Below are 57671 nucleotides of genomic sequence, written 5' to 3' on the forward strand. Positions count from 1 at the left end.
AATGCCCACGTGGCGGAATTGGTAGACGCGCATGGTTCAGGTCCATGTGCCTTCGGGTGTGGGGGTTCGAGTCCCTCCGTGGGCACCACTACCAGCAATGAGTAATTCATCGTTGTAGTCCGCTGTAGTCAGTAGTAAAGTAGCACCGTAGTCAGCAGCACAATGCCCACGTGGCGGAATTGGTAGACGCGCATGGTTCAGGTCCATGTGCCTTCGGGTGTGGGGGTTCGAGTCCCTCCGTGGGCACCACTACCAGCGACGAGTAATTCATCGTTGTAGTCCGCAGCAACAGTAGTACGCAGTAATAGTGGTACGCAGTAAATAAGCAAATAGCAGCATCAGTGCCCACGTGGCGGAATTGGTAGACGCGCATGGTTCAGGTCCATGTGCCTTTGGGTGTGGGGGTTCGAGTCCCTCCGTGGGCACCATTACCGAATTCGCAAAAAAGCCGCAAACTTTCACGAGTTTGCGGCTTTTTTCATTCCTGCTACCGATAGCGATGGCGCCGTAGCGCCATCCCTCCTCCGGCCTTACTTGGCCAATGCCGCCTTGACCGCTACGGCCAGGGTGCGCGTCGGACGGCCAATCAGCGCGCTCAGTTGCTTGCCATTGTCTTCCAGAGCGCCCTTGGCAGCGCCCGCGTCGGAGTCCGACAGCAGATCGGCAAAGCCTTCGGGCACGCCCACGCCGACCAGCGCCGCCTTGAAGTCCGCTTGCGGCAAATCTTTATACACGATGGCCTTGCCCGACTGGCGCGCCACTTCGGCCGCGTAGTCGCTCAAGGTGAAACCGCTGTCGCCGGCCAGTTCATACACGGCTTGCGGTGTGCCGGCCGTCAGCACGGCAGCAGCAGCGGCCGCATAATCGTCGCGCGCAGCAGACGAGAAACGCCCTTGCTGGGCCGCACCCAGCACTACGCCATGTTCCAGCACGGGCGCCAGGTGTTCCACATGGTTTTCCAGATACCAGCCATTACGCAAGATGCTCGATGGCAGACCCGAGGCGCGGATGGCCGCCTCCGTTGCGACGTGTTCGGCAGCCAGGCCCAGCGGCGTGGTGTCCGCACGCAGCAAGCTGGTGTAGGCCAGCAGGCTGACGCCGGCGCGCTTGGCCGCATCGATCACGTTCTGGTGCTGGGTGGCGCGCTGGCCGATTTCGCTCGAGGAAATCAAGAGGATTTTCGTCGCGCCCTGGAAGGCGGCGTCGAGGCTGGCGCCATCGTTGTAATCGGCCTGGCGCACTTGCACGCCCTGCTCTGCCAGATGAGCGGCCTTGGCCGGGTTGCGCACGGCAGCGATGATATTGCCTGCAGGTACGGTTTTCAACAGATTAGCAATGACGAGCTGGCCCAGATTGCCTGTGGCGCCGGTAATGACGATCATGATTTTTCCTTTGAAGGTGGGTGGTGTGGATCTATAATAAGGTCATTACTCTCTTATTGTAAGTACGTACCTTTTGGTAAGTGCTGAGATAAATACATGAAGACAGACGCCCCAAGGAACCCTATCATGGACATCGACATGCATATTGACACCCCGGGCGCCAGCCTGCGCGCCGCCCTGAGCCGCCAAACCCAGGGCGCACAGCTGATGGCGGCCGCCTGCCCTTCGCGCGCCGTACTCAGCCACCTGACCAGCCGCTGGGCAGTGCTGGTGCAAGTATTGCTGCTGAGCGGTACGCGCCGTTTCAGCGAATTGCGCCGTGAAGTGGGCGGCGTCAGTGAAAAAATGCTGGCGCAAACGCTGGACGCCCTGGTCAGCGACGGTTTCGTGTTGCGCCAGGCTTACCTGGTGATCCCGCCGAAAGTTGAATACAGCCTGACGCCGCTGGGGCGCGAGGCGGCCGAACGGCTGGCGGTGCTGGTCGACTGGATAGAGGATAATTACCCACGCATCGAACAGGCGCGCGACAACGTCAAGGCTGCCGGAGATTTGCCCAAGGTTGCCTGAACGCATTACTTGTAATCAATAATAGCCACACTCATCACTTACTTTTCCTTACCTTGCTGTAATATCAGCTTCACGGTGATACAGTTTTACCATCAGTAGCGGATCTGCAGACAGGCATAAGGGGTGCAATGCCATGAATCAGTTGATTTCCTCTCTCACTGACCGGGCCAAGGTATTACTGGTCAGCAAGGCGACGAATGATGTGCGCGAACTGCTGTACATGCTGGACCGGCACAACCTGGGCACGGGCGTGGCCGGCGATATTGATGAGGGCGTGCAACTGGCCGCCAGCGGCACCGACCTGATTTTGCTCGACACCGCCCTGGCCGGCACGAATATCAGCGCCAGCTGCATGCGCTTGCGCAATGCCGGCGGACGCCATGGCGTGCCCTTGCTGCTGATGTCGGCCACGCCCAGTGCCGAAGAGCAAGGCCGCAGCGTGGGCGCCGGCGCCAGCGACTACATCAAGATGCCCTTCGATGCGCGCGACGTGGCGGAAAAAATCCTCATGGAACTGGCGCTCCATAAAGCCGAGGCCGCAGATGCAAAGGCAGATGCGTCCTTCGCCGCCGATATCGAGCCACTGCGGCCCCTGCATCCGCAGACGCTGGAAGTCAATTACCACTCCATCCTGGCCGGCTCGCCCGACGCCGTGCTGCTGTTCGACATTGACAACAAGGTGCTGGTCGACGCCAACCATCTGGCGCAAGACCTGTTTGGCCTGCCGCAGGCGGCGCTGCTGCAAGGCGGCCTGGCGCCGCTGTTTCCCGGCAATCAGGCAGACGGGCAACCGTCGATGCAACTGCTGCAGCAAAAGATGGACGCCACCCTGCAAGGCAGGATCGCCGCCTTCCGCGCCACTTGCCGCCATCGCGACCATCATCCGATCGAATGCGAAATCCGTTTGATGCGCCTGGCCGTGCCGGGCCGCCAGCTGGTGCATGCGCGCGTAGCCGACTTGACCGAACGCAACCTGGCCGAAGCCTTGCGCGCAGGACAGAATACCCTGCTGGAAATGGTCGCCAAGGGGGCGCCGCTGATTCCCACCCTGGACCGCTTGCTGCTGCTGATCGAAGGCCAGTCGCGCGGCGTGTATTGCTCCATCATGCTGCTCGACGATGATGGGCGCCACATGCACAGCGCCTCCGGTCCCAGCTTGCCGCCCGACTACATGGCCCTGCTCGAAGGCGCAGAAATCGGCCCCGGCGTGGGCTCCTGCGGCACCGCCATGTTCTTGGGCGAAGCCGTCGTCGTCAGCGACATCATGCACGATCCGCTGTGGGCGCCCTACCGCGAACTGGCGGTGCAATTCGGCCTGCGCGCCTGCTGGTCGCGCCCCATCTTCAGCCAGGATGGCATCGTGCTGGGCTCGTTCGCCATGTATTACCGCGAAGTACGCAGCCCCAACGCGCAAGACCTGAGCCTGATCGACGCGGCCACCGACATGGCCGGCATCGCGATCAGCCGCATGCGCCATGAACGCGAACTGCAGCGCCACCGCACTCACCTGGAAGAGCTGGTGGCCGAACGCACGGCCGCCCTCACGCTGGCCAAGGAACAGTCTGAGCAAGCCAACCTCGAACTGGCGGCCGCACTGGAAAACCTGTCCATCACGCAAGCCGAACTGGTACGCCGCGACAAGCTGGCCGCCCTGGGCGCGCTGGTGGCCGGCATCGCGCATGAACTTAATACGCCGATCGGCAACAGCCTGGTGGTGGCCACCACCATGGCTGAAAACACGCGCACCATCCAGGCCGGCTTGCAGGATGGCTTGCGCAGATCGGAACTGGACACTTATCTGGCGCAGGCCGGCGAGGCGGACGCCATCATGCTGCGCAACCTGCAGCGGGCGGCCGACCTGGTATCGAGCTTCAAGCAGATCGCCGTGGACCGCACCCGCTCGCAGCGGCGCCATTTCCCGCTGCGCCGGTTCATTGCCGAACAGATCGTGCCCATGTCGGCGCAACTGAAAGAGGCCCGCGTGCGCCTGACGCAGGACGTGCCGGACGAACTGGCCATGGACAGTTATCCGGGCCCCTTGGGCCAGGTGCTGGCCAATCTGCTGGAAAACTGTTTGCGCCATGCTTTCGATGGCGGCCGCAATGGCGACAAAAATACCATCGCCATCGCTGCGCACGCCAGCGATGATGCACAGACGATCACCGTCTCAATTTCCGACAATGGCGCCGGCATCAGTGCCCACGACCTGCCGCATATCTACGACCCCTTCTTCACCACCAAACTCGGTTCCGGCAGCTCGGGCCTGGGCTTGCACGTGGCGCACAACATCGTCACGGGCGTGCTGGGCGGACATATCGACGCCACCAGCGCCAGTGATGGCGGCACCACCTTCACCTTGCAGCTGCCTGCCGTGGCGCCCCAGCCGGCCGACTCCTGAACGCTGCTGGCGCTACAATATGCGCAAGCATTCTTTGAGAGCTCAGCACATGATGAAATACTGTATCGCCTTCGCCCTGCTGGCCGCCAGCGCCTGCGCCCTGGCCGGACCGGCGCCCTGGTACAAATGGCGCAGCAAGGTCGACGGCACCCTGTCCTGCGCCCAGTCCACCCTGGGATTTGGCTGGGAACTCGCTTCCGGCCCCTACAAAGATAGCCGTTGCGAAAAACCGGCGCCTGTTAAATAATGGGGGCATAACAACACGGGGCAACCGGCTTGACCTTAAGCGCTGCAAGTTGACCATGAGCGGCGTCGAACAAGTATGAAAGATAACAAGTATCTATTCAAACCGAGGAGACCACATGTTTACCAATCCCGAACAATTCGCAACGGCCACCAAGGCCCTGTTTGAATTCCAGCTGATGACCTTCAACACCCTGACCAGCAAAGCCGTGCAAGGCGTGGAACAGGTACTGGCGCTGAACATGGCCACCGCCAAATCCGGCATCGAAGACAGCATCGCCGCCGGCAAGGAAATCAGCCAGGCCAAGGACCCGAAAGCGGCCGTGGCTGCGGCAGCTGCCCAGTTGCAACCGGGCGTGGCGGGCGCGAAAGCGTATAAGCAGCAACTCGACGACATCATCAAGGAAATCCATACGGAGTTCACCACGGCCGCCGAAGCCCATGTGGCTGAAGCGAAAAGCAATTTGAGCGCGCTGATTTATGACGTGACGAAAAACGTGCCGCCCGGCTCGGAAAACGCCGTCGCCATCGTCAAGGCCGCCATCGACAACGCCTTCCTTGGCTACGAGCAAGTGACCAAGGCCACCAAACAAGCCGTGAAGACCGTGGAAGAGCAGATCGCCAAGGCCTCGGCGCAGGTTGCGCAGGCGTCGGAAAAAGCGACCGCGCCTGAAAGCAAGCCGGCGCCGAAAGCAAAAGCGGCCAAGAAATAAAAACCATTCCCGGCACAGGGGCTGATCTTCGGGTCAGCTCCCGACCGGCACTATCTTGTACACGCAGCGCCTGCCGCCATCAAGCAGGTGCTCGCTGCGTTCCACCGTACAACCTTCCCCCAGCACCCGCTGAAAGATAGCCAGTTCCGAACGGCAAAAATTCTGGCAACTAGTTGCCGCCGCGCAGATCGGGCAATGGTTTTCCACCAGTAGCACGCTGCCATCGTCCTGCACTTCCGCATTGGCCATATAGCCTTCGCCGTCGCGCGCCACGGCCAGCGAATTCACCCGCTGCAGCAAGGTGCTGTCGCCATCGATCAGCTTGCGGTAAGCCGCTTCGCTACTTTGTTCCCGCGCAGCGATCAGCTTGTCCAGACCCGCCTCGCCAAACAGCGTTTTTACTTGCGCGATCAATTCCAGGGTCAGGTCGGCATGGCGGTCGGGAAAACGCGCATGGCCCGCTTCGCTCAGCTGCCAGCGCCGCGATGGACGGCCCACCTTGTCGGCCACGTCCTCGCAGACCAGCAAGCCCTTTTCCTGCGCCGCCTCGAGCTGGCGGCGCGCGCCCATCGAGGTGATGTCGAGCAGGGCCGCCAGTTGCTGCGCCGTTTGCGGACCGCGCATCTTCAGCAGGAACAGCGTTTGCTCAAAAGTGTTCATGCGGCTACCTCCGGCGCGACGACGTCACTGCTCGCCAGTTCGCGGCGCCAGGCGTTCAGGCGCCAGGCGGCCCACACGCCACAGCAGGCGCCGACGATCAGGATCAAGCGCGTATCGATCAAGGTCAGCACGGAGCCGCCCAGCGCCACGATGATGTTGGCGATGCAGAAAGTGGTCGCCAGCAAGCCCATCACGGCGCCCTGCCCGTGTGCGCTGAAGCGCTCGGCGCACCAGCCCTGTATCACCGTGTTATACAAGGCGTTCGGGATGCCGAACAGCACGATGGCGGCGATGCCCACCCAGATATTGCCCAGCGCCAAAGTGCCCACCGCCAAGGCCACGCCGCAGGCATACCAGCTGGCACGCAACAACGGCGCATGGCGGCTGGGGCCACCGGCCAGCAGCGAGGTGATGGTCATGGTGCCGCACAGACCCACATTCACCCAGGCAATCGCCTGCGCCTTGTAGCCGCCCATTTCAACCAGCCACAGCGGATAAAACTCGTAAAAGCTGGCCACGCCGCAGGTCAGCGCCAGCTGCACGATAAACAAGGTACGCAGTTCGGCATGGCGCAGCAAGTTGAGCGAATGGCGGTCGCGCGCCACCTGCCACCACGAGGTGGTCAGCAGCGATGGCGTTTCACGCGGCAAGGCGATGGCGACCAGCAGCGCCACCATCAGCAAGGCGATCGCGGCAATCCAGAATGGCACGGTGACGCCCCAGCCCAGGGTTGCACCGGCCAGGATAGGACCCACCAGCCAGCCCAGGTAAAACGCACCGTTCAGCCAGGACATGGCGCGCAAACGCAGGGGGCCTTGCAACTGATCGGCCAGCATGGCGCGGGCCACGGCACCGTTACCTTCAAGCAAACCGGTGATGAAGCGGGCCACGATAAACAGCGGATACGACTGGATCACCAGCGCCCAGGCCGTGATCGCGTGACCAAGCGCGGCGCCCACGGCCGTGCGCATCAGCAAGGGACGGCGGCCATAACGGTCAGACAAAGGCCCCAGCAAGGCCGAGCCAATCAGCAGGCCCAAGGGGTTGATGGTCAGCGCCAGGCCAAACAGCAGTTTGGACGGCAAACCCAGGAAATGATTGAAGCTATTTGCCGCTTCGGCCGCGAACAGCGGCGGCAGTATCGGGTAAGGCAGGGAGGCGCCTATGGTGGAAAGCAGCGCCAGCAAACAGGCAGCAGTGATCAGGATGATATTTTTCATGCAGCCTCGGTGGGTGTCTTGATTATATGTGTATGGAAAGAATATACGCGGGAGCATCATATAAGTAAACTAAAATGCTTATTTATTTGCGCGAGAAAATCAGAAAGATGAAATCGCTGGGCAAGCGGCGGCCTAAGGTTTAAACTGTATATAAACACAGTAAAATCTTCTTTATTTTAGAATTGCCCTATCGTCACCATGTTGAGAGTCCTGGAAAATCCCCTGTACTATCTGGACAATTTCCAGGGCGTGCTGAACTGGATCAGCGAGCGTTATGCCGATTTGCTGAGTCCTGAAGAAACACGCTTCGTCAAGCAGTTCACGCAATTGCCGCTAGCCTCGCGCGCCCTGTTCGTGCGCCTGGTGATGCGCAAAGGTTGCTTGTTCCGCGCGAGCAAGCTCAACTACGAGGAAATCGGCGATACCCGCGCCGCCGCCCTGCCCTTGCTGGAATTAAAATGGGTAGCGCTGGACCCTGCCATTTCGCTCGACGAGTTGTTCGAACTGCTGCTGAAACCCGAAATCAGCCAGGCATTCCAGCTCGTCACCCCCTTGAAAGCAGCGCGCAAGGCCGAGCAGCTGGAAGCATTGCGTGAAGAATATACGCAGGAGCAAGCCTTCTCGGCCTGGCATCCGGCCTCCGATGATGTGCTGTACCGGATTGACAACCAGGACCTGTGCGACCGGCTGCGATTGATTTACTTTGGCAACTATCACCAGGACTGGTCGGAATTCGTGCTGTCCGACCTGGGCGTGTACCAATACGAAAAAGTGGAATTTTCCAGCCAGTCGCGCGGTTTCGGCACGCGCCAGGATATCGAACACTATGAAGTGCTGCACCAGTGCCGCGAGCGCTTCAACGAGGGCGAAGCGCCTGCCGACGTGCTGCAGCAACTGGCGTCGCTGGCGGCACGCGATGCACACAATCCCTGGCTGGCCAGCCGGCGCGAAAAGCTGCAATTCCAGATCGGCCAGCACCTGGAAAAATGCCAGGACTGGCCGGCCGCCTACCACGCTTATGCCGCTTGCCGCTATCCCGGTGCGCGCGCCCGCGCCATCCGCGTGCTGGAAAAAGATGCACAGCCACAAGCGGCCTACGACAGGCTGATCATCGCGCTGCAAGCGCCGGAAAGCGAGGCAGAGCACCAGTTGCTACTGCGCATGGCGCCCCGCTTGCGGCGCACCCTGGGCCACCCGAAACAGCCAGCCGAACCAGTAACGCAAGCGGTGCGCATCGACCTGCTGCTGCCGCCGCCCCAGCAAGCCTGCTACGTAGAAGGGGTGGTGCAGCAGCACCTGACGCAAGACGATGCGCCCGTGTATTACGTGGAAAATACCCTGCTCAATTCGCTGTTTGGCCTGCTGTGCTGGCCAGCCATCTTCAAGGCCATTCCCGGCGCCTTCTTCCACCCGTTTCACCGTGGGCCGGCCGACTTGCATAGCGCCGACTTTTATCCGCGCCGCGCCAGCGATTTCCAGGCTTGCCTGGCGCAGCTCGACAGCGGCGCCTACCAGGCGGCGATACGCACCACCTACGCCAGCAAGGCCGGCATCGTCTCGCCTTTTGTCAGCTGGGAAGTGCTGGACGATGGCTTGCTCGAATTGGCGCTCAGCTGCATCCCCGCCCTGCATTTGAAAAAGACGTTTGAACGCCTCTTGCTCGACATCAAAAGCAACCGTAGCGGCTTGCCCGACCTCATACAATTCTGGCCGGCCGAGCGGCGCTACCGCATGATCGAAGTCAAGGGTCCGGGCGACCGCCTGCAAGACAACCAGCAGCGCTGGATCGCCTATTGCGCCCGGCACGCCATGCCGATCAGCGTGTGCTATCTGCAATGGCAGGATGCACAGCCATGACATATACCGTTGCTGTACGGGCCCTGTGCGAATTCACCGCCAAGGTCGGCGACCTGGACTTGCGCTTCACGCCCTCGCCCACGTCGCAGGAAGGCATTGCCGGCCACGCCACCGTCACAAGCCGGCGCGACGATGATTACCAGCGCGAAATCAGCCTGAGTGGCCACTTCGGCCCCCTGCATGTGCGCGGCCGCGCCGATGGCTATGATCCGGCCCGGCGCCAGCTGGAAGAAATCAAGACGTATCGGGGCGATCTGGACAAGATGCCGGCCAACCACAGGCAATTGCACTGGGCACAGGCGCGCATCTATGGCCATTTGCTATGCCAGCAATTGCAACTGCCCATGCTGCGCGTGGCGCTGGTGTATTTCGATATCGCCAGCCAGAAGGAAACCGTGATGCACGAAGAGTGCACGGCCGAGGCGCTGCGTATCTATTTCGAACAGCATTGCAGCCTGTTCCTGGAATGGGCCGAGCAGGAAATGGCGCACCGGCAAGCACGCGATGCAGAGTTGAAAGCAATGCGCTTTCCCCATGCCGATTTCCGCCCGGGCCAGCGCCAGCTGGCCGAAGCGATGTACAAGGCCAGCACCCGCTCCTGCTGCCTGCTGGCGCAAGCGCCGACCGGTATCGGCAAGTCGGTGGGTAGCCTGTTTCCCATGCTCAAGGCCACCGCAGCGCATGGCCTCGATAAAGTGTTTTTTTTGGCGGCCAAGGTGCCGGGACGGCAGATGGCACTCGACGCCTGCGCCATCGTGAAAAACAGTGCGCCGCTGCTGCCGCTGCGCGTGCTGGAATTAAGCGCCAAGGCCAGCGCCTGCGCGCATCCGGACAAAGCTTGCCACGGTGAATCATGTCCGCTGGCACGCGGCTTTTATGAGCGCTTGCCCTTGGCGCGGGCGGCGGCACTGGCCAGCGGCTTGATACTCGACAAGGAAGCCGTGCGCGCCATCGCCTTGCAGCTGGACGTGTGCCCGTATTACCTGGGCATGGAACTGGCGCGCTGGAGCGATGTCGTCATCGGCGACTACAACTATTATTTTGATCACAGCGCCATGCTGTACGGCATGACGGTCGCCAACGACTGGAAAGTCAATGTGCTGATCGATGAAGCGCACAATATGGTGGCGCGCACGCGCGGCATGTACACGGCCGAACTGGAGCAGGCCAATCTGAAAATGCTGCGCAAGATCGCCCCCGAAGCACTGAAAAAGCCGCTGGACCGGGTGGCGCGCCAGTGGACCGCGCTGCTCAAGGAACAGGATGGCGATTACCTGGTCCACCCTGCCCTGCCCGATAAATTCTTTGCAGCCCTGCAAAACGTGGCCACGGCTTTTGGCAACTACATGACCGAGCACGCAGCGGCGCTCGATGAAGACTTGCAGCGTTTTTATTTTGACGTGCTGCTGCTGAACCGGCTGGCAGAAAGCTTTGGCGACCATTCTTTGTTCGACGTCAGCAAGACGGCCAGCGGCTCCACCGTTTGCATCCGCAATATCGTGCCGGCGCCCTTCCTGAAATCGCGTTTCGAGGCGAGCCGCAGCACGGCCCTGTTTTCCGCCACCTTGAGCCCTTGGAATTACTACAGCGACACTTTGGGCATGCCGGAAAGCACGGCCTGGGTCGACGTGGAATCGCCATTCCAGGCCGAACAGCTGGCCGTGCGCGTGGCCGATACCATTTCCACGCGCTACCAGCACCGCCCCGCATCGCTGTTGCCCATCGCCGAGCTGATGGCGCGCCAGTATGCGGAAGCACCAGGCAATTACCTGGCGTTTTTCAGCAGCTTTGATTACATGGAAAAAACGGCCACTTTGTTCGCGCAGCATTTTCCTGATGTGCCGATCTGGCTGCAGCCACGCCGCATGGACGATGGCGCCCGTGCGCAGTTTCTGGGGCGTTTTGGCCTGGAAACGCGCGGCATCGGCTTTGCCGTGCTGGGCGGCGCCTTTGGCGAAGGCATCGATTTACCGGGCGCGCGCCTGATCGGCGCCTTTATCGCCACCCTGGGCTTACCGCAAATCAATCCTGTCAATGAACAGATACGCCAGCGCATGGGCGACATCTTTGGCGCCGGCTATGACTACACGTATTTATATCCGGGTATGCAAAAAGTGGTGCAGGCGGCCGGCCGCGTGATCCGCACGCAATCGGACAAGGGCGTGGTCTACCTGATCGACGACCGCTTTGCACGGCCGGAAATCCGCCAGCTGCTGCCCACCTGGTGGGATGTGCAACTGGCCGAACGGTAGTTGAGCCATCGATACGCGCGGGAGTTTATTTCTTGACAGCCGGCTTGTCCGCCGTGGCAGGTTTTTTCCTGGCTGGCGTACCCTCTGCCTCAATCTCTTGCGGGCGAAGAAAATTGCGCAGCTCGATGCGCGTGCCGTTTTGCGCCACCACCGACAACTCCAGGGTCATGCCCAGCGATTGCAAAAAGCGGCGCAAGGTCGAGACATAGGTATCGGAACGCTTTTCGAGTTGCGAAACCGCATGCTGTTGAATGCCGAGTTCCCTGGCCACTTCCGCCTGCGTCTTGCCCACGGCCTTGCGAAAATCCGTCAAGGAACTGGCGTGCGCTATCATCTCTGCCACTTTCTCCTGAGAAAGCGCTGCGATCTTTGCCTGCCGCTCGGCCGGCAAACCATGTATGACGTCCTCCAGCTTTCTGCCCATTTTCAACTCCTGTTTTTGTGTCTATTTCGCTACGGCGTTCAGCTTGTTCACATGCCTGTCATAACGTTCATTCGCCTTGGCCAGCAAATCCTTGTAGAACTTTTCCTCATTCACGCCCTGCTTGGCTGCCGCGACTAAAATGACCGCTTCACGCGTGGTATCGAAAGCAAAAGCGGCCCGCCATACTTCCGCACCGTGATTGGCCTTGAAACGCAGTTCTTTCATGTTCGGATGTTGGGCGTTTTTCAAGGTGCCCACCAAGGGACGCCCGGCAGCGGGACCCAGCTTCGAGAGCGCATCGGCGCTTGCCAGCAACTCATCCTGGACATCGGCTGAAAAAGCGTCGAACTCTGCATCGAAGTCATCGTGAAACGTGACCGGCCAACGCTTGGGCGCATCCACTTATCACCTCCGAGTGATATCATCTTAGGATGATTAAGCCGCCTTTGCAAGCGCAAGGTATGGAAAACGCTCAAGAAAGGGTCTGCGTTTTGTCTAGGCGAGCAGTAATTTGAGCTTTTGATAGCCGGCCTTGCTCACGGGAATCCTCGTCTCGTCGCGCAATATCGCCACATGGCTATCTTTGGTGAGCGCTACGATACGGCTGATGCCATCGATATTGAGCAGATAGGAACGGTGCACGCGCAGGAATTTCGCCGAGTCAAGCTGGCTTTCCAGTTCCGACAAACTCTGGCTTTTCAGGTAGGACTTGCCTTCCGAGCGAATGCTGACGTAATCGTCCTGCGCCTCGATGTAGTCTATCCTGGCACTGGCGATGACATGGACTTTCGCGCCATCGCGTATCAGCACGCGGTCCAGCGGCGCTTCACGTGCGACCGCCTGGCGTACCACCGCTTCCAAGGCAGCCACTGGCATGCGATAGGTGCGCGCATGGGCCAGCGCCTGTTCGAAACGCTGTTCGCTGTACGGTTTCAGCAGGTAGTCGAGCGCATGGCACTCGAACGCCTTCAGGGCATACTGGTCGTAGGCGGTCACAAAAATAAAACGCGTCTTCGCGCCCACCAGTTCAGCCACTTCAAAGCCGTCCAGACGCGGCATCTGTATGTCGAGAAACACCAGTTCCGGTTCCAGCTCCGTAATCGCCTTGACCGCCTCAAAACCGTTGGCGCATTCGGCCACGATCTCGATATCGTCATGACGGGCCAGGTATTCGCGCAACAGGCCACGCGCCAGCATTTCATCGTCGACGATAGCCACCCGCATCTTCGCTTGCATCGTGTCGCCCTCCTTTATTCTTCCGTGGGGCCGGTCTGCGCCGGCATCGATATCGTCACCACAAAGCAGCCATCCTGCCGCGTCCAGTGCACACTGGCTTCGTGGCCATAGGCGCTCGCCAGGCGCTGGCGCACATTCTCCAGGCCCAAACCATTACCGCGCGCCGATCCTTGCTCCGCATCGACCGGATTGCGCACTTCAATTTGCAGCAGGCTGCCGGCGCGCCGCGCCGTGATCGTGATCACACCACCCTCCGTCAAGCCGCAGATGCCGTGCTTGACGGCGTTTTCCACCAGCGGCTGTATCAGCATGGGCGGCAGCAAGCACGGCAGCGCTTGCGGGTCGATCTCTTCATTAACTTGCAGCCGCTCGCCAAAACGCACTTGCTCGATGGACAGGAAATGGCGTATCAGCACCAGTTCCTGTTCCAGCGCAATATGCTGGTGCGCTTCCATGCTCAGGCTCTGGCGAAAGAAGCTGGCCAGTGCCACCGTCATCGTGCGGGCGCCCGCCGCATCGATGGATGTCAGCGCGCTGATGGAATTGAGGCTGTTGAACAGGAAATGCGGATCGATCTGCGTGCGCAGCATGCGCAGCTGCGCTTCCTGCGCCATCAGCTGCGCTTCCAGCCCCCGCTGTTCGGCGCTCTTGGCGCGCAGGAATTCCTGCAGCAGATAATGCACGGCGGCAACCAGGCAATACAGTAGCGCACCAAGACCGAAAAACAGGGCCAGCAAGGATGGGCCGAGCGGCACGCCCAGCCAGGGAACATCGGGCAACAGGCTGAGGCTATTCACAAATTGCAGCAAGGTTGCCCACATCAGCCCCGCGAACAGGGCCGCCACACCGATCACGCCAGCGATGGCCAAGGGCCTGCCCTGTGCCAGCGGATAAGCACGGCACAGGTAGAACGCGGAAAATCCGCTGCCGACCGCATACACCAGCGTGGCCGGCACGACCAGCAGGACCGCATTGAGCCACGGCATTTCAGTTACCCTGGCCAGCACGATGGCCAGGCCCAGGCCCAGCGCGAGGCAGACCAGGAAAACCATCACGGCGCCGCGCCGTCTCGACAATGCGCCTGACACGCGGCGCCCTAGTTGCGTGCTTCCAGGCCGCCCATGATGGCATAACCCACCACGTACAGGCGTTTGTTCTGATACGCCGGGACGATGGTTTTTTCAGTAAAGCCACCGAGTATCGGCGTGCCCTGCAAGATCACGCTCCAGTCGGGCGGCACCTTGATCGTGACGCCGCCGCACATGGCAAATACATTCAACACGGCTTCGCCTTCGATCGAGGCCTGGCGCAAGTCAATTTCGCAGCCGCCCATGATGACGTTGATATCGCCGCCACGGAAGTTTTGCGAAGACACGCGCCGCACGAAGCCGCCCAGGATGGCGGTCACTTCGATGATGCTGTCTTCATCGGCTGCGCCTGTGCCTTCGTGGCTTGCCGGGGTCTTGTCCAGCGACACCGCGCCATTTCGCGGCTGCCCAAAAGGATCGCTCTGTGCCTTGTCAGCAGGATCGACCGTAAAGCGGCGCCGGCGCTGCCGCTGGCTGCCGCCAGGCAAGGATCTCGACACCACCGCCACGCCGACGCCGATAATCACCAGCGGCCACAGCATGTTCCAGTTCACATAAAAAAAGCCCATGGCTTTCAAGGTCCACATCACGCCCAGCAGCACCATCACGCCACCGACCACGTAGCCGGAGCGCGTGCGGCCCTGCGAAATTTTCAGCAAGCCAAAAATGATCAGGATGGTGGGCCAGAAACGGAAGGTATAGCGCACATTGATAAAACCCAGGTTATCGAGCAGGAATAGCAGCCCCAGCCCGATCACCAGCACGCCCAGCACGATTTGCGTAGCGGAATCCAGTGGCGGTTTATTTTTCATGTTCGGACTCCCGGTAAGCCATAAAGTGTTTGTTCAAGACCGGTTCCAGCACCAGCCCCACGCCCCAGGCGATCAGCAAGGCGGCCCAGCTGTTATAAAAAGACAAGCCCCATAATTCTTCATACGAGACATACCACCAGGCGGCGAAAAAGATCAGCCACAGGCCGCTCAATATCTGCCTGGCCGACACGGGCGCCAATAACTTGTTGAGGCCAAAGACCACCATGATGGCTGGCCAATAATGCCATAGCGAATAATAGTCACGCGCGGCAATCATGCCCAGCCGGTCCAGCAGGATGACGGCACCGACGACAATCAGCAGCAGCCCCCACAGCAGCTGGGTACGGCGGTAATGCGCTTGTTCAGGTTTCACGATAGCCCCTTTGTGCATCCATGGATCAGTTAATTGACTGAACGTAAAGATACGCGGATTTCACGCGGGGCGTAAGCGCTGTTCGGCGAATGACGGCCAGCAGGCGGTGAATGGCGGTGCTACGGTGAATGGCGATGAACCAAAAAAAAGGCCGGCATATGCCGGCCTGGAAGGGGTTAATACTGAAAAGTTTAACGCCGGAGAACTGGGAACACCGCATGGCTTTGCCTTATGCCATGCGGCAAAAAATCTGGTGCCGATCCTTGAGGCGACCGGCTGACCTGCTGGAAGATCGAACATGCCGCCAACTTCACGGCAGTGCGTCTCGACCACGCAGAAACATCATAGCGCCATTCTCAAAAAAACACCGTTCGCTAGCGCACATAAGAGACAAATTCATCGCCTCCCTTGCTCCGATAAAGTTTTTCTTTCAATGAATGACAGTTAATCTGCTTTGTGAGCAAGTGGAAATCGGAGAAAAATACAGCCATTGATGCAGCGAATTACGATCCGCTCATCGCTCCTTTCATCACTTATCAGGATAAATCATGCATACATTTTCTTCCAAGGTTGCCATCGTCACCGGTGGCGGTTCCGGTATCGGCAAAGAAGTCGCCAAACGCCTGGTGCAGGCAGGCGCCCAGGTCGTCATCGGCGGGCGCGACGACGCCAAGCTGCAGCGTGCGGCAGCAGAGATCGACCCGAGCGGCAACCAAGTGCGCTGCCACGCGGGCGACATCGCCCAGCCGGCCACGGCAGCAGCATTGGTGACACTGGCCACGCAAGCATTTGGCGGCGTCGACATCCTCGTCAACAACGCCGGCGTGTTCCGTCCCAAGGCTTTCCTCGAGGTTGACGAGGCCGAGTACGACTGGTTTCTCGACACCATCCTCAAGGGTAAGTTCTTCATGGCGCAAGCGGCCGCCAGGGCCATGCAGCAACGGGGCGGCGGCGCCATCGTGCAAACCGGCTCGCTGTGGGCCTTGCAAGCGATCGGTGCGACGCCGTCGGCCGCCTACTCGGCCGCCAATGCCGGCGTGCACGCCCTGACGCGCAACCTGGCCATCGAACTGGCAGGGTCGAACATCCGCATCAACACGGTCGCGCCTGGCGTAGTGGAAACGCCGGTCTACAACACCTTCATGAGCGATGAACAGGTGAAGGACACCTTGCCGTCGTTCAATGCCTTCCACCCGCTGGGACGCAATGGCCAGCCGGGCGATATTGCCGACGCCATCCTGTTCCTGGCTTCGCCGAACGCCTCGTGGATCACCGGCACCGTGCTGCCGGTGGACGGCGGCGTCATGGCCGGCCGCCAGGCTTGAATCACCCATTTCAAACTGACAGGAGTTTTATCATGATGCAAGACTGGCATACTTGCCGCGACAGCCTGCTGCAACGCGTGGACGATGTGGCCAAACTGAGGCCTGACGTCATAACGCTGAGCATGACGATTGCACTAGAGGGGCCGGAAACACCATGCTGATCAACGCAGACTACACGCGCCGCGCTACGGTCGTTCCCGGCCAGCATCGCTGGCTGGCCTCGCCGCAGGACGGGGTCGAGCGGCTGATGCTGGACCGCCTGGGCGGCGAACGGGCGCGCGCCACCAGCCTCGTGCGCTATGCGCCGGGCGCCCACTTTCCTGCACACCAGCATCCGGGCGGCGAGGAAATCCTGGTGCTCTCTGGTACTTTCTCAGCCGATGGCCAGCACTATCCGGCTGGCAGCTATCTGCGCAACCCACCGGGCTCGTCGCACCAGCCTTCAAGCCAGGATGGCGCCTTGCTGTTCGTCAAGCTATGGCAAATGACGGCCGATGAACAGGCTGCGCTGCGCATCGATACACGCGATCCGGCCCAATGGCAAGGCCACGGGGATAGCAATATGTGCCGCCTGTTCAGCAATACAAATGAACAGCTCAGCCTGCAACGCCTGGCGCCAGACACCGTGTTCTCCATCGATAACGCAGAACTGCTGGTGCTGGAAGGTGGCTTGCTGGAAGGTGCGCAACACTATCCGCGCCACAGCTGGCTGCGCCTGCCGCCCGGCGATACGGCTACCCTGCGTGCTGGCGCACACGGCGCCACCATCTATCTGAAAACCGGCCACCTGGCTTACCTGGCCAGCCTGGGGGCGCCATGCTGACCGCCCGCATCGTGATTATCGGCGGCGGCCTGGCCGGCTTGTATGCCGCGTATCTGCTGGAACAGCGCGGCATGACAGATTACGTGCTGCTGGAAGCGCGCAGCCACTTTGGTGGACGCATCGCTGCCACACCCGAAGGCCATGACCTGGGCGCCACCTGGTTCTGGCCTGAATTGCAGACACAATTGAGTGAGCTGATCGACGCATTGCAATTGCCGCGTTTTGAACAATACGCCAGCGGCGATATGGTCATTGAACGCTCGCGCCAGGCCACACCCGAACGCATGGCCAGCTATTTCTCTGCCCCGCCATCGATGCGCCTGGCCGGCGGCATGGGCGCGCTGACGGACGCACTGCAGGCGGCAATACCAGCAGAACGCACAATGACAGGCCAGCGCGTGCGCCGCCTGCAGCGCCTGTCTGGCCATATCCACGTTGAACTTGACGATGAACAAGGCAATCCCGTTGCGTACCAGGCTGAACATGTGCTGCTGGCCTTGCCGCCCCGCCTGGCCGCAGCCATCGCATACACGCCAGCGCTGCCCGCAACCCTGGCCGACACATGGTCCGGCACCCCAACCTGGATGGCGCCGCACGCCAAGTACGTGGCCATTTATAAGCACGCTTTCTGGCGCCGCCAAGGTTTATCCGGCCATGCCCGCAGCGCAGGCGGCCCGTTGGCTGAGATACACGACGCCAGCGCAGACGATGGTCCGCCTGCCCTGTTCGGCTTTCTCGGCGTGCCGGCCATCAAGCGCCAAGATGTCAGCGCAGAGGTGCTGCTGGCGCATTGCCGCGCGCAACTGGTCCGTTTGTTCGGGCCGCAAGCCGGCTCGCCCGTGGCCGAATACCTCAAGGACTGGGCCACGGACAGCTGCACGGCAACACCGGCTGACTTGCAAGGACAGGGAGAGCACCCGGACGCTCCCGCCGCCCAGGCTGGCGATGGCCGATGGCAAGGCCGCATCACGGGCATCGCCAGCGAATGGTCGCCCCATTTCCCCGGCTACCTCGCCGGCGCCATCGACGCGGCCCAGCGCGGCGTCGCAAGTTTATCGAAAACAATGGAGATAACGCCATGAATACGACCTACCGGGCCATGCAGATCCGCCAGCCGGGCATGGTGCTGACGATGGGTTCTTAGTGAGGCGGGTTCAGCATGTCTTTGCTGATCCATTCCAGCACCGATGGACCTGTTGGCTGCCAGCCCAGCAGCTTGCGCGAGCGTTCGCCACGCACGCGGCTGTTGGAACCGAGTCCATACGACGCCATTTCATAACCCCATTCGGCGATGGCTTCGGGTAATGGCCAGTCTTGCGCGGGGCCCAGGTCCAGCGCTTCGGCAATCGCCGCCGTCATGTCGCGGAAGGCTGCTTCGCCCGATTCGACGAAATAGAAAGTGCCGGCAGGCGACTTTTCCAGCGCCAGCAAATACAGGCTGACCACGTCGTCGATATGCACGTTGGACCAGATATTGCGGCCTGGTCCCACATGGCGCACGATGCCGCTCTTGCGCGCCTGCTTGAGCAGACGCGGCAATTGCACGCTGTCGCGCGGCAAAGCGCCATGGCCGTAGATCAAGGTATTGCACAGCACGCTGGCGCGCACGCCCTGGGCAGCGCTGGCCAGTATCAAATCATCGATGGCGACGCGGGCCGCCTTGTCGGCCGTCGGTGCGGGCAGCTTGTCTTCGTAATAAATCTGCTCCGTGCCTTCGCCGCCCGACGCGTCGCCCACGATGGACGAGCCGCTGGTGTGCAAATACACTTTGTTGCTGCCGGCCAGCGCTTCGAGAATGGCTTCGACGCCGCCACGGTGGTCGCTGCTGGCGGCATTGATGACGGCGTCGGCCGCGCGCGCCTGTTCGATGATCAGTTCGCGGTCATTCAAGGTGCCGACCACGCCCTGCACGCCGATCGTAGCCAGTTCGTCCACTTGCTCCGGTTTGCGCACCAGGCCCGTCACCTGATGGCCGGCACGCACCAGGCCCGCCGCGATGGAACTGCCGATAAAACCTGCCGCACCTGTCAAAAATACTTTCATGTCTGCTCCTCAGTTGGTCTAGCTAGATTGCAATCAATCTCACCAAGCCAGTATGCCGCGTTTTCGCTTTCGCAAAAAGCAGTCATGCAGCAAATGATTTATGACTTCGAAGCAACAGTTACCGCCTTGGCCTTGCGCTGCAAGGCGGCGATATAACGGCTTTGATGGGCCGGGTCTTGCGGCGTCAGCAAGCTCAAGCGGTCACGCGCGCGCGTGGCGGCCACATAAAAGCGGTTTTCTTCTTCCAGTGGATCGGTCTTGCTGCGCGGAAATTCATCGATGGCCAGGTAGGGCAGGATCACATGGCTGTATTCCAGGCCCTTGATCTGGTCGATGCAGGCAATCACGATTTTGGCCTTGCCGCTGGTCACAGCGACAGCCTCTTCCATTTCACCGAGCCAGGCGGCGAAGTCGCCCAGGGACGTCTCCGCTTCGGTGCAGACGGCAATAAAACCATGCAGCGAGCGCGCCACCACCCTCGCCTGCGCCGGGTCGACATAGATGCGGCGGGCCGTCTGTTCCAGCTGCATCAAGCCAAAAATATGCTGCAAGGCAGCGCCAGCCGGCGCCTCGGGCGGCAGCGCACGCAGATAGTCGACAGCAGCAAGGGTCAGGGCCGCCTTGTCCTGGTTGACGGACTTGGCCAGCTGATTGGTCAAAAAACCTTCCAGCAAGTCCGGGTAATTGGCCACATCGGCCTTGGCTTGCTGCAACTGGCTGCGCGTAAACGGGATTTCCGCAAACGCCACCAGCGCTTCGAGGATCTCGCCCCGGCGCGGGCCGCTCTTGATCGCATGCAAATCCTTGCGGGCGATGGCGACCATGCCGCGCAACATCAGCACTTCCTGGCTGAGCAGATAACTATGCATATCGAGCAGCTCATAAGCGATGCCGCTCTGGAACAAAGCCGTTTCCACGCGAATAGCCTGATCGCGGTCGCGCAGCAAAATGGCCGTGGTGCCCGCATGCACGTGTTCCAGCGCGGCGATCAGCTGGGCGCTGCACGCTTGCGGCTGGGTGTGTTCGTAATGCAGCACCTCGATCACGGTCGCCCGGTTCAAGGCAGACACGCTGGCCTTGTTTTTCAGCACGCCGACCGCCAAGGCCAGCTGCGTGCCATAGCGGTAGGACGCCGTCAGCGGCAAGCGCTGCAAGGTGGGGAATTCCTGCTCGAAACGCTGGCGCAGGAAACGGTGGTCGGCGCCCGACCAGGTATAGATGACCTGGTCCTTGTCGCCCGCGCCGCAGAAAAACGCGTTGCCACGGCGTATCAGCATGGTCAGCAAACGGAACGATGCTTCATTCAGATCGTGCAATTCATCGGCCACGATGATCTGGAAGGCTGGCAATTGCTGGCGCAGCGGTTCGTCGTCGGTCAGCAAGCGCACCAGATCATAGGTGGCGTCGAATGGGCCACGGAACTGGATATCGCCCGTATCGGCGCCGCGCAAGCCTTCGTATTCGCGGCTCCACAGATAATGCGTGCGCGACATGCCCAGCATTTCCAGGTTGTCTTCCATGGAATTGCTTTCAAAATCAGCGCCATGAAAGTCCAGGCGCGCCTTGCTGCGCAGCTGCAGCTTCAAAAATTCGGCGATAGCGGCGTTGGTGGTATTGATTTCCAGCGGATAGCGGCCGGCATATTTTTCCGCCACCACTTCCAACGCTTCCCAGGCCACGGGACGCAGCTCTTCATCCGTGCGCATGCTGGACACCTGCATGCCTTCCATTTGCAGCAGCACCTTGGCGGCGAAGGCATCGAAGGTGTCGACACTGAGGCGCTTGACCACGCCCAGCGGCACGCCCACTTCCAGCAGGCGCTGGCGCAAGGCCACGCGGGCAGCCTCGGTAAATACCAGCGCCAGCATGCGCTCGGGCGCGCGGCCCCGGTGCAGCGCTTCGGCCAGGCGCAGGGCCAGGGTGGTCGTCTTGGCGGCGCCGGCATTGGCGTCGATCAAGACAATTTTTTTCTGCGCCGTCTGGATGGCGAGCTGTTCCGGCGTCGGCGTGATGCGTTTGGGAATGAATTGCGGGGCGTTGTCTGTACTCAAAGCTGTACTCAAAAGAAATCCTGAAGTGGGTGCCCGGTCGCGTATTTACCAGGCGCAGGTGCGCAAGCCGGCAAACACCTCGCCGCGCTCGGGGCCATGAAAGACGCGCATGCGGGGCGATACCAAACGGGGCGGCGTGACAAACGAGGCGCCGCGCAAGACCTGGTATTGCATGAAATACGGCGCCGAATACTCGCGCCAGGGGCCGGCGGCAAAACCAGGATACGGTTCGAACGGCGTCGCCGTCCATTCCCACACCTGGCCCCACTGGAAGCGCGGATGGCCGGACAGCGCAGCATACTCCCATTCCGCCTCGGTCGCCAGGCGGCGACCGGCCCAGGCGCAATACGCTTGCGCTTCGTACAGATTGATATGGCGCACGGCTTCCTGCCGCGGCAGGGTGACGGGCTGGCCAAAGCGCACTGTGCGCCATTGCATACCGTCGCGCAACCAATACAAGGGCGAGGAGCGCTCCTGCTGCATCAGCCAGGCGCTGCCGGCAGCGCTCCAGAACTGGCGGTTCTGGTAACCGCCATCGAGCACGAATTCGGCGAACTGGGCATTCGACACGGGCACGGCGTCGATGGTAAATGGCGGCACATAACAGGCATACGGCGGAGATTCATTATCAAAGGCGAAACCGGCATCGTGCCTGGAACCCAGTTCGATGCTACCGCCAGGAAAGGCAATCTCGCCGGCCGCCAGCACCAGAGACGGACTGGCCGCCAAAGTGTGCGGCGCCGGTAGCTCCAATCGTTGCAAGCCGGCCAGCATGGCCTCGCCGCACAGGTCTTCATGCGCCAGCGCCAGCCGGTAAGGATACAGGGCGCTGTCGACATTGGCCTCGCGCGAGAGCTTGTCGAGCACCCGGTCCAGCACTTCATGGCAATAGGTTTTGACGGCGCCCGGGCTGGGCAAGTCCAGGTTCCAGCGCGCGCGGTGCGCCACGAGATTGGCGTCGAACAAGTCGTCGCCACGCGTCAGCAGGGAGTTGTAGAGGGCGTCGGCCGGATGGCTCGATGGCGCTTCGCGCAAGATGAACCATTCGGCAAACCAGGCGATATGGCCTAGCTGCCACAGCGGCGGATTCAGATGCGGCAATTGCGGCACGCGGCTGGCCAGCTCATAGCCGGCCGCCGCGTAGCAATCGAACAGCGCCATGGTTTTCTGGCGCGCCGCCAGCAGCGATTGCGCCAGTTGCTGCGCGCCCGCCTGGCGGAAATTGGTATTGATCAAAGTCATGTTGGGATTGTAACGCCGATTGCCTCAATCATCACATCCCGGCGGGCCAACTTATTTCACCAGCAATTCACCATGATGCACAGGCGAAATCACCGACTTCGGCATGCTGACGATAAAGCTGCTGCCCTTGTCGGCCACGGACTGTATCGCCAGGGTGCCGCCATGGCGCAGCAGCACGTGCTTGACGATGGCCAGGCCCAGGCCCGTGCCTTGCGTTTCGCGCGAACGGCTCTTGTCGACCCGGTAGAAGCGCTCGGTCAAACGTGAAATATGCTCAGGGCTGATGCCGATCCCCGTATCCTGGGCAATGAATTGCGGGCCAGCCGGGCCATCTTGCCAGCGCAGGGTGATGCTGCCACCGGCCGGCGTGTAGCGCACGGCATTCGAGGCCAGGTTGCCGAACGCGCTGTAGAGCTCGTCGTAACTGCCCAGCACGTCGGGGCCTTTGCATTCCATGCTGATCTGGTGCTTGCCTGCCGACAAGGCCTTGGCGTCGCGCAAGACTTGCGCCATCAGCTTGCGCACATCGACCGGCTCGGGGCGCAGCGGATAATCGACCGACTCCAGTCGCGATAAAGTCAGCATGTCTTCGATCAGATGCTGCATGCGGTGGCCCTGCTCCGTCATCAGCTTGATATGGGCGGCCCGCGTGGCGGCGTCCAGGTCCAGCTCGGTGGAAGCGATTTCCAGGAAACCCACGATCACCGTCAGCGGCGTGCGCAATTCATGCGAGGCGTTGGCAATGAAGTCGCGGCGCATCATTTCGATGCGTTCCGTTTCCGTCACGTCATGCGTAACCAGGATCTGGCGACGGTTTTCAAACGGAATGATTTGCACGATCAGCTTGCGGTTGCGGAAGGTGATCGTCAGCGGCTGATCGTAGCGGCCCAGGATGATGTAGTCCATGAACTCGGGGCTGCGGATCAGATTGGTCACGCGCATGCCCTTGTCGCGCTCATGCGTGAGGCCCAGATGCTTTTCAGCGGCCGGGTTGCACCATTCGAGGAACAGCACGTCATCCATGATGACTACGCCGTCCGGCAACAGATGCATGGCCTGGCGGAAACGCGCCAGCCATTCGGTCAGCTCGGCCTGGTTTTTTTCATCGTCGCGGCGCATGCGGTACAGGCGCGCAAAAATGCTGGTCCAGGCGCCCCAGCCATCGGGCAGCTTGGCGCTGTGCGGGTTTTCCAGCCAGTTACTCAGCTGAAACAGGTACGACAACTGCACGAACACCATCATGGCCATCAGCACGAAGGCGATGCCCAGCGCATAGGTGGCGCCAAACAGATACCACACCACGGCCACGCCCAGCAAGGACAAGACCATGCGCAAGGCGGCCGGCACCCAGAACAGCAATTTCGGATTCATAAGAAACAGGCTTTATTTTTCAGACAACATGTAGCCAACGCTGCGCACCGTCTTGATCAGGCTTTCCGCCTCCTTCAAGGCTTTGCGCAAACGCAATACGTGGACATCGACCGTGCGTTCCTCGATCACCACATGGTCGCCCCACACCTTGTCGAGCAGCTGGCTGCGCGAAAACACGCGCTCGGGATGGGCCAGCAAGAATTTCAACAGTTTATACTCGGCATGACCAATATCGATTTTCTGTTCATCCATCGTCACCGTGCAACTGACCGGGTCCAGGGCCACATTGCCGGCACGCATGGGCGCCTGCGCGTGTTCCGGACTCTTGCGGCGCAACAAAGCCTTGGCGCGGGCCAGCAGTTCGCGCGGCGAGAATGGCTTGGTGACGTAATCGTCCGCCCCGCTGTTCAGGCCGGCAAGCTTGTCTTCTTCCATGCTCTTGGCGGTGAGCATGATGACCGGAATGGCTGCAAAGTTGCGGTCGGCGCGGATACGCGACAGCAAACGCAAGCCCGTCTGATCCGGCAACATCCAGTCCAGCAAGATCAGATGCGGCGTGCGATGCTGGATGAAATCCCAGGCGTCGGCAACGTTTTGTACAGAACAGCAATTCCAGCCAGATTCGCGCAATGAATAGGTCACCAGTTCAACGATGGCCGGTTCATCTTCAACGATCAATACCGTGGTTTTATCAGATGCCATAAAGCTTACTCAGGGAGCTCCTCGGAAACATCAGGACTCACCACCTTGGTATGGCGGATATCCTTGCCCTCGACCACGTAAATCACGTATTCGGCGATATTTTTCGCATGGTCGCCGATGCGTTCGATGGCCTTGGCCACCCACAAGGTGTCGAGCGCGGCCGAAATCGTGCGCGGGTCTTCCATCATGAAGGTGATCAGGTTGCGCATGATGGTCTTGAATTCATGGTCGATCACGGCGTCTTGCGCGATCAATTGCAGCGCTTGCTTACCATCGTTGCGCGCGAAGCAATCGAGTGCGTCGTGCAGCATGTCGCTGGCCGTGTTGGCGATGCCGCGCACCATTTCGTAATGGTTCACTACGGCGTTGCCGCGCTTGTGCAGATTCTTCGCCACGCGGGCGATCTTGGTGGCTTCGTCGCCCACGCGCTCGAGGTCGGTAATCACCTTGATGGTCGCCATGATGGTGCGCAAATCGTTGGCGGCCGGCTGGCGGCGCACGATCAAGTGGCTGCAAGCGTCGTCGAGCGACACTTCGAGCTGGTTGACGACGTCGTCTTCGCGCATCACGCGGTCGGCGCGCTCGGAATTGCCGATGCGAAAACACGTCATCGCATCGAGGAACTGGGTTTCAACGATGCCGCCCATGAGCAGGACCTTCGAGCGGATCGCTTCGAGTTCGTTGTCGTATTGCTTGGATGAATGCTCGCCTATCATGCTGTCTCTCCGTATTTCAGTTGTCTGGTGGTGCTGCGGGGGCGGATCAGCCGAAGCGGCCGGTAATGTAATCCTGGGTTTCCTTGCGGGCCGGATTCATGAAAATCTGGTCCGTTTCGCCGAATTCCACCAGCTCGCCCAAATACATGTACGCCGTGTAGTCCGAGCAGCGGGCTGCCTGCTGCATATTGTGCGTCACGATGGCGATCGTGTAATCCTGTTTCAGTTCGCTGATCAGCTCTTCCACTTTCGAGGTCGAGATCGGGTCCAGCGCCGAGGTCGGCTCATCCAGCAGCAGCACGTCCGGTTTCACGGCCACGCCGCGCGCGATGCACAGACGCTGTTGCTGGCCGCCCGACAGCGACAGGCCGCTCTTGTTCAGCTTATCCTTGACTTCGCCCCACAGCGCCGCCTTTTTCAAGGCCCATTCCACGCGCTCGTCCATCTCGCCTTTGGACAGGTCTTCATACAGGCGCACGCCGAAAGCGATGTTGTCGTAGACCGACATCGGGAACGGGGTCGGCTTCTGGAACACCATGCCGACCTTGGCGCGCAGCATGTTGACGTCCTGGTCGGCGTCGAGCACATTGCGGCCGCGATACATGATCGAGCCTTCCGCGCGCTGGCCTGGGTACAGGTCATACATGCGGTTCAGGGTGCGCAGCAGGGTTGATTTACCGCAACCGGACGGGCCGATAAAGGCCGTGACTTTTTTCTCGTGGATGTCGAGGTTGACGTTATGCAAGCTCTGGGTCTTGCCATAAAAAAAGTTCAGGCCCGAGATCTCGATGGTTTTTTTCTTTGGCGCCAGGTCTTGGGCTGGATTCATTTGCGTATTCATGTGGGTTCGCTTCGCTCGATATCTGTTTAATTAGGGACTTTTTGGCTGAACATGGTACGCGACAGGATGTTCAGGGCCAGCACGCTGAAGGTGATCAGCAAAGCGCCACCCCAGGCCAGCGAACGCCAGTTGTCGTACGGGCTCAGCGCGAACGAGGAGATTACGGACGGCAAGTTGGCCAGCGGTGCGTTCATGTTAAAGCTTTGGAACTGGTTATTCAACGCGGTGAACAGCAGCGGCGCTGTTTCGCCGGCGATACGGGCCAGGGCCAGCAGCACGCCCGTGATCACGCCGGCCTTGACGGCGCGCAAGCGCACCAGGGTGGCGACCTTCCAGCGCGGTGCGCCGAGGGCAAAAGCAGCTTCCAGCAGGCTGTTCGGCACCAGGCGCAGCATATTGTCCGTGGTGCGCACCACCACCGGCACGGCGATCAGCGACAGGGCGATCGAGCCGGCATAACCGGAGAAATGTTTAACCTGGGCTACATACAGCGCGTAGACAAACAGGCCAATCACGATCGATGGCGCCGACAGCATGATGTCGGTGACGAAGCGCGTCACTTGCGCCAGCTTGTTTTCTTCGCCGTATTCGGCCAGGTAGACGCCGGCCAGCACGCCGATCGGGGTGCTGACCAAGGTCGCCAGGCCCACCATCATGGCGCTGCCGACAATCGCATTGATCAGACCGCCACCGTCGCTGCCTGGGGCAGGCGTGGTTTGCGTGAACATGTCGACGGAAACAGCGCCGAAGCCCTTGACAATCAGGGTGAACAAAATCCAGGCCAGCACGGCCAGGCCCAGGGTCATGGCGGCCACCGACAGGGCGATGCCGATGCGGTGCATCAGCAAACGCTTGCGGTAGACAGGATTCATGGCCGGCTTGGCCGGTGCATTCATGGCGAGTGCTTGGCTCATTTCGTGCCTTCCTTGCGAGACATGCCAGCCAGCATCAGCTTGGCGGCGGATAAAACGATGAGGGTGATGACAAACAGGATCAGCGCCAGCGAGAACAGCGACGACACATGCAGCGCCGATTGCGCCTCGCCAAATTCATTGGCCAGCAGCGAGGTGATGCTGTTGCCGGGTGCGAACAGCGACCACGACAGCTTGTTGGTGTTGCCGATCACGAAGGTCACGGCCATGGTTTCACCCAGCGCGCGGCCCAGGCCCAGCATGACGCCGCCGACCACGCCGGTCTTGGTGTAAGGCAAGACGATCTTGCGCACCACTTCCCAGCGCGTGCAACCCAGGCCGTAAGCGGATTCTTTCAGCACGGCAGGGACGATTTCAAACACGTCGCGCATCACCGAAGCGATGAAAGGGATGATCATGATGGCCAGCACCAGGCCAGCCGTCAGGATGCCAATGCCCATCATGGGGCCGCTGAACAGCTGGCCGATGATGGGCAGCTTGCCCAGGGTAGCTTTCAGCACGGGCTGGACGTAATCGGCAAACAGGGGCGCAAACACGAACAGGCCCCAGATGCCGTAGATGATGCTGGGCACGCCGGCCAGCAGCTCGACAGCCGTGCCCAGCGGGCGACGCAGCCAGGCTGGGCAGATCTCGGTCAGGAACAGGGCGATGCCGAAGCTGACCGGGAAGGCGATCAGCAGGGCGATCACGGAGGTGATCAGGGTGCCGACGATGGGGATCAGCGCACCGAACTGGTCATTGACGGGGTCCCACTCGGCCGAAAAGATAAACCCCAGGCCAAAGGTCTTGAAGGCCGGCACCGATTCCATGATCAGCGAAATGATGATGCCCACCAGCACCAGCAGCACCGACAAGGCGAACAGCATCGTCACCTTGTGGAACAGGAAATCCTGGATACGCTGCTTGCGCATGGTGGAAAGCATTTGCGCGTGACTGATGGAGTCGGTCATATTGCCGCCTGGCATGGGGATCGTGGAGGAAGTGGATTGTGCGCTCATATTCTGCCATGTGTGGTGATACTGTTTTACTACTTATTTTTACTACTTATTTTTACTGCTTATTTTTACTGCGCTGCGCTTGTTCGTTTAGCCGGGAGCGCCTGCAAGCTCTTGCGGGCGGTCCTGGCTAACTCCCTGCCCTGCCGCCTGCTGGCGACAAGGCAAGGATAATGACGTCAATACTCAGACTATCGGATTAATAAACTGCCTTGCCCGATGCGTCTTTGAGGTTGGCTTTCCACGACTCCTGCACCAGTTTTACGACCGATGCTGGCAGTGGAACGTAGTCCAGGTCGGCAGCAGCGGCGCCACCGTTTTTGAAGGCCCAGTCGAAGAACTTCAGGACTTCCTTGCCTTTGGCTGCGTCAGCTTGTGCTTTGTGCATCAGGATGAACGATGCACCGGTGATAGGCCAGCTGCCTTTGCCAGCCTGGTCGGTCAGCACCACGCCGAAACCTGGCGTTTTGCTCCATTCAGCGCTGGCAGCAGCGGCTTTGAAAGCGTCGTCGCTAGGCTGCAGGAAGGTGCCTTCCTTGTTTTGCAGCTGGGTGTGGGTCATCTTGTTTTTCTTGGCGTAAGCCCACTCAACATAACCGATCGAACCCTTGATGCGCTGTACGTTGGCAGCAACACCTTCGTTACCTTTGCCGCCCACGCCAACTGCCCATTTCACAGCCGTGCCAGCGCCGATTTTCGATTTGAATTCAGCGTCGGTTTTCGACAGGAAGTCGGTGAACAGGAAGGACGTGCCCGAACCGTCAGCGCGGTGCACCACGGTGATGTCTGCGTCTGGCAGCTTGACGCCGGCGTTCAGAGCAACGATTTCAGGTGCATTCCACTTGGTGATCTTGCCCAGGTAGATGTCGCCAACGACTTTACCGGTCATTTTCAGTTGACCAGGAGCCACGCCGTCCAGGTTGACGATGGTGACCACGCCGCCCATGATGGCTGGGAACTGGGTCAGGCCGTCAGCTTCGAGTTCTTCTGCTTTCAAAGGCATGTCCGACGCGCCGAAGTCAACGGTCTTGGCCTTGATTTGCTTGATACCAGCGCCGGAACCGACGGATTGGTAGTTCAGGCCGTTGCCGGTGGCGGCTTTGTAGGATTCAGCCCATTTGGCGTAGATTGGGTACGGGAAGGTTGCACCAGCACCTGTCATATCTGCCGCCATGACGGAAGCGGAAGAAAATGCCATCGCTGCCGAAGCACCCACGACGATAAATTTGAACATTTGCTTCATTTGCATATCAAGTCCTCAGGGTTGTTAGGGCGGAAAGCCCCGGTTGAATGCTGCGCAGTCTAGCAAGCGAATATGACAGCTTTATGACATGGCTGAAATTTCTTGAAATATTTGCCTACGCCCCGGAAACAGGCCTTTTTGAGGGCTATCATGACAAGCATACTCACCAATTATTACAAGCAATGTCATGCTGGCGTCACATTACATCATTACACTTATTGCGCGTCACACATGTGGAAATATCGCTAGAATTAACTATCTGCAAAGACAAAAGAATATGAAACCTGACCTGCACACGGAAGTGACCAAATCGGGCATCCTGCTGGACCGCGAGCTGTCGCAATTGACTTTTAATAAACGCGTGATGGCGCAGGCGGAAGATCCCGGCATTCCCCTGCTCGAACGCCTGCGTTATCTGTGCATCGTCAGCAGCAATATGGATGAGTTCTTTGAAGTGCGCGTGGCCAGCCTGCTGGCGGCCGGCAGCATCGGCGGTTCGCTGGCCGGCCACCCTGCCCTGATCGCCAACCTGGAACGCATCGGCAAGGAATGCCACGCGCTGGTCGAACGCCAATACGAGATATTAAATAGCGACGTCTTGCCGGCGCTGCGCGAAGCGGGTGTGCACTTGCTGCGCGATAATGACCGCAACGATGCGCAGCGCGCCTGGGTCAAGGAATATTTCGACCGTGAAGTACGCCCCCTGCTGACGCCGATCGGCCTCGATCCGGCCCACCCATTTCCGCAAGTGGTCAACAAGAGTCTCAATTTCATCGTTTCCCTGAGCGGCAAGGATGCGTTTGGCCGTGGCACGGCAATTGCCATCGTCAAGGCGCCACGCGTGCTGCCAAGGGTCATCAAGCTGCCGGACGAGATTTCCGGCGACGGTGTCTCGTTCTGCCTGTTGTCCTCCATCATCCACGCGCATATTTCGGATTTGTTCGCCGGGCGCGAAGTGATTGCCTATTCGCAGTTCCGCGTCACGCGCGACAGCGACCTGTGGGTCGATGAAGATGAAGTCAAGAACCTGCGCCAGGCCTTGAAAGGCGAGCTGGTCGGCCGCCAGTTCGGCACTTCGGTGCGCCTGGAAGTGGCGCGCAACTGCCCGCCAGAACTGTCGCAATTCCTGCTCGACCAGTTCAGCCTGGATCAAAGCCGGCTGTACCGCGTGAACGGCCCCGTCAACCTGGTGCGCCTGACGGAAATGATCGACCACGTAAAACAGCCCTCCTTGCGCTTCCCACCGTTTTTCCCGGGGTTTGCGCACAAGCCCATCGGCAACGACATCTTTGCCGCACTGCACAAGCACGACATCCTGCTGCACCATCCCTACCAGTCGTTCCAGACGGTGATCGATTTTGTCCGCAGCGCCGCCTATGACCCTGCCGTGGTGGCCATCAAGCAAACCATCTACCGCACCGGCATGAACTCGGACTTGATGGAGTCCTTGATCACGGCCGCCAAGCTGGGCAAGGAAGTGACCGTCATCGTGGAATTGATGGCGCGCTTCGACGAAGAAGCCAATATCAACTGGGCCGACAAGCTGGAACAGGCTGGCGCGCAAGTGGTGTATGGCGTGGTCGGCCTGAAAACCCACGCCAAGGTCGCGCTCGTCATCCGCCGCGAAGAAGGCGCGCTGCGCTTTTATGCCCATCTGGGCACCGGCAACTACCACCCGACCACGACCAAGCTGTACACCGACTTCGGCCTGCTGACGGCCAAGCAGGACCTGGCGGTGGAAGTCAATGAAGTCTTCATCCACCTGACCAGCCTGACCAAGCCGCATAATCTGAACCATCTGTGGCTGGCGCCGTTCGGGCTGCAAAGCGAGATCATCAAGGCCATCCGCAACGAAGCCAAGATCGCCCGCTCGGGCCGGCGCGGCCGCATCATCGTCAAGATCAATGCCCTGGTCGACGAGTCGGTGATCCGCGCCCTGTATGCGGCCTCGACCGATGGCGTAAAGATCGACCTGATCGTGCGCGGCGCCTGCACCCTGAAGCCAGGCGTGCCGGGCTTATCGGAAAACATCAAGGTGCGCTCCGTGATCGGCCGTTTCCTGGAACACAGCCGCATCTATTACTTCCGCAACGACCTGGCGCACGATGTCTACCTGGCCAGCGCCGACTGGATGAGCCGCAACCTGTTCCGCCGGGTGGAAGTCGCCTTCCCCGTACTGGACCGGGCCTTGAAACGGCGCGTGATTGCCGAAGGCCTGAACCCGTATTTGAAGGATAATACGAATGCGTGGGAACTTGAACCGAGCGGCCAGTATGTGCGCCGCAAGCCACGCGCCAAGCAAACCCTGTTCAGCGCCCAGCAATACCTGATGCAGACACTGGGAACGCCGGGCGCGGAGGTAGGAGAATAGAAAGCGACTTTTAACGCAGAGGAGTACAGCATGGATCTGATCTTGTGGCGACATGCAGAAGCCGAGCCGGGCGTGCCCGACCTGGAACGTGCCTTGACGGCCAAGGGGCAAAAGCAGGCGCGCCGCATGGCCGACTGGCTCAGCTCGCAACTGCCCGACAATTGCCGCATCCTCGTCAGCCCGGCCCTGCGCACCTTGCAGACGGTCGAGCCGCTGGGACGCAAGTTCAAGCTGATACCCGAACTTGCGCCCGGCGCCGAGGCGGAAGATATCCTCAAGGCCGCCAACTGGCCAGGCAACAAGGAAACCGTGCTCATCGTCGGCCACCAGCCCACCCTGGGCCAGGCCGCCGCCTTGCTATTGACCGGCGAAGTGCAGGACTGGGAAATGCGCAAGGCAAGTGCATGGTGGTTCTCGCAGCGCGAGCCTGGGGACGCGCTCAGTGTTTACCTGAAGGCGGTGATGGCGCATGATCTGGTCGTCAAGTAAGGAAAGTGCAAGCAGGGAAATGCGCAAGGCCAGCGCGGGCATGGACAGGCTCTCGCAGCGCGAGCCTGGGGACGCGCTCAGTGTTTACCTGAAGGCGGTGATGGCGCATGATCTGGTCGTCAAGTAAGGAAAGTGCAAGCAGGGAAATGCGCAAGGCCAGCGCGGGCATGGACAGGCTCTCGCAGCGCGAACCTGAGGACGCGCTCAGTGTTTACCTGAAGGCGGTGATGGCGCATGATCTGGTCGTCAAGTGAGGAAATGCGCTGGGACAAATACTGGCGGGATTTGCAACAAGCTGGGCTTGTAAAGTACTAACGATCTGCTAGAGTTTAATTGCGTCAACTACGTGTTGGAGCGCTGCTCTGGCACCTTGAGCAACCCAGCGGGCGGCCGCCCAACAGCGGCTGAAACATCATGTCCATGTCCATCTTGCTAGTTTTTCTGTTTATCGCCATCTTCGCGGCCATCATCGGCTTCATCGCCTTTGAACTGATCGAGGAAATGCGCGGCAGTCATCACAAACTGGTCGACCGCTATCACGAGTAGCGCACACATCAGCAATATCGAATGGCGCCAGCGACGGCATCACCGTCCCTCGCGCCATCCTTGTTTTTACACCCCGGTTTTAAACTTCGTATAGATCCGCGTCATCAGGCGGCGGATATCGGCCGTGGTCGCTTCCGGCGCGGCCATGCGCTGCTTGTCGGCGTCCGGCAGGAAGATGGCCTTGTTCTCGCCGATATCCTTGCGCACATATTTAATGCTGGATGGATTCGGATTGGCGTAGAACACCTTGTTGCTCAGGCTGGCATGCACTTGCGGACGCAGGATGTAGTTGATGAACAGATGCGCATTGTTCGGGTGCGGCGCATCGACGGGAATCGCCATGGTGTCGAACATCAGCGCGGCCGTCTTCGGCACCAGCACCTGGATCACATTGCCATTCTTTGCATCGATGGCGCGCTGGCGGGCAATATTGATGTCGCCGGACCAGCCCAGCGCCACGCACACGGCGCCGTTGGCCATGTCATTGATGTAGCCTGACGAGCTGAACAGGGTCACGTAGGGACGGATAGCCTGCAGCACCTTGCCCGCTTCCTGGTAGTCGGCAGCCGACTTCGAATAGGCGGGCTTGTTCAGATACTGCAGCGCGGCCGGCAAGACTTCGGACGGCGAATCGAGGAAGGACACGCCGCACGATTTCAGCTTCGAGGCATATTTCGGGTCAAAAACCAGGTCCCAGGCGTTGTCAGGCATGGGCAAATTGCCCAGCGCCGCCTTGACCTTGTTGACGTTGATGCCCACCGTCGTATAACCCCACAGCCAGTCGACCAGGTAGTCATTGTTCGGATCGATCTTCGACAATTTGGCTTGCAGCGAAGGATCGAGGTTGCCCAGATTTGTCAGCTTGCTCTTGTCGAGCTTGCGCAACAGGCCGGCATCGATCTGCAGCCGCGCCCACTGGGCCGTCGGTACGACGATGTCATAACCGGACTTGCCCGCCACCAGTTTCGCATTGAGGATTTCATTGTTATCGAAAACATCATAACGTACCTTGATGCCGGTTTCCTTCTCAAAATTCTTGATCGTATCGTCGCCGATATAGTCCGACCAGTTATAGATGTTCAGGACTTTCTCTTCCTGGGCGTGGGCAGGCAAGGCCAGCACGGCCGCCAAGGCCAATCCCAGTCCTGCGCGCCGTCCAACTTGCCATGTGCTTGCCATATCCCACCCTCCAGGTAAATTCAGAAAATACTGCGCATGATAGCAACAAGGGCGCGATCAGGTCTAGCCTGATCGCGCCCTGTTTAGTATTCCCCCCAGAGCAAATACCGGGGTCGGACCCTCAGGGTCCGACCCCAGCCTTTCGCCGCTGGGGTAAGAATTACACCTTGTCCAACCCCACCTGCCCGCTCGTAAATACCAGGTTGCCATGCTGCGCATCGATATGGATCTCGTCTTTCGGACCGAACTTGCCTTCCAGTATCAGCCTCGACAGCGGATTTTCGATTTGCTGCTGGATCGCCCGTTTCAATGGCCTTGCGCCATACACGGGGTCGTAGCCGGCTTCGGCGATCTTTTGCAGGGCGGCGTCCGTGATGCTCAGCTGCATGTCCATCTTCGCCAGGCGCTGTTCGAGGATTTTCAGCTGGATCTTGGCGATCGCGCCGATATTTTTCTCGTCCAGGCCATGGAACACCACGATTTCATCGATACGGTTGACGAACTCGGGACGGAAGTGCGAGCGCACCTCGGCCATCACGGCCAGCTTGACGACACCGGGATCATCGCTTTCCATCGCCTGGATTTTATGCGAACCCAGGTTCGAGGTCATGATGATGACGGTATTTTTAAAGTCGACCGTGCGGCCCTGCCCGTCCGTCATGCGGCCATCGTCGAGCACTTGCAGCAGCACATTGAAGACGTCCGCATGGGCTTTTTCCACTTCATCGAGCAAAATCACGCTGTACGGCTTGCGGCGCACGGCTTCCGTCAGATAACCACCCTCGTCGTAGCCCACGTAGCCGGGCGGCGCGCCGATCAGGCGGGCCACGGAATGCTTCTCCATGAACTCGCTCATGTCGATGCGTATCATCGATTCTTCCGTGTCGAACAGGAAAGTCGCCAGTGCCTTGCTCAGCTCGGTCTTACCCACGCCCGTCGGTCCCAGGAACATGAAGGAACCATACGGACGGTTCGGATCGGACAGGCCCGCGCGCGAACGGCGGATGGCGTCGGCCACCGCATTGATCGCCTCGTCCTGGCCCACCACGCGCTCGTGCAGCTTTTCTTCGATATGCAGCAGCTTGTCGCGCTCGCCCTGCATCATGCGCGACACGGGGATGCCCGTTGCACGCGACACCACTTCGGCGATTTCCTCGGCGCCCACTTGCGTGCGCAGCAGCTTCGGATGGCCGGTATCGACCTTGGGCAGGCCGCTGTCAGCCTGCTTGAGTTGCGCTTCCAGCTGCGGCAGCTTGCCGTACTGCAGCTCGGACACCCTTTGCCAGTTGCTTTCACGCGTGGCTTGTTCCATCTGCAGCTTGATTTGCTCGATCTCTTCCTTGATATGCGTGCTGCCCTGCACCACGGCTTTTTCCGCCTTGAGGATTTCCTCGAAGTCGTTGTACTCGCGCTGCAGCTTGACGATTTCTTCATCGATCAGGCCCAGGCGGCGCAGGGACGCCTCGTCTTTCTCTTTCTTGACGGCCTCTTTTTCGATCTTCAGCTGTATCAGGCGGCGTTCCAGCTTGTCCATCACTTCCGGCTTGGAATCGATCTCGATCTTGATCTTGGCCGCCGCTTCATCGATCAGGTCGATTGCCTTGTCGGGCAGGAAGCGGTCGGTAATGTAGCGGTGCGACAATTCGGCCGCCGCAATAATGGCCGCGTCCGTGATTTCTACCTTGTGGTGCAGCGCATACTTGTCTTGCAAGCCGCGCAGGATGGCGATCGTCGCCTCGACGGTCGGCTCATCGACCAGCACTTTCTGGAAACGCCGCTCCAGCGCCGGATCTTTTTCGATGTACTTGCGGTATTCGTCGAGCGTGGTGGCGCCCACGCAATGAAGCTCGCCACGCGCCAGCGCCGGTTTCAACATATTGCCGGCGTCCATCGCGCCTTCGGACTTGCCCGCGCCCACCATGGTGTGCATCTCATCGATGAAGACGATGGTCTGGCCTTCATCCATGGCCAATTCTTTCAGCACGGATTTCAGGCGTTCCTCGAATTCGCCACGGTATTTGGCGCCGGCCAGCAAGGCCGCCATGTCCAGCGACAGTACGCGCTTGCCTTTCAGGGATTCCGGCACTTCGCCATTGACGATGCGCTGCGCCAGGCCTTCGACGATGGCTGTCTTGCCGACGCCAGGCTCACCGATCAGCACGGGATTGTTCTTGGTGCGGCGCTGCAAGATCTGGATGGTGCGGCGGATTTCATCATCGCGGCCGATCACCGGGTCGAGCTTACCCTTGCGCGCACGTTCCGTCAGGTCCAAGGTGTATTTTTTCAGCGATTCGCGCTGGCCTTCGGCCTCTTGCGAGTCAACCTTGTTGCCGCCGCGCACAGCCTCGATGGCCGAAGCCAGCGCCTTGCGCGTCAAGCCGTTTTCACGCGCCAGCTTGCCGCCGTCGGATTTATCATCCGTCATGGCCAGCAAGACCATTTCGCTGGAAACGAACTGGTCGCCCGCTTTTTGCGCTTCCTTGTCGGCCAGGTTCAGCAGGGCCACGAATTCGCGGCTGACCTGCACATCGCCGCCCGTGCCCGACACCTTGGGCAAGCGTTCCAGCGATGCCGTCAGGGCTTTCGACAGGCCGCCCACGTTGACGCCGGCGCGCTGCAGCAGCGAGCGGGCGCCGCCGTCGTCCTGGTTCAACAGGGCCGTCAGCAAATGCACAGGTTCGATATAGGGATTGTCATTACCCACGGCCAAGCTTTGCGCGTCGGCCAGGGCTTCTTGCAGTTTGGTGGTCAGTTTGTCTTGTCGCATGTAAAGTGCTCCCGAATTAATTAGTTATGTAACAAATTGGGGTAAGGCGGCACTTTTCAAGCATACACAAACAAACTCATTACTGCGCTGTCACAACTTTCAGTTGTGCGGCAGTGATTTGATACGATTCAATTTGCCTTTTTCGACCATTTGGACAAGGCAGCCTCGTCGCTCACACGGGCATCGACCCAGCGCGCGCCCGCTGGCGTGTCTTCCTTCTTCCAGAACGGCGCTTCCGTCTTCAGGTAATCGATGATGAATTCGCAGGCGGCAAACGCCTCGCCCCGATGCGCGGCCGAGACCGCCACCAGCACGATCTGCTCCTGCGGCTTGAGCGGGCCGACGCGGTGGATCACCAGCGCGCCAGCCACCGGCCAGCGGGCGCCGGCCTGGGCCAGGATGGCCTCGATGGCTTTTTCGGTCATGCCCGGATAATGCTCGAGCTCCATGGTCGCCACGTCCAGGCCATCGTTCATGTCGCGCACGGTGCCGACAAAACTGACTACCGCACCCACCTTCGGGTTGCCCGCACGCAACGTTGCGATTTCTTGACTCAAGTCAAAATCGGCTTGCTGTATGCGGACACTGAAGGTGGAGCGGGACGTCATTTTGCGCCGCCACCTATGCGGCGCAGCAAGGCTTCGATGCGGCTGGCCGTGCGCACATCGCTCAGTGCAGGAATCGCGCACAGCTGCATCAGTTGCGACACTTGCGTGAGCGGCTTCTGGCCCGATTTCAGCGACGATTGCAACACTTCCACCTGCATTTTCAGGCGGTCGCGTGCATATTCGGCGCCACTGTCGACCCCGGCAACAATTTCCAGGCGCAAGACTTCTTCCTGCAAACGGGGCAGATTGGCTTGCAATTGCTGGGCGTAGGCAAGGCGGCCATCGCCACCCAAGGCCGCTTGCGCAGCGGCAAAGCGCTGGTGCAGGCTGCGTTCATAGTGGGCGTCCAGCGGCGGCAAGGCGCTCCAGCGCTCGCTCCAGGCTTGCGCTTGAACTTGCTCGCCACCATCATTGAGCGCCGTTTCCAGCGCCTGGCACAGACGCAGCTTGTCGCGCAGGGCATTCGCTTGTGCGGCGCCGGCGCGCTCGGCGATGGCGTCCGCCTGGGCTTGTACGGATGCGACAGCTGCCTGGTAGCGCTGCTCGATCTTGCCTTCGCTGGCGCGCGGCACGGGGCCGGTAGCATTCCAGGCGGCACGCGTTTCGCGCAGCAACTGATGGATGGCCGCCGTGCGGGCCTTGTCATCGCCATCAGGGATGATGGCCGTTTCCAGGCTGGCGCACAGCGCTTCACGCGCATGCAGGTGTTCGCGGCGTTCGTGGTCGGCGGCATGGGCGGTTTCCTTGCGCTTGGCAAAGATATCATCGCAAGCGGCGCGGAAACGCTGCCACAGCGCCTGCTCGGCGCGGCGCTCCAGCGGCAGCGCCTTGGCCAGTTCCTGCCATTTATCCTGCAGCGCGCGCAGCATGTCGACCGTATTGCGTTCGGACGGTTTCAGCAAGCCCACTTCCACGATCAATTGTTCGCGGCGCGCCGTTTCGATCTGGCGCTGGGTTTCCAGCGGTTTCGACAAGGCGTCCAGCGCGGCGCCAAATTCCGCATCCAGGCGTTTCTTTTCCTTGCGGTCGATGGTGCCCAAACGGGTCCACGCCTGGCGCACGCGCTGCGTGGCGGCCGCGACCTGTTTCCAGTCCGTGCTGTCCTGGGCGGCCAGTGCCGCCGTTTCATTGATCAATTCCTGGGCCTTGGCGGCATTGCCCTGGCGCTCTTCAGCCAGTTGCTTGAAATGCTGGGCGGCGGGCGCGTAGGCCACGCTGCAGGCGGCGTCAAAACGTTCCCACAGGGATTTCGGCGCCGGGCCGGACAAAGTGTCGAGCGACTTCCAGCGTTCACGCAAGCTGCCTACTTTCTTGGCCAGCTCGCTCATCGGCAAAGCCAGCGCAGGCAATTCCTCGCCCGCCTTGACCAGCTCTTCACGCGAGACGTTGCCGCCCCAGCGCGCCCAGTCGGCCAGGCGCTTGAACTCGGCGCGCACATGGGCCAGGCGGTCGGACTGGGCCGGCGTCAAACGGCCGTGTTTGCTGTCGCGCAAAGTCTTGTCATGCTCGGACGCCACATGCAGCAAGCCATCCTGCAAGGCCGCTTCCATGCCGTCGAGCGCCTTGAAGAATTGCTCGCCAGCTTCTTTCGGCGGCAAGGCACGTTCTTCCTTGACCTTGCGCGGCGCAGCCTCTGCTGCGGGAGCCGGGGCGGCAGTGGGCGCCGGCGCGCTGGCCAGCACGGCCGCAAATTGCTGCTGCAAGCTGTCCGACAAGGGCGATTCAGGCAAGTGCGGCAAGGCTGACCATGCACGGCGCAAGGTCTCGGCGTCCAGGGTGGCGCTGTCTTGCGCCTGCCATTGCTGCAGCGCAGCCTGGCGCGCATCGAACGCGGCCTGGTGTTGCTGCAAGCCTTGCAGAGCCGACTGTGCCTGGTTACGGGCTTCGGTGAAATCGCTCAACAGATGTTTCGGCAAGGAAGCGCGCTCGGGCGACTGAGCGTGCTGTGCGTGCTCAAGATCAAGGCGTTCCAGCGCCTGCGCCAGTTCGGCAGCGGTGCCGCCGGCCGCAGCCAGACTGCGTGCAGCGGCTACGGCGTCGATCACGGCGCGCTGCAAAACCACTTGCGCTTCCAGGCGGGCAGCCAGCGCGGCGCGTGCCGTATCGAAGGCAGCCGCCAGTTCCGGCGTGGATTTGATGACTTGCCAAAGGCGGTCGAGTTCGCCCACCTGGTTGGGACTGAGTTTTTCATCGTGCAGCAAGCGCTGCGCCGTGTCGATGCTGGCCTGGGCGCGCTGGGTTTCTGCGGCCAGATGGCGTATCAGGTCGATGCGGCCCTGCATCAGCTTGGCAACGCGGCGGTCCGTATTGCGCATGGCGGCGTGGACTTTTTCCAGCAAGGGCAGCGTGTGGATATGTTCGGCCGCGATCAAACGGGCATCGGCAAATTCGCTGGAAATGATGAACTCGGCGGCGGCGGCTTCATCGCCAGCCACGGCCTGGGCGCGCGCTACCTGTTCGGCGCGGCGCGATGCGCTCTGCGCCGTGGCGGCGACTTGCTCTGCCACTACTGGATCCGGTTCGGAAGACTTGCTGGCAGTGCGCTTGAAAAGGAATTCGAACATGACGGGTTTCGCGTGGATCAAAACCAACATCATAACAAAGCCGGGGCCATTGCATCGGACAGCACCACAGTCGTTATCAAACAGGCATGATCAGTATTTTCCCTATGATAGATTGCACGATGGACAGCCCTCGCCTGGGGCTCAGGCCCGCGCCCTGCATGCCGAGCCAGTGCCCACTTCCGGCAGAACTGGCTTGGGTGCGACAAAGGGCAAGACTTGCGCCTTGCTGCGGCGGTCTTCCTCGGCCCGCGCATCGTGCGCCAGGAACTGGTAAGCGATGGAAAACCAGGCTTCGCCGACTATCACCTTGCGCGCCAGGGCGAACAATTCGCGTTCTTCTTTTTCCAGCCGCGCCAGCAGCGTCAGGCAAAACGCATCGATGCTGGCGCACAGGGTGTCGATCTGCGCTTCAATCTGCTGCTGCGACGTATCAACGGCGAGACCCGCGCTTTGCTGCACGAGATTGACGCTTTCCAGCGCTGCATGCTGCAAGTGGTTGAGCTCGGCGATCAGGCCATCGGCATGGGGCGTCGCCTGGCGAATCGCGGGGATCAGGTACAACTCGACCTTGCGCCAGTAGCCGCTCTGGTAGAGCCGGTTCAGCCAGTCGGCCGCATATTGCCACTGCGCCAGGGTCACCTGATTTTGATGCTGCATTTGCTGACCAAGCTGCGCATGCATGTATTTTTGAAACGCCAGCAGGCTCACGCGGATGCTCGCCTGTTCAACCGATAGGGAAACCAAGGTATATGTTGCCGTTAGCATGCACTCACTCCCGAAATACGCCCAGGAACACGTCTGATGACGCATTCTAAAAGTGAAAGTGTAAAGACTAGCGACAGGGCTGGATTTGATCCTGCACAAACCCGCGGCACGCTTTAGCGATGGCGCAAGCCGATATGCAGATTGACCACGCCGGGCTCTTCCGACGGACTGACCTCGCCGCCAAAACTTTTTACCAGCCGCTGCATGCCCTTGTTGCGCGCCATCGCCTCGCCCACCAACGCCTCCGTGCCGCGGCTAAGGAAATAATCGACCAGCTTTTCAAACAGGATATGGCCCAGGCCCTTGCCCTTGAGCGCCGAGCGCACGGCGATGGCGAAGTCGGCCGTAATATTGTCGGGATCGGCCACCGCGCGCACCACGCCCAGGGTTTCGGGCTGGCCGTCCGGCCCCGTGTGCGTGGCGATGAAGGCCATGGCGCGGTCGTAATCGATCTGCGTCAAGCGCGCCAGCTGCGATAGCGGCAGCTCGCGCATGGATGTAAAAAAGCGCAGGCGCACATCGTCCGGGTCCAGCGCGTGGAACATGTCCAGGTGCTGCGGCGCGTCTTCCGGGCGGATCGGGCGCAGCAAAATGGGCTGGTCCATCCACGTCACCCACTCTTCGAGTTCCTGCGGATACGGGCGTATCGCCAGGCGGTCGTTTTTCTGCCCTGGCTGCAGCCGGATGCGCGCGTCGAGCGCGATCACGCCATCGGCATCGGCCACCAGCGGATTGATGTCCAGTTCGGCCAGCTCGCCGATGTCGGCCACCAGCTCGGCCACCTGTATCAGCGCATGGCAGATGGCGTCCACATTGGCGGCCGGCTGGCTGCGGTAGCCGGCCAGCAGTTTCGACACGCGCGTGCGCGCCAGCATGTCGCGCGCCAGGGCCATGTTCAGCGGCGGCAAGCCAATCGCGTGGTCGGCCGTCACTTCCACCGACAGGCCGCCCTGCCCCACCAGGATCACAGGACCGAAGGCGGCATCGGTGGTCACGCCGATAATCAATTCATGCGACTGTGGCCGGCGCGCCATCTGCTGCACCGTAAAGCCATCGATCTGCGCATCGGGACGCATGCGGCGCACGCGCTTTTCCATGGCGGCGGCGGCCGTGCGCAAAATGTCGGGCGTATCGAGGTCCAGCGCCACGCCGCCCACGTCCGATTTATGCGCGATATCGGGCGAATGGATCTTCAGCGCCACCGGGTAGCCTATGTCGGCCGCCACCGCCAGCGCCTCTTCCACGTCGGCCGCCATGCGCGTGCGCGCCACGGGTATGCCGTAGGCGGCCAAAATCTCTTTCGAGCGGCATTCACCAAGCACCATCTGGCCGGCTGCCAGCGCCTGAGAGACGATTTCTCGCACGCGCGCGCGGCGCGGCGTGGCCGACATGGGCAGTTGCGCAGGCACCTGCATCAGCATTTCCTGGTTGCGCCGGTACTGCACGATCTGCATGAAGCCATGCACGGCTTTTTCCGGCGTATCGTAGGTCGGGATGCCAGCCCGGTTGAACACCTGCCGCGCGGGCGACACCACACTGCCGCCCAGCAGGCAGGTGAGCACCGTGCGCGAGGTGGCCTTGATCAGCGGCGTGACCGCCTCGGCGATATCCACCGACGACACCATGGCCGTGGGCGCATGCAAGAACAACAAGGCATCTGCCTGCGGTTCATCGAGCAGCGGCTTGATCGCACCCACATAGCGCTGCACGGGCGCGTCGCCGGCCAGGCCCACCGGGTTATCGTGCGACCAGCCACGCGGCAGCGCCTTTTCCAGCGCGATCACGGTATCGGGCGACAGTTCGGCCAGGGTCCCGCCGCTGCCCACCAAGGCATCGGTGGCCATCACGCCCAGGCCGCCGCCATTGCACAAGATCGCCAGGCGTTCGCCGCGCTGGGAGCGAATGTGTGTCAGCGTTTCGACCGCATCGAACAATTCCTCGGCCGAATACACGCGCAGCATGCCGGCGCGGCGGATCGCGGCATCGTAGACGGCGTCCGAACCGGCCAGGGCGCCCGTATGCCAGGCCGCCATCGCCGCACCGGCCGCCTCGCGCCCCGCTTTCAAGACGATCACAGGCTTGCTGCGCGACGCCGCCCGCGCCGCCGACATGAATTTGCGCGCCGCCTGGATGTCTTCCATGTACAGTAAAATCGCAGCCGTATCGACGTCGCCCGCCAGGTAGTCGAGCAAGTCGCCAAAATCGACATCAAAGCTGCCGCCCAGCGAAATGAACTTGGAAAAACCCACGCCATGCGCATGGGCCCAATCGAGCACGCCCGAGACCAGCGCGCCCGATTGCGAGATAAAGGCGATCTTGCCTGGCGTCGCAGGCACGTGGGCGAAACTGGCGTTCAAGCCCAGCTTGGGCACCAGTAAACCCATGCTGCCAGGGCCCAGGATGCGCAGCAGATGGGGCTTGGCCGCCTTCAGCATGGCCAGACCCAGCTTTCCATGCTCCGCGCCGCCATCAAGGCCGGCCGTCATGACGATGGCCGCACGCGTGCCCAGCGCGCCCAGCTCGCGTATCAAGCCAGGGATGGTCGCAGGCGGCGTGCAGATGATGGCCAGGTCGGGCGCCCTGGGTAACTGCGCCAGCTTGCGATAGCAGCGCTGGCCCTGCAGTGCATCGTACTTCGGGTTGACGGGCCAGACCTCGCCTTGAAAACCGCCGCCCAGCAGATTGGCCAGGGCGATGGCGCCCAGGCTATGTTCACGCGCAGAGGCGCCGATCAGGGCCACCGAAGCCGGCTTGAACAGCTGGTCGAGATTACGGATACTCATAGTGGCCTCATGGGCGAATGGCGCGGGGAATAATGTCAGGGGCCAGTGTATAGGATGCACCGTCAAAAAAACTTGACCTTGGGGCGGCTTTCGCAAAAAACAGTGTGCGCATCAATGACTACCAGCGCGCGCGGTGGTTTTCCGTCACGCCGGCCAGTTGCGCCACGATGCGCTTGGGCGCGCCGGCGCTGCTGCGCACCCAGCCGCTGAAAGTGCCGATCGGCTGGATATAGCGGCTGGCGGCGAGCCACAGCTTCTTGTCTTCACGACGCGCCCCTTCGGCCCTGAAATGCAGGTCTAATAAATCGTCGTCCGTCCACACATGCCAGGGCGCCAGCGGATTATCGGGATTGAAGTCGAAGTGGGCGCGGCCCAGCGCATACAGCTGGCCGTCCAGCCACAGCGCATTTTCCTGCGCGCCGAAGTAACCCGCCTGCAAATTGAAACCCAGGTCCAGGCTGTGCGCCGAAGCCCAGCGCCATGCCGTCTCGCGCGCCAGCAAGCCATTCGAATAATCGAAGCTGGCCACGCCGTCATCAAGGCTGTAGCCCTTGGCGCCGCAGCGCACGGTGCCCCACAGCGGCAGGCCGCCCGACTTTTGCGTCGCATGCACCACGCCGCCCTCGCCCACCGGACCAAAGGCCAGCAGAACGGGGGACACGGGCGGACCGCATTCGGCGTCGATGGCAAAGTGGCCGCAGTCGAGCAGCAAGCGGTGGCGCTGCTGGCTGGCTGCCTCGATGACGATCCTGTTGGACAGGAAGCGGAAACGGCTGCTGCCAGCCGCGTGCTGCGCGACCCTTCCGCCCATGCCAGGCAGGCCATTTTGCGAAAACGCGGCCACGATCTTGCCTTTGTGGCGGTCGAAAGCATAGGCGAAGGCGGTAGTGGTCCAGCCCAGGTCGACGATGGCCACGCCGCAAAACAAGGCCGGCGTGGACAGCGCCACATAATGCCAGCGCTTGTGGTGCAACAGCCGCCAGATTGCGCCGCGCGCATGGGGCGCGGCCAGCGCGGACCAGTCGAATTGCTCTACCAGCCCCGCATAGCGGCCAAAACGGGGCTTTCCATCTGCGTCCAGCAAGGTCGACGGAGATGGCGGCAGCATCATGGGGCGAGCGCAGCGGCCAGTAGCGGACCGAATGCGGCCGGCAGGGTTTGCGTCATAGTGACCTGCGGACAGCCATGCCAGTTGGCCAGGCGCTGTACGGCGCCGGCCACATCCTGCACAAAACGCGTACTGAGACGTACACCGTCTTCCAGCGCCAGCGACTTGATTTCAAAGCGTCCTTGCGCACGATGGGCTTTGGCGTCGATGCGCCCCACCAGCGCGCCACGGCGCAGAATCGGCAGCGTAAAGTAGCCGTACTGGCGCTTTTCGGCCGGCGTATAGCATTCGAGGCGGTAATCAAAACCGAACAGTTCCAGCGCGCGCCTGCGGTCCCAGACCACCGGGTCAAACGGTGACAGGATGGTCGTCAGGGTCGGCGTCAAGCCACCTGCCGCCGCCGTGCGCGCCAGCGCCGCATGGTCTGCATGCACATACACGACATCATCCCAGCCGGCTACCTGGCAACACAGCAAGGCGCCCTCATCGACCAGCGCCTGCAGGTCCTGCAGCAGGCTGGCCCGTGGCTGTCTGGTGCGGAAGTAATCGCTGATCCAGCTGGCCCGCGCCAGGCCCAGCGCCTTCACGCTGGCCAGCAGCAGGCTGCGCCGCACCTGCTGCTCCGATGGCAGCTGCGCATCATCCCAGTCGGGCAAAACGCGTTCGGCCAGGTCGTAATGGCGTTGAAAGTTATGCCGCCTGGCGATCATCAGCACGCCCGAGGTAAACAACACTTCCAGCGAGCGCTTTTCAGGCTTCCAGCTCCACCAACCGCCGGCCTTGCCATCGGTGCGCTCAAAGTCCGCCGAGCGCGCGGCGCCGTTGATGCGGATATGTTCAAGCACGGCGGCCACGGCGGGACCCTGTTCGTCCATCCATTTGACCGAGTATTTCCAGCCCATCGCCGCCGGATCGAGCATGCGCGGCCGGTACAAGCGATAGTCTTCGATGGGCACGAAACACGCTTCGTGGGCCCAGTATTCAAACAGCGCGCCCTCGGCCAGCAACTGCTCGAGCCAGGCTTGCGGATAATCGCCGAGCCGGCTCCACAACACCAGATACGGGCTGCGCGCCACCACGTGGATGGTATCGATCTGCAGCACGCCCATCTGCCGGATGGCTGCCAATATGTCGGCCTTGACGGCCTTCTTGCGGCGCGATTGCAGCAAACCCTGGGCCGCCAGGTGCAAGGCGCGGGCGCCAGCCAGGGTGAACTTCAGCGGCTCCAGAGGGCACGTGGGCAAGATGGCGGTTGTTTCGTCATGCAGATTCTTCATGCCATAAAGATACCGCATCCGCAGCCGAGCCGGCGCTTTTTTTAGGCAAGCCCGGCTATAGCCACCCTGTCGATTCAGTCTTTCTTCTTGATCAGTCCCGCCAGCGCCGCAAACGGATTATGCGTGGCGGGCGCCACTTCGGCCGACAGCAGGCCGGCGCCGCGGTCCGCTTCCAGGTAGCGCGAGTGCTCATTGTCGTGGCAATACAGGCACAGCAGTTCCCAGTTGCTGCCATCGGGCGGGTTGTTGTCGTGATTATGGTCGCGGTGATGCACAGTCAGTTGCTGCACATTGGCATGCGTGAATTCACGCGTGCAGCGGCCGCAGACCCAGGGGTACATCTTCAGCGAACGCTCGCGGTAGCCGTTCTCGCGCTGGTCGGCGGCGCGGCGCGCTTCGGCGACGATCTTGTCCAGTCTGGCTGCGTCGGGTTTTTTGCTCTGCATGACAACTTTCGATATGGGAGGAAGAAACCCTCATTTTAATGACGATGGGGCTGTCGCTGTACTATTTTTGCCACGCCGCCTGCCTCTGATAGACCCGAATATGGGGCCAGAGGGCTTTTTTTACGTACGCAGCGCCATCCATGTTTGATTTAACGCAAAATAAAGTCAATAACAGGGACCAATCCCGCACAAGCGATTCCAGGCTGCAGGCTCTATAATCCGCGCCACGCCGCCCCTTTCAATGACTCTTGAAGCGCACGTGATATCGACCACGAGACCCCTGCAACGTTTTGCCCACCGCCTGTATCGCCTCAGTCTGCCCCTGTTCGCGCTGATTTTACTGATCGTGATCTGGAGCGCCGTCATCTATCAGGTGGCCCAGGAACGCAGCAGCGCCGTCAAGGACGCCGTGGCCAGCAGCCAGTCATTGGCGCGCACTCTGGCCGACCATACCGGCTACATCCTGCGCCAGGCCGACCACGCCACGCAGCTGTTCAAGCTTAAATATGAAGAATCGGGCGCTACCCTGCGCCTGAACGAATTCACGCGCCGTCTGGGCCTGCTCGACAGCGTGCTGCCATCGAAGCTGGAACTGCCGATCGCCCTGGTCGATGCATCGGGCCACGTGATCGACAGCGTGCACGCCTATATGCCCGAGCACCTGGGCGAACACGCGTTCTTCAAGGCGCTGGCGGCCAACCCGGCCGATACGGCCCTGGTCGATACGCCCAGGCTCGATGCGGCGACCGGCAAATGGACGATACGCCTGGCGCGCCGCCTGAACGATGGACAAGGCCGTTTTGCCGGCGCCATCATCATGCTGGTCGACCCCACGTATTTCGTCGACGATTACGACCGCCTCGATCTCGACGAACATGGCGCCCTGATGCTGGTGGCGCGCGACAATGGCCTGACCGTGGGCCGCGTGGGCGAGCAGATGCTGGTCAGCGACCGCATCGATTTCCGCATGCCCGGACCACCCACGTATGCGCCCGACGAATTGCTGATCACCCCCGCCATCGACAAGACGCAGCGCATCTACAGCTACCGCGAATTGCCGCGCTACCCGCTGCTGGCCGTGGTGGGCGTCAGCCGCGAGGCCGCCCTCAGCCATTTTGAACATCGCCGGCGCGTGTATTTCGGCATCCTGATCGCCGCCAGCCTGCTGATTGCTGCTTTTACCTTCCTGCTGAACCGGCAGAGCGAACGCCTGAGGCGCAGCATCCGCCAGGCGAAAGAAGCACAAGCGCTTTTGCGGGCGGCGCATCAGGGCAGCCTCGATGCGGTGCTGCTGCTGAAAGCCTGGCGGCCGGCGCCCGGCAAGCCGGTGGAAGACTTCATCTTTGCCGATGTCAATGAACGCGCCGCCGAGATGCTGGGCCTGCCGCGCTCGGAACTGCTGGGGCAGCGCGCGCTGCGCCTGTCGCCGCTGCTGCGCGGCGAGCGCTTTTTCCGGCGCTTCGTGCTGGTGATGGAAACGGGCCAGCCGCTGGAAGATGAATTCGAACTGCAGCAGCCATCGGGCGGCACGCTCTGGCTGCGCCACCAGATCGTGCCGATCAGCGATGGCGTGGCCGTCACCTCGCGCGATATCAGCGAGCGCAAACACGACGAACTGGAAGTGCAAGGCAAGCGCAGCTTCCTGCAATCGCTGATCGAGCACTTGCCGGTGCTGGTCTACGTGAAAAGCGCCCGGCCCGAAAATTTCGGCCAGATGGTGGTGTGGAACAAGGCCGCCGAACACGTCACCGGCTACCTGGCCGACGACGTGATCGGCAAGACCGACAGCGCCGCCTTCCCGCCCGATTTCGGTTTGCATGACGGGCAGGACGACCTCACCCTCCTGGCCGAACGCCGCGTCATCGACCATCCGGAAAAACCGCTGCGCCTGGCCGACGGCAGCCTGCGCCATCTGCACGTGGTGTCCGTGCCCGTGTTTGACGAGCGCCAGCAAACCGAATACATACTGTGCATCGCCGAAGATATCTCGCAGCGCCGCCAGCAGGAACTGGAACTGCGCCAGAACCAGGCCGAACTGGCCGCCGTCACCGATGCTTCGCCTTTGGGCCTGGTGCGCCTGGACCGCCAGCGCCGCTGTACCTATGTCAACCGCACCTTCGAGGCCATCACCGGCCTGCCGCGCGCCGCCGCCCTGGGCGCCGGCTGGACCAGCGCCCTGCACCCTGACGATTATCCGCAGATGCACGTGGCGCTGGAGCGGCTGCGCCACGACCACGCGCCGTTCCAGTCCACCCTGCGCTGCCTGCACCGCGACGGCAAGCTGGTGTGGGTCTCCGTGAAGATCGCCCCCATCCTCATCGATGGCCAGATCGAAGGCTATGTGGGCAGCCTGGACGACATCACCACCCTGCGCGAATCGGAAGTGGCGCTGCTGGAAAGCGAATCGCGCCTGCGCACCATCGCCGACACCCTGCCCGCCATGATCGCCTACGTCGACGCCGACCAGATCTTCCGCTTCCTGAACATCGCCTATGAACGCGAATTCGACCTGGTCGGCATGCAGGTGCTGGGCAAGAGCGTGATAGAGACCATCGGCCCGGCGCGCCACCGCATCGTGCTGCCGTATATCGAGCGCGTGCTGCGCGGCGAAACCCTCAGCTTCGAGGAAGAAGACCTGAAGGAAGGCCTGGAACGCTGCATGGAAGTGATCTATATCCCGCAGATCGGCGAAGACAATCTGCATGTGGTGGGTTTTCACGTGATGCGCCAGGATATCACCGTGCAAAAACGCGAAAAACAGCGCTTGCTGAAACTGGCCCAGGTCGATACCTTGACGGGCCTGTCCAACCGCGCCGGCTTTACGCAAAAGCTCAGCGACGCCATGCACGACAGCCGCCAGCAAGGCGGTTTGATGGCCGTCATGTACATGGATATCGACCGCTTCAAGCCCGTCAACGACACCTACGGCCACGGCACGGGCGACGCCCTGCTGCGCGCCTTTGCCCAGCGTTTGACCCACACCATGCGCGCCACCGACTTCATCGCCCGCCTGGGCGGCGACGAATTCACCATCATCATGGAACACATCAACCGGCCCCACGACGCCGCCATGCTGGCCGAAAAAATCGTCTCGGCCATGCGCCAGCCTTTCGATCTCGATGGCGTCGCCGTCAGCATCTCGGCCAGCATCGGCCTGGCCTTCTACCGCGATGAAGACATCAGCCCCGCCGTGCTGCTGCAGCGGGCCGACGTGCTGCTGTACCAGGCCAAGCAGGATGGGCGCAATACCTATCGGGCCGGGACCATGGTCGACGGATAAACCATGGGGGGGCAGGTCGGCACTAGCGCGAGTAGCCCTGCGAGCCCGGCCGCGCATCGTAGCGCAAGCCCCACCATGGCAGGAAGACGGTATTGCCGCCGCGTGCGCGGAACCAGGCTTTGTCGTGGTCGATGGGCCGCACCACGGCGGGTGGCGCCACCACCAGGGCTGTTACTTGCTGGGCTTCGCTGGTGCCCGCCACCAGCACGGCGCCGCCCACATGGTTTGCGTACCCAATTGCCAGCGCCACATTGGTCAGCGCCGTGCCGGCGCCTGTTTCGCCCAGCAAGGCCGGCAGATTGAAGGTTTGCTTGTTGAAATCAAATTCAGGCAATTGCTCCGTCAGGCTTTGCGCCAAAGGGCCGATGCGTTCGGATGAGGCAGGATAAACGGTGCCGGCATCATGAATCACGTAGGCGATGGCGCTGTCACTGCGCTGCGCATTCCTGGCCGCATCGTCGATGGCGGCGTTCCATGCCTGCACGATGCGGGGCGGCAATCCCTTGGCGGCCTTGAAATCGTTGACCGCGCGGGTGACAGGAAAGCCCAGCCACGCCAGCGGCGCGCGTTCCGTCTTGTAGTCGGGGCCGGCCAAGACCAGCAAGACCATGTTTTCATTGATCTGCTCATCCTTGGGCGGATAGCTGGGGGCATCCCAGTTCATTACCCAGACGGTTTTATCGGGATGCGCTTGCAGGTAGGCCAGGCCCGCCGCCAGCGAAGTAAAACCTGCATTGGCACTGCCCATGGTGACGCGGACGTCGGGCGGGGTAGGCGTAGTCCAGGAATTGGGGAAGTTGGGATTACCGATGCTGAAGGCGCGCCGGATCTTCTCGCTTAAATATGTTCCTGCTTCCGCGGGATCGAGCCGTCCTGCCGGTAAAGTGTACTCGACGTGGATGCCAGCCAGTTCCCGACGTGTAGACTTATCAGTCAAGGAGTGGGCATTATAAAAATATTCTTCACTTGAAAAATAAATGTCACGAAACAAGACAATCAACTCAGTCACATATTTGTGATGATAGCCTTCGAAAGTTTCACTTCCATCATTGCCGGTGGCAATCATGCCAATCGATTGTACCTTACCAAAACGCACGGGATTTTCCTTGACCTTGCTATCGTCCTTGTTCGGTTTTGCCAGTCCCAATGTCCACAGCAGTTGCCACTCAGTGGAATAGTCACGACGCTGCAAAGGATTCAGCCATTGCAGACCCACTACCTGCGCCATATAGGGCTTTGTACCGGCCTCAGGGACAGCAACAATCGCTGGCGCGATGGCTAGCGGCTTGCTTGCACAGGCTGAAAGAAACAAAAGTACAGCAAGCGCGGATGCACCAGGCAGCAGTAATAGTCGTTTCATGAGCAATCCTCCTTCAATAGGGGCATCCGACGACACGGCCTGCGATACAGACCAAAGTGCAAGGGCAAAGACAAGACTGAATACGAGCATGCTCCAGCCCAGTCGGCGGGGAAAAGTTGAAATCAGAGCGCGCATCAGTTTGTATCCTGTGGGCGCTGATACGTACGCTCATCCACAATTTCAACAGGCATGGCGCCCGTACTGCCGTGGCTTTGCACCCATTCCAGCAAAGGCATTTTCTTGAACAAGCCAAGTTTGAAATATTCATGGAATATCCTGTTCGGATTCCCATTTTTTTCTAACTCTTTCAACAACCGCCAATCAGCAATCACCCGTAAATTCCGCATGGCCTTCTCGCTGATATGACTCACCCCCACTGCCACGTCATACGCCAGCACCCTTTCCGCATGCATGGGATTGGTCAAAATAGTGGAATGGTCGGTGGCGTGGGTGTCGCAGGTGGCGATCAGTTGCTGTTGGATTTCCTGCTTGCGCCATTGCAGGAATTCCGGCGTGGCCGTCGATAAATCGTCTTCCATGCCCACCTTGGCGCCCTTGGGGTAGAGATTTTCGCGCCGCGCCTTCATGCGCAGGCGTGCATGGTCTTCATAGCGCAGGCCTGCTTCGGTATGGCGGTCGCCTTCCGGCGTGCCGCCGATGCTGTCATCAGCATAGGGTTCGCCTGGCTCGCGCAACTTGCCCGCCTGGCGATGCGTGCCGGGCGGGTCTTTTTCCTGGTCGAACTGGTCGCTGGCGAGGCCAAAGCGCACGGCTTGCGGCGCAAACGTTGTCGGAATTGACGCCGTGCACGAAGATGATGATGCCGGGCGACGGCATCTGCTGCAAACAGTCCTGTAATCGATGGCTGAAGCAGGTGGTGCCGGCGGCCTGGCCCACCACCAGCTCGACTTGCGGATTGAATGGCTGGTCGGGACCGCTGCCTGGCGTGTCGCTCATGGCGGGCTTTCATCGTAACCGGACTGGTCACTGTAAGCCCTTGCTTATCCTTATGTTTTAAGCCTGATCAACTCAGCTATTGAACTATATTGAGCACGCTCTCGCTTCTTCCCCCTTTTCCAGTCCTGTTTTCAGCTATATTGACGCCTGTTCCATCTCTTGCAAGTTCCTCATCATGCGCCTGCTGCATACTTCCGACTGGCATCTGGGCCAGACCCTGCATAACTATGAGCGGGGCTACGAGCACCAACGCTTCCTGGACTGGCTGCTCGACACCCTCGTGGCCGAACAGGTCGACGTGCTGCTGGTGGCTGGAGATATCTTCGACAATGCCAATCCCTCGTCGGCGTCGCAAAAGCAGCTCTACGTTTTCCTGCAGCAGGCGCGCGTGCGCCTGCCCGCGCTGCAACTGGTGGTCATCGCAGGCAACCACGATTCAGCAGGCCGGCTGGAAGCGCCCGGCCCGCTGCTGGCGGCGCATGGCACGCATGTGATCGGCCATATCCTGCGCGACGATGCCGGCCATATCGATCTGGAGCGGCTGCTGCTGCCACTCACCGGCAGCGATGGCACAGTGCAAGCCTGGTGCCTGGCCGTGCCTTTTTTACGCCCAGGCGACGTGCCGAAGATTCCGAACGATAGCGGCCAGGACCCCTACCTCGGCGGCATCGCCCTGCTGTACCGCCAGCTGACGGACCTGGCGCTGGCGCGGCGCCAGCCTGGCCAGGCCATCGTCGCCATGGGCCACTGCCATATGGTGGGCGGCGAGATGTCCAACGATTCCGAGCGCCGCATCGTCATCGGCGGCACCGAAATGCTGCCGTCCGGGATATTTGATGCGTCCATCGCCTATGCCGCGCTGGGCCATCTGCACCTGGCGCAAAGCGTGGGCAAGCAAGCGCATATCCGCTACAGCGGCAGCCCGATTCCGCTGTCGTTTGCCGAAGTGGGCTACCGCCACCAGGTGCTGTGCATCGATCTCGATGGCGAAAGCTTGCGCGAAGTGCGGAGCATCGACATTCCACGCGCCGTGCCGCTGCTGCGCGTGCCGGCCAAGCCGGCGCCCATCGATGAAGTGCTGGCCCAATTGGCCGCCCTTGAGGTACCCGAGAGCGCAGCGGAAGCGCGCCCTTTCCTGGAAGTGCGCGTGCGCCTGGACGCGCCCGAACCGGGCCTGCGCACGCGCATCGAAACAGCGCTCGACGGCAAGGCCGTGCGCCTGGCGAAGATCGAGACATCGAGCGCCGCGCGCAGCAGCGCGCCGGAAAACATGACCCTGGACCAGTTGAACCAGCTGCAGCCGGACGAGATTTTCCGCCGCCTGTACCAGCAAAAATATGGCAAGGAAGCGCCGCCCGAACAGCTGTCGGCGCTGGCTGAATTGCTGCTGCCGTCCGCCTGACGACGGGAACGTCCACACCGAATAATATTTTCGCCTATTGCCACTAGAAAGGTTTTATGAAAAGAATCCATCTGTTCCCTCTGCTTGGCCTTTCAATGCTGATCTCTCTCGCAGGCTGCGGACCAAGCGCCGACTACCCACCGCCGAGGCCCGCCGAAAAGACAGCGGCGTCGCAACTGTCGAAACCCATCATGCTCAAAGACCTGAGCACTGGCCTCAAGGCAGGGAAATCGGTAGCGGATGGCTATCTGGGTAAATGGAGCTATTTCGGCAAGCCACGTGTCGTCACAACTGAGCAGTTGGCCGACGGCACAGTCACCGCCATCACGGTCATGCTGGAGGGTGGGGACAGATACGCACTCGTAAAAGAACTGGAGGAGAAATACGGCAAGGAAGAAGGCCATCCCGTCACGTTCAGCTGCAACCGTGCCGAGCGCCACCTGCCTATGCTCGATAACGCCAGAATCGTCGATGAAAACTGCATGGTGCATCATGCCGATCAAATATTACGCATCCATGCACTCTCCCCGTATGAAACGGAGATGATCAACAAGCTATGGTCTGCGAGAGCCCTGTTCTACACCACCAAATTAACGCTGGTCGATACCGGCCTTGAAGCCAAACGCGAGGCGGCCATAGCGGCAGCATCTGCCGAAAAGATCGCGGCCGAACAGGCCAAGGCAAAAAAAGATCTGTAAGCGCCTCCAGAGTCATCCAGCTTGCCGCTTTGCGGCGGCAAGGGGCGTACGACGACTGCATCAGTATAAAAGAACAGCATGAAAATCCTGAAAATCAGCGGCAAGAACCTGGCTTCGCTGGCCGGCGAATTTGAAGTCGACTTCGAACAGGAGCCGCTGGCGTCCAGCGGCTTGTTCGCCATCAGCGGCCCCACGGGCGCCGGCAAGAGTACCTTGCTCGACGCGCTGTGCCTGGCCCTGTATGACGCCACGCCGCGCCTGCTGAAAGTGGCGGGCCGCAGCAGCGCCCTGCCCGACGTGGGCAAGGAAACCGTCAATGCCCAGGATACGCGCACCCTGCTGCGCCGGGGCACGCCTGAAGGCTATGCACAAGTCGATTTCGTCGGCAATGAGGGCGCCCACTACCGCGCCCGCTGGAGCGTGCGCCGTTCGCGCAGCAAGGCCGAAGGCGCGCTGCAGGCAACCGCCATGAGCTTGCACAAGCTGCCAGAAATGCAAGCAGTCGGCGGCACCAAGACCGAGGTCAAGGAAGAAATCGAAAAGCGCATCGGTCTGTCGTTCGAACAGTTTACGCGCGCCGTGCTGCTGGCGCAAAATGAGTTTTCCACCTTTTTGAAAACGGAAGACAATGAACGGGGCGAGCTGCTCGAAACGCTGACCGGCAGCACCATTTATTCCGATATTTCCGTGCGCGCCTTCGAGCGGGCAAAAAAGGAAAAACTGGTCCTGGAGCGGCTGGCGGAAAAGCTGGCCGACCAAAGGCCTTTGCCGCCGGAAGAGCGGGCCGACACGGACGCGCAGGCAACTGCCGCCGAAACCGCCTTGCACACCCTGGACTTGCGCAAGACTGTGCTGGAACAGCAGCAGCGCTGGCATCAGGAGACGCAAAAGCTGCAACAGCAGGTCGTGACTGCACAGCAGGCGCTGGAAACTTCAGCCGCAGAACGCGAAGCGGCGCAGGACAGGCACGCCGCGCTGGCCCAGTGGGAATTGCTGCAGCCGGCCCGCCCCCTGATTGACGATGCCGCTCGCCTGGCCGCCGATATAAGCAATGCCAGCCTGGTGCTGGAATCGTCGCGCCAGCAAGCGGCGCAGGCGCAGGCCAGCCAGGAACTGGCGGCGGCCCAGGTGCAGCAAGCCACGGCAGCTTTGCAGGCGCAGGAAACAGCACAGCGCGATGCCGCGCCGCTGCTGGACCAGGCCAAGGCGCTCGATGCGGGTATCGCCGCCCGCCTGCCCGCGCATGGCCAGGCCCAGGCTGCGGCAAAGGCGGCCGACCAGGCCAACGATGCTGCGCAAGCGAGCTTGCTGGCGCAGCAGGAGCGCCAACGCAGCTTGAACAAGGAACAGGAAGCGGGCGCACAATGGCTGGACAGCCACCAGCATTGGGCCTCGCTGGCCCAGTCATGGCCCTTGTGGGACCAGCTATTCACGCAAGCGGGCCAGGCCGCCGCGCAAGCCGATGCGGCCGAGACCATCCTGGCGCAGGCAAGGCAGTTGCTGGAACAGGCCGATGCAGAAACCGTGACGGCGCAAGCCATGTTGACGACGGCGACCACCACCCTGGCCGCGCGCGAAGCGCAAAGACAAACGGCATTGGCTGCCTTGCGTACCATCGATGGTGAACGATTGCAGGCACAAAGGACGCAATTGCAAGCCCATGGCCAGACCTTGGGCGCGGCAGAAAAAGCCTGGAGCGAACTGGCGCGCAAGCAGCAGGAACTGACACAATGGCAGGCTAAAGTCACGCATTTGGCGCAAGCCGTGCAGGCGGAACACGCGGCACTGGTGGCGGAAACGGCAAAGACGGCCGCGATTGATGCGGCTCTGGTCCAGGCGGAAAAATCCCTGAAAAACGCTGAAGCTGCCTGTGCCGCCAGCGTCGAGCAATTGCGCGCCAACCTGGCGATTGATACGCCCTGCCCGGTCTGCGGCGCGCTGGAACACCCGTACAGCCATCAAGACCCTGTCTCGCAGGCGATGCTGGCCAGCCTGCAAAACGATGTGCAGGCCTGCCGCGCGCTATCGCACGCCAATATCGCGCAACTGGCTGCGCACAAGGCCGCGCTGGATGGCTATGCACGCGAGCAGGCACCCGCCGCGTTGGCGCTGGCAGCCCTGCCGCCCGCCATCACCCAACTGACGACGCAGTGGCAATCGCATTCCGCCACCCTGCTGCTGCCGGCAGAAGAGCTACGTACGGACTGGTTTGCAGAACAACTGGCAGCCAATGCGGCGGGCTTGCAGGCGCTGGCCCAGCAAGACCTGGCGCTGCGCCAGGCCCAGACCCAGCGTGATCAGGCGCAGGTCGCCCACGAACAGGCGGCGTCGGAACATGTCAGGCTGACGGCTGCCCTCTCGTCGGCCCGGACAAAGCTGGCGCAACTGCAGGCGCAGCATGCGGCCAGCAAGGACAAGGGCGAAACCGCACGCGGCGCGCTCGATGGCTTGCTGACCCAGCTCGATAGCGCTTTTGCGGACACCGAGGGCGCCGAAGACTGGAAGGAGAACTGGCGGCAAGGTCCCGCCGACTTCCGTGCGGCGCGCGAAATGGAAAGCGCGCAGTGGCAAAAACAGCAAGCGGCGCAGGAAATCCGTATCCAGACACTGGCCACCCTGGCCGCGCAGCTAAGCGGAACACAGGCGGCGGCAAGCCAGGCGCAGCAGCTTGCCAAGGATGCGCATGCCGCATTCAATAGCCTAGCTACGCAGCTCAAGACGCTGCAGGCAGAGCGCAACGCGCTGTGGCATGGCCATGCCGTGACCGAGGTTGAGCACAAGCTGGCCGCCGCGATCGAGGCAGCAAAAGCCACGCTGGTCCAACAGCAAACGGCGGCGCACGCAGCCAGCCAGGAACGGACGCGTCTAGCTGAAGCGTGCGCGCAAGCCGAACAACGGCTGGCTTTTCTACGCCAGCAGGAACTTGCCGCCTCGGCCGCGCTGCAAGACTGGCTGCAGCAATTCCGGCAGGCGCACCCCGGCCACGCGCCGGAAGATATCATCAGCCTGCGTGAGCGCTTGTCCATTTCACCAGAAACCATGCAGATGGAGCGCGAAATCCTGCAAGCGATAGCCCACCGGCATACGGCCGCCGTCACCGTGCTGGCCGAACGCCGCCAGCAATTGGCAATCCATGTGGAACTGCCACCGGCCGAACTGGAAACGGATGTGGCGGTGCTGCAGACCGCGCTCGACGCCTTGACGGCTGAGCGCCAGCAAGCCAACCAGCAGGCGACTCAGCTGCGCCTGGCCATCGCCCAGGACGACGCCAAGCGCCACAGTGCCCAGGCGATGCTGGCACAAATCGAAGAGCAAGCGGCCATCGAGCGGCGCTGGGCCAGCCTTAACGAGTTGATCGGTTCGGCCGATGGCAAGAAATTCCGCAACTATGCCCAGCAATTCACCCTGGAAGTGCTGCTCGGCTACGCCAACGCGCATCTGAACCACCTGGCGCGGCGTTACCAGCTCGAACGCATCGACAATCCGAACAATCCCTCGCTGGGACTGATGGTGCGCGACCAGGACATGGGCGGCGAACTGCGCTCCGTCCACTCGCTGTCGG

The 57671-nt window shown here is 61.1% G+C and carries 47 protein-coding genes and 3 tRNA genes (1 of these 50 only partly in view); 20 read left to right on the forward strand and 30 right to left on the reverse strand.

Going from position 1 to position 57671, the window contains the following annotated elements:
• Window positions 1–3: 3 nt before the first annotated feature.
• The 3 genes from HDE72_RS23885 (at window position 4) to HDE72_RS23895 (ending at window position 428) form a co-directional block, all read left to right on the forward strand.
• Window positions 4–88: transfer RNA gene (locus tag HDE72_RS23885), tRNA-Leu, on the forward strand.
• Between the two features lie 76 nt (window positions 89–164).
• Window positions 165–249 (forward strand) — tRNA-Leu (locus HDE72_RS23890).
• A gap of 94 nt (window positions 250–343) precedes the next feature.
• Window positions 344–428, forward strand: a tRNA-Leu gene (locus tag HDE72_RS23895).
• A gap of 102 nt (window positions 429–530) precedes the next feature.
• On the opposite strand, the gene HDE72_RS23900 is transcribed toward HDE72_RS23895, so the two are convergent.
• Entirely contained in the window at window positions 531–1382 is an 852-nt protein-coding gene (locus HDE72_RS23900) for an SDR family oxidoreductase (RefSeq protein ID WP_183746972.1), read from the reverse strand.
• A gap of 138 nt (window positions 1383–1520) precedes the next feature.
• On the opposite strand from HDE72_RS23900, the gene HDE72_RS23905 reads away from it, so the two are divergent.
• The 4 genes from HDE72_RS23905 to phaP all read left to right on the forward strand — a co-directional run bounded on the left by HDE72_RS23905 (window position 1521) and on the right by phaP (window position 5303).
• The gene (locus HDE72_RS23905; protein ID WP_183746974.1) at window positions 1521–1949 is read left to right on the forward strand and encodes a winged helix-turn-helix transcriptional regulator; all 429 of its coding nucleotides are present in this window, start codon (window positions 1521–1523) and stop codon (window positions 1947–1949) included.
• Between the two features lie 133 nt (window positions 1950–2082).
• On the forward strand, window positions 2083–4347 hold the full coding sequence (locus HDE72_RS23910; protein WP_183746977.1) for an ATP-binding protein: 2265 nt from the start codon (window positions 2083–2085) through the stop codon (window positions 4345–4347).
• Between the two features lie 49 nt (window positions 4348–4396).
• Entirely contained in the window at window positions 4397–4594 is a 198-nt protein-coding gene (locus HDE72_RS23915) for a hypothetical protein (RefSeq protein WP_409254982.1), read from the forward strand.
• Between the two features lie 115 nt (window positions 4595–4709).
• Entirely contained in the window at window positions 4710–5303 is a 594-nt protein-coding gene (phaP, locus tag HDE72_RS23920; protein ID WP_183746980.1) for a TIGR01841 family phasin, read from the forward strand.
• Between the two features lie 33 nt (window positions 5304–5336).
• Here the strand turns inward: phaP and HDE72_RS23925 are convergent, their stop codons facing one another.
• Entirely contained in the window at window positions 5337–5963 is a 627-nt protein-coding gene (locus HDE72_RS23925; protein ID WP_183746984.1) for a helix-turn-helix transcriptional regulator, read from the reverse strand.
• Window positions 5960–7183 (reverse strand): MFS transporter, encoded by a 1224-nt coding sequence (locus HDE72_RS23930; protein WP_183746987.1) that lies wholly within the window; start codon window positions 7181–7183, stop codon window positions 5960–5962. The genes HDE72_RS23925 and HDE72_RS23930 overlap by 4 nt, the downstream gene beginning before the upstream one ends.
• A gap of 198 nt (window positions 7184–7381) precedes the next feature.
• Between HDE72_RS23930 and HDE72_RS23935 the strand changes: the two genes are divergently transcribed.
• Together HDE72_RS23935 and HDE72_RS23940 are read left to right on the forward strand one after the other, a co-directional pair.
• On the forward strand, window positions 7382–9040 hold the full coding sequence (locus HDE72_RS23935) for a VRR-NUC domain-containing protein (RefSeq protein WP_183746989.1): 1659 nt from the start codon (window positions 7382–7384) through the stop codon (window positions 9038–9040).
• Window positions 9037–11292 (forward strand): ATP-dependent DNA helicase, encoded by a 2256-nt coding sequence (locus tag HDE72_RS23940; RefSeq protein WP_183746992.1) that lies wholly within the window; start codon window positions 9037–9039, stop codon window positions 11290–11292. The genes HDE72_RS23935 and HDE72_RS23940 overlap by 4 nt, the downstream gene beginning before the upstream one ends.
• A 25-nt stretch (window positions 11293–11317) precedes the next feature.
• Here HDE72_RS23940 and HDE72_RS23945 read toward each other — a convergent pair whose 3' ends face one another.
• The 6 genes from HDE72_RS23945 to HDE72_RS23970 all read right to left on the reverse strand — a co-directional run bounded on the left by HDE72_RS23945 (window position 11318) and on the right by HDE72_RS23970 (window position 15225).
• Window positions 11318–11716, reverse strand: coding sequence for an XRE family transcriptional regulator (locus tag HDE72_RS23945; RefSeq protein WP_183746995.1), 399 nt, complete (start codon window positions 11714–11716; stop codon window positions 11318–11320).
• A gap of 21 nt (window positions 11717–11737) precedes the next feature.
• Window positions 11738–12118, reverse strand: a complete 381-nt coding sequence (locus HDE72_RS23950; protein WP_183746998.1) for a type II toxin-antitoxin system RelE/ParE family toxin — start codon at window positions 12116–12118, stop codon at window positions 11738–11740.
• Between the two features lie 93 nt (window positions 12119–12211).
• Window positions 12212–12940, reverse strand: coding sequence for a LytR/AlgR family response regulator transcription factor (locus tag HDE72_RS23955; RefSeq protein ID WP_183747139.1), 729 nt, complete (start codon window positions 12938–12940; stop codon window positions 12212–12214).
• Window positions 12941–12966: 26 nt separating this feature from the next.
• On the reverse strand, window positions 12967–14040 hold the full coding sequence (locus HDE72_RS23960; protein WP_183747001.1) for a sensor histidine kinase: 1074 nt from the start codon (window positions 14038–14040) through the stop codon (window positions 12967–12969).
• An 8-nt stretch (window positions 14041–14048) separates the two neighbouring features.
• Entirely contained in the window at window positions 14049–14852 is an 804-nt protein-coding gene (locus HDE72_RS23965) for a LiaI-LiaF-like domain-containing protein (protein WP_183747004.1), read from the reverse strand.
• Window positions 14842–15225 (reverse strand): LiaF transmembrane domain-containing protein, encoded by a 384-nt coding sequence (locus HDE72_RS23970; RefSeq protein ID WP_183747007.1) that lies wholly within the window; start codon window positions 15223–15225, stop codon window positions 14842–14844. Before HDE72_RS23970 ends, HDE72_RS23965 begins: the two co-directional genes overlap by 11 nt.
• 124 nt (window positions 15226–15349) lie before the next feature.
• On the opposite strand from HDE72_RS23970, the gene HDE72_RS23975 reads away from it, so the two are divergent.
• The 4 genes from HDE72_RS23975 to HDE72_RS23990 all read left to right on the forward strand — a co-directional run bounded on the left by HDE72_RS23975 (window position 15350) and on the right by HDE72_RS23990 (window position 18455).
• Entirely contained in the window at window positions 15350–15505 is a 156-nt protein-coding gene (locus HDE72_RS23975) for a hypothetical protein (RefSeq protein WP_183747010.1), read from the forward strand.
• 268 nt (window positions 15506–15773) lie between these two features.
• The gene (locus tag HDE72_RS23980) at window positions 15774–16550 is read left to right on the forward strand and encodes an SDR family NAD(P)-dependent oxidoreductase (RefSeq protein ID WP_183747013.1); all 777 of its coding nucleotides are present in this window, start codon (window positions 15774–15776) and stop codon (window positions 16548–16550) included.
• Window positions 16551–16704: 154 nt separating this feature from the next.
• Window positions 16705–17373, forward strand: coding sequence for a cupin domain-containing protein (locus HDE72_RS23985; protein WP_183747015.1), 669 nt, complete (start codon window positions 16705–16707; stop codon window positions 17371–17373).
• Complete coding sequence (locus HDE72_RS23990) at window positions 17367–18455, forward strand: flavin monoamine oxidase family protein (protein WP_183747018.1); 1089 nt, start codon at window positions 17367–17369, stop codon at window positions 18453–18455. The genes HDE72_RS23985 and HDE72_RS23990 overlap by 7 nt, the downstream gene beginning before the upstream one ends.
• 58 nt (window positions 18456–18513) lie before the next feature.
• On the opposite strand, the gene HDE72_RS23995 is transcribed toward HDE72_RS23990, so the two are convergent.
• The 10 genes from HDE72_RS23995 to pstS form a co-directional block, all read right to left on the reverse strand.
• Window positions 18514–19416, reverse strand: coding sequence for an NAD-dependent epimerase/dehydratase family protein (locus HDE72_RS23995; RefSeq protein WP_183747021.1), 903 nt, complete (start codon window positions 19414–19416; stop codon window positions 18514–18516).
• 98 nt (window positions 19417–19514) lie between these two features.
• Window positions 19515–21467: a UvrD-helicase domain-containing protein gene (locus tag HDE72_RS24000; RefSeq protein WP_183747141.1), complete on the reverse strand. Its 1953-nt coding sequence runs from the start codon at window positions 21465–21467 to the stop codon at window positions 19515–19517.
• Between the two features lie 45 nt (window positions 21468–21512).
• Window positions 21513–22709: a selenoneine synthase SenA gene (senA, locus tag HDE72_RS24005; protein WP_260176890.1), complete on the reverse strand. Its 1197-nt coding sequence runs from the start codon at window positions 22707–22709 to the stop codon at window positions 21513–21515.
• A 51-nt stretch (window positions 22710–22760) separates the two neighbouring features.
• Entirely contained in the window at window positions 22761–24080 is a 1320-nt protein-coding gene (gene phoR / locus HDE72_RS24010) for a phosphate regulon sensor histidine kinase PhoR (protein WP_183747024.1), read from the reverse strand.
• Window positions 24081–24092: 12 nt separating this feature from the next.
• On the reverse strand, window positions 24093–24782 hold the full coding sequence (locus HDE72_RS24015) for a response regulator (protein WP_183677053.1): 690 nt from the start codon (window positions 24780–24782) through the stop codon (window positions 24093–24095).
• Window positions 24783–24787: 5 nt separating this feature from the next.
• Window positions 24788–25498 carry a phosphate signaling complex protein PhoU gene (gene phoU / locus HDE72_RS24020; RefSeq protein WP_183747027.1) on the reverse strand — a complete coding sequence of 237 codons (711 nt, stop codon included), beginning with the start codon at window positions 25496–25498 and terminating at the stop codon, window positions 24788–24790.
• A 46-nt stretch (window positions 25499–25544) separates the two neighbouring features.
• The gene (pstB, locus tag HDE72_RS24025) at window positions 25545–26327 is read right to left on the reverse strand and encodes a phosphate ABC transporter ATP-binding protein PstB (protein ID WP_409254983.1); all 783 of its coding nucleotides are present in this window, start codon (window positions 26325–26327) and stop codon (window positions 25545–25547) included.
• A gap of 38 nt (window positions 26328–26365) precedes the next feature.
• Window positions 26366–27253: a phosphate ABC transporter permease PstA gene (gene pstA, locus HDE72_RS24030; RefSeq protein WP_183747034.1), complete on the reverse strand. Its 888-nt coding sequence runs from the start codon at window positions 27251–27253 to the stop codon at window positions 26366–26368.
• Entirely contained in the window at window positions 27250–28221 is a 972-nt protein-coding gene (pstC, locus tag HDE72_RS24035; protein ID WP_183747037.1) for a phosphate ABC transporter permease subunit PstC, read from the reverse strand. Before pstC ends, pstA begins: the two co-directional genes overlap by 4 nt.
• 244 nt (window positions 28222–28465) lie before the next feature.
• A complete protein-coding gene (gene pstS, locus HDE72_RS24040; RefSeq protein ID WP_183747040.1) occupies window positions 28466–29515 on the reverse strand; it encodes a phosphate ABC transporter substrate-binding protein PstS in 1050 nt (349 codons plus the stop codon).
• Between the two features lie 271 nt (window positions 29516–29786).
• Here pstS and ppk1 point away from each other — a divergent pair, with 271 nt between their 5' ends.
• The 3 genes from ppk1 (at window position 29787) to HDE72_RS27875 (ending at window position 32915) form a co-directional block, all read left to right on the forward strand.
• Window positions 29787–31880: a polyphosphate kinase 1 gene (gene ppk1, locus HDE72_RS24045; protein ID WP_183747043.1), complete on the forward strand. Its 2094-nt coding sequence runs from the start codon at window positions 29787–29789 to the stop codon at window positions 31878–31880.
• Between the two features lie 30 nt (window positions 31881–31910).
• Window positions 31911–32369, forward strand: coding sequence for a SixA phosphatase family protein (locus HDE72_RS24050; protein ID WP_183747044.1), 459 nt, complete (start codon window positions 31911–31913; stop codon window positions 32367–32369).
• A 414-nt stretch (window positions 32370–32783) separates the two neighbouring features.
• Complete coding sequence (locus tag HDE72_RS27875; protein WP_260176892.1) at window positions 32784–32915, forward strand: hypothetical protein; 132 nt, start codon at window positions 32784–32786, stop codon at window positions 32913–32915.
• A 66-nt stretch (window positions 32916–32981) separates the two neighbouring features.
• Here HDE72_RS27875 and HDE72_RS24065 read toward each other — a convergent pair whose 3' ends face one another.
• The 9 genes from HDE72_RS24065 to HDE72_RS24105 all read right to left on the reverse strand — a co-directional run bounded on the left by HDE72_RS24065 (window position 32982) and on the right by HDE72_RS24105 (window position 46412).
• Window positions 32982–34094, reverse strand: coding sequence for a polyamine ABC transporter substrate-binding protein (locus HDE72_RS24065; protein WP_183747047.1), 1113 nt, complete (start codon window positions 34092–34094; stop codon window positions 32982–32984).
• A gap of 160 nt (window positions 34095–34254) precedes the next feature.
• Window positions 34255–36861 carry an ATP-dependent chaperone ClpB gene (gene clpB, locus HDE72_RS24070; protein ID WP_183747049.1) on the reverse strand — a complete coding sequence of 869 codons (2607 nt, stop codon included), beginning with the start codon at window positions 36859–36861 and terminating at the stop codon, window positions 34255–34257.
• A gap of 128 nt (window positions 36862–36989) precedes the next feature.
• Window positions 36990–37469: a molybdenum cofactor biosynthesis protein MoaE gene (locus HDE72_RS24075; RefSeq protein WP_183747053.1), complete on the reverse strand. Its 480-nt coding sequence runs from the start codon at window positions 37467–37469 to the stop codon at window positions 36990–36992.
• A complete protein-coding gene (locus HDE72_RS24080; protein WP_183747056.1) occupies window positions 37466–40033 on the reverse strand; it encodes a DUF349 domain-containing protein in 2568 nt (855 codons plus the stop codon). The genes HDE72_RS24075 and HDE72_RS24080 overlap by 4 nt, the downstream gene beginning before the upstream one ends.
• A 141-nt stretch (window positions 40034–40174) precedes the next feature.
• Window positions 40175–40798, reverse strand: a complete 624-nt coding sequence (locus HDE72_RS24085) for a hypothetical protein (RefSeq protein WP_183747059.1) — start codon at window positions 40796–40798, stop codon at window positions 40175–40177.
• A gap of 113 nt (window positions 40799–40911) precedes the next feature.
• Window positions 40912–43581, reverse strand: a complete 2670-nt coding sequence (locus HDE72_RS24090) for a bifunctional acetate--CoA ligase family protein/GNAT family N-acetyltransferase (protein WP_183747062.1) — start codon at window positions 43579–43581, stop codon at window positions 40912–40914.
• Window positions 43582–43699: 118 nt separating this feature from the next.
• Window positions 43700–44692, reverse strand: coding sequence for a DUF2804 domain-containing protein (locus HDE72_RS24095; protein WP_183747065.1), 993 nt, complete (start codon window positions 44690–44692; stop codon window positions 43700–43702).
• Entirely contained in the window at window positions 44689–45966 is a 1278-nt protein-coding gene (locus HDE72_RS24100) for a winged helix-turn-helix domain-containing protein (protein WP_183747068.1), read from the reverse strand. The genes HDE72_RS24095 and HDE72_RS24100 overlap by 4 nt, the downstream gene beginning before the upstream one ends.
• 74 nt (window positions 45967–46040) lie before the next feature.
• On the reverse strand, window positions 46041–46412 hold the full coding sequence (locus tag HDE72_RS24105) for a YajD family HNH nuclease (protein ID WP_183677038.1): 372 nt from the start codon (window positions 46410–46412) through the stop codon (window positions 46041–46043).
• Window positions 46413–46671: 259 nt separating this feature from the next.
• Between HDE72_RS24105 and HDE72_RS24110 the strand changes: the two genes are divergently transcribed.
• The gene (locus HDE72_RS24110; RefSeq protein WP_311735283.1) at window positions 46672–49692 is read left to right on the forward strand and encodes a PAS domain S-box protein; all 3021 of its coding nucleotides are present in this window, start codon (window positions 46672–46674) and stop codon (window positions 49690–49692) included.
• Between the two features lie 22 nt (window positions 49693–49714).
• Here HDE72_RS24110 and HDE72_RS28025 read toward each other — a convergent pair whose 3' ends face one another.
• Both HDE72_RS28025 and HDE72_RS28030 read right to left on the reverse strand, forming a co-directional pair.
• A complete protein-coding gene (locus HDE72_RS28025; protein ID WP_311735282.1) occupies window positions 49715–50629 on the reverse strand; it encodes a hypothetical protein in 915 nt (304 codons plus the stop codon).
• 557 nt (window positions 50630–51186) lie between these two features.
• Window positions 51187–51822: an effector protein Tle3 domain-containing protein gene (locus tag HDE72_RS28030; RefSeq protein ID WP_183747074.1), complete on the reverse strand. Its 636-nt coding sequence runs from the start codon at window positions 51820–51822 to the stop codon at window positions 51187–51189.
• A 362-nt stretch (window positions 51823–52184) separates the two neighbouring features.
• Between HDE72_RS28030 and HDE72_RS24125 the strand changes: the two genes are divergently transcribed.
• From HDE72_RS24125 to HDE72_RS24135, 3 genes are all read left to right on the forward strand, one after another.
• On the forward strand, window positions 52185–53411 hold the full coding sequence (locus HDE72_RS24125) for an exonuclease SbcCD subunit D C-terminal domain-containing protein (RefSeq protein WP_183747077.1): 1227 nt from the start codon (window positions 52185–52187) through the stop codon (window positions 53409–53411).
• A 56-nt stretch (window positions 53412–53467) separates the two neighbouring features.
• Window positions 53468–54109: a hypothetical protein gene (locus tag HDE72_RS24130; RefSeq protein ID WP_183747080.1), complete on the forward strand. Its 642-nt coding sequence runs from the start codon at window positions 53468–53470 to the stop codon at window positions 54107–54109.
• A gap of 78 nt (window positions 54110–54187) precedes the next feature.
• Window positions 54188–57671, forward strand: partial view of an AAA family ATPase gene (locus tag HDE72_RS24135; RefSeq protein WP_183747082.1) — the 5' portion only. The gene runs 275 nt beyond the window's last position; 3484 of the gene's 3759 nt are visible here — the first part of the coding sequence; it begins with the start codon at window positions 54188–54190; the stop codon falls past the right edge of the window.

Source organism: Janthinobacterium saanense (genome assembly GCF_014200675.1).
GTDB lineage: Bacteria > Pseudomonadota > Gammaproteobacteria > Burkholderiales > Burkholderiaceae_D > Janthinobacterium.

What these genes read in the sequence shown, in the direction of transcription:
- HDE72_RS23900 (WP_183746972.1), bottom strand. Translation starts at nt 1,382, where the DNA reads ATGATCGTCATTACCGGCGCCACAGGCAATCTGGGCCAGCTCGTCATT.
- HDE72_RS23905 (WP_183746974.1), top strand. Translation starts at nt 1,521, where the DNA reads ATGCATATTGACACCCCGGGCGCCAGCCTGCGCGCCGCCCTGAGCCGC.
- HDE72_RS23910 (WP_183746977.1), top strand. Translation starts at nt 2,083, where the DNA reads ATGAATCAGTTGATTTCCTCTCTCACTGACCGGGCCAAGGTATTACTG.
- HDE72_RS23915 (WP_409254982.1), top strand. Translation starts at nt 4,397, where the DNA reads ATGATGAAATACTGTATCGCCTTCGCCCTGCTGGCCGCCAGCGCCTGC.
- phaP (WP_183746980.1), top strand. Translation starts at nt 4,710, where the DNA reads ATGTTTACCAATCCCGAACAATTCGCAACGGCCACCAAGGCCCTGTTT.
- HDE72_RS23925 (WP_183746984.1), bottom strand. Translation starts at nt 5,963, where the DNA reads ATGAACACTTTTGAGCAAACGCTGTTCCTGCTGAAGATGCGCGGTCCG.
- HDE72_RS23930 (WP_183746987.1), bottom strand. Translation starts at nt 7,183, where the DNA reads ATGAAAAATATCATCCTGATCACTGCTGCCTGTTTGCTGGCGCTGCTT.
- HDE72_RS23935 (WP_183746989.1), top strand. Translation starts at nt 7,382, where the DNA reads ATGTTGAGAGTCCTGGAAAATCCCCTGTACTATCTGGACAATTTCCAG.
- HDE72_RS23940 (WP_183746992.1), top strand. Translation starts at nt 9,037, where the DNA reads ATGACATATACCGTTGCTGTACGGGCCCTGTGCGAATTCACCGCCAAG.
- HDE72_RS23945 (WP_183746995.1), bottom strand. Translation starts at nt 11,716, where the DNA reads ATGGGCAGAAAGCTGGAGGACGTCATACATGGTTTGCCGGCCGAGCGG.
- HDE72_RS23955 (WP_183747139.1), bottom strand. Translation starts at nt 12,940, where the DNA reads ATGCGGGTGGCTATCGTCGACGATGAAATGCTGGCGCGTGGCCTGTTG.
- HDE72_RS23965 (WP_183747004.1), bottom strand. Translation starts at nt 14,852, where the DNA reads ATGAAAAATAAACCGCCACTGGATTCCGCTACGCAAATCGTGCTGGGC.
- HDE72_RS23980 (WP_183747013.1), top strand. Translation starts at nt 15,774, where the DNA reads ATGCATACATTTTCTTCCAAGGTTGCCATCGTCACCGGTGGCGGTTCC.
- HDE72_RS23985 (WP_183747015.1), top strand. Translation starts at nt 16,705, where the DNA reads ATGCTGATCAACGCAGACTACACGCGCCGCGCTACGGTCGTTCCCGGC.
- HDE72_RS23990 (WP_183747018.1), top strand. Translation starts at nt 17,367, where the DNA reads ATGCTGACCGCCCGCATCGTGATTATCGGCGGCGGCCTGGCCGGCTTG.
- HDE72_RS23995 (WP_183747021.1), bottom strand. Translation starts at nt 19,416, where the DNA reads ATGAAAGTATTTTTGACAGGTGCGGCAGGTTTTATCGGCAGTTCCATC.
- senA (WP_260176890.1), bottom strand. Translation starts at nt 22,709, where the DNA reads ATGACTTTGATCAATACCAATTTCCGCCAGGCGGGCGCGCAGCAACTG.
- phoR (WP_183747024.1), bottom strand. Translation starts at nt 24,080, where the DNA reads ATGAATCCGAAATTGCTGTTCTGGGTGCCGGCCGCCTTGCGCATGGTC.
- HDE72_RS24015 (WP_183677053.1), bottom strand. Translation starts at nt 24,782, where the DNA reads ATGGCATCTGATAAAACCACGGTATTGATCGTTGAAGATGAACCGGCC.
- phoU (WP_183747027.1), bottom strand. Translation starts at nt 25,498, where the DNA reads ATGATAGGCGAGCATTCATCCAAGCAATACGACAACGAACTCGAAGCG.
- pstB (WP_409254983.1), bottom strand. Translation starts at nt 26,327, where the DNA reads ATGAATCCAGCCCAAGACCTGGCGCCAAAGAAAAAAACCATCGAGATC.
- pstA (WP_183747034.1), bottom strand. Translation starts at nt 27,253, where the DNA reads ATGAGCCAAGCACTCGCCATGAATGCACCGGCCAAGCCGGCCATGAAT.
- pstC (WP_183747037.1), bottom strand. Translation starts at nt 28,221, where the DNA reads ATGACCGACTCCATCAGTCACGCGCAAATGCTTTCCACCATGCGCAAG.
- pstS (WP_183747040.1), bottom strand. Translation starts at nt 29,515, where the DNA reads ATGCAAATGAAGCAAATGTTCAAATTTATCGTCGTGGGTGCTTCGGCA.
- ppk1 (WP_183747043.1), top strand. Translation starts at nt 29,787, where the DNA reads ATGAAACCTGACCTGCACACGGAAGTGACCAAATCGGGCATCCTGCTG.
- HDE72_RS24050 (WP_183747044.1), top strand. Translation starts at nt 31,911, where the DNA reads ATGGATCTGATCTTGTGGCGACATGCAGAAGCCGAGCCGGGCGTGCCC.
- HDE72_RS27875 (WP_260176892.1), top strand. Translation starts at nt 32,784, where the DNA reads ATGTCCATGTCCATCTTGCTAGTTTTTCTGTTTATCGCCATCTTCGCG.
- HDE72_RS24065 (WP_183747047.1), bottom strand. Translation starts at nt 34,094, where the DNA reads ATGGCAAGCACATGGCAAGTTGGACGGCGCGCAGGACTGGGATTGGCC.
- clpB (WP_183747049.1), bottom strand. Translation starts at nt 36,861, where the DNA reads ATGCGACAAGACAAACTGACCACCAAACTGCAAGAAGCCCTGGCCGAC.
- HDE72_RS24075 (WP_183747053.1), bottom strand. Translation starts at nt 37,469, where the DNA reads ATGACGTCCCGCTCCACCTTCAGTGTCCGCATACAGCAAGCCGATTTT.
- HDE72_RS24080 (WP_183747056.1), bottom strand. Translation starts at nt 40,033, where the DNA reads ATGTTCGAATTCCTTTTCAAGCGCACTGCCAGCAAGTCTTCCGAACCG.
- HDE72_RS24085 (WP_183747059.1), bottom strand. Translation starts at nt 40,798, where the DNA reads ATGCTAACGGCAACATATACCTTGGTTTCCCTATCGGTTGAACAGGCG.
- HDE72_RS24090 (WP_183747062.1), bottom strand. Translation starts at nt 43,581, where the DNA reads ATGAGTATCCGTAATCTCGACCAGCTGTTCAAGCCGGCTTCGGTGGCC.
- HDE72_RS24095 (WP_183747065.1), bottom strand. Translation starts at nt 44,692, where the DNA reads ATGATGCTGCCGCCATCTCCGTCGACCTTGCTGGACGCAGATGGAAAG.
- HDE72_RS24100 (WP_183747068.1), bottom strand. Translation starts at nt 45,966, where the DNA reads ATGAAGAATCTGCATGACGAAACAACCGCCATCTTGCCCACGTGCCCT.
- HDE72_RS24105 (WP_183677038.1), bottom strand. Translation starts at nt 46,412, where the DNA reads ATGCAGAGCAAAAAACCCGACGCAGCCAGACTGGACAAGATCGTCGCC.
- HDE72_RS24125 (WP_183747077.1), top strand. Translation starts at nt 52,185, where the DNA reads ATGCGCCTGCTGCATACTTCCGACTGGCATCTGGGCCAGACCCTGCAT.
- HDE72_RS24130 (WP_183747080.1), top strand. Translation starts at nt 53,468, where the DNA reads ATGAAAAGAATCCATCTGTTCCCTCTGCTTGGCCTTTCAATGCTGATC.